This is a genomic window from Streptomyces sp. NPDC007896 (assembly GCF_042959425.1).
Taxonomy (GTDB): Bacteria; Actinomycetota; Actinomycetes; order Streptomycetales; family Streptomycetaceae; genus Streptomyces.
The window spans coordinates 282,539-339,411 of record NZ_JBIBKX010000006.1; the positions used below are offsets into that span (position 1 = coordinate 282,539).

At 71.1% G+C, this 56,873-nt stretch carries 52 protein-coding genes (2 of these 52 running past the window's edge); 17 read left to right on the forward strand and 35 right to left on the reverse strand.

The features are described 5' to 3' along the window. A protein-coding gene (locus ACFZDJ_RS21475) for a hypothetical protein (protein ID WP_391060785.1) crosses the window boundary here: on the reverse strand, positions 1-895 show its 5' portion. Its footprint begins 863 nt before the window's first position; only the first 895 of its 1,758 coding nucleotides appear in the window; its start codon is at positions 893-895; its stop codon lies beyond the left edge, outside the window. 761 nt (positions 896-1,656) lie between these two features. Between ACFZDJ_RS21475 and ACFZDJ_RS21480 the strand changes: the two genes are divergently transcribed. Beyond that, positions 1,657-2,859 carry an alanine racemase gene (locus ACFZDJ_RS21480; protein WP_391060787.1) on the forward strand — a complete coding sequence of 401 codons (1,203 nt, stop codon included), beginning with the start codon at positions 1,657-1,659 and terminating at the stop codon, positions 2,857-2,859. 6 nt (positions 2,860-2,865) lie between these two features. On the opposite strand, the gene ACFZDJ_RS21485 is transcribed toward ACFZDJ_RS21480, so the two are convergent. The 5 genes from ACFZDJ_RS21485 to ACFZDJ_RS21505 all read right to left on the reverse strand — a co-directional run bounded on the left by ACFZDJ_RS21485 (position 2,866) and on the right by ACFZDJ_RS21505 (position 8,233). Further along, complete coding sequence (locus tag ACFZDJ_RS21485) at positions 2,866-3,726, reverse strand: DUF2510 domain-containing protein (protein WP_391060789.1); 861 nt, start codon at positions 3,724-3,726, stop codon at positions 2,866-2,868. Positions 3,727-3,769: 43 nt separating this feature from the next. After that, positions 3,770-4,177 carry a hypothetical protein gene (locus ACFZDJ_RS21490; protein ID WP_391060791.1) on the reverse strand — a complete coding sequence of 136 codons (408 nt, stop codon included), beginning with the start codon at positions 4,175-4,177 and terminating at the stop codon, positions 3,770-3,772. Positions 4,178-4,647: 470 nt separating this feature from the next. Next, a complete protein-coding gene (locus ACFZDJ_RS21495; RefSeq protein ID WP_390934126.1) occupies positions 4,648-5,475 on the reverse strand; it encodes a 3-oxoacyl-ACP reductase in 828 nt (275 codons plus the stop codon). Beyond that, positions 5,472-6,851: an aldehyde dehydrogenase family protein gene (locus ACFZDJ_RS21500; RefSeq protein WP_390934125.1), complete on the reverse strand. Its 1,380-nt coding sequence runs from the start codon at positions 6,849-6,851 to the stop codon at positions 5,472-5,474. Before ACFZDJ_RS21500 ends, ACFZDJ_RS21495 begins: the two co-directional genes overlap by 4 nt. An 11-nt stretch (positions 6,852-6,862) precedes the next feature. Beyond that, the gene (locus tag ACFZDJ_RS21505; protein ID WP_390934124.1) at positions 6,863-8,233 is read right to left on the reverse strand and encodes a glutamine synthetase family protein; all 1,371 of its coding nucleotides are present in this window, start codon (positions 8,231-8,233) and stop codon (positions 6,863-6,865) included. 77 nt (positions 8,234-8,310) lie between these two features. On the opposite strand from ACFZDJ_RS21505, the gene ACFZDJ_RS21510 reads away from it, so the two are divergent. After that, on the forward strand, positions 8,311-9,048 hold the full coding sequence (locus ACFZDJ_RS21510; RefSeq protein ID WP_168490137.1) for a FadR/GntR family transcriptional regulator: 738 nt from the start codon (positions 8,311-8,313) through the stop codon (positions 9,046-9,048). Between the two features lie 72 nt (positions 9,049-9,120). Further along, positions 9,121-9,846: a gamma-glutamyl-gamma-aminobutyrate hydrolase family protein gene (locus ACFZDJ_RS21515; RefSeq protein ID WP_391060793.1), complete on the forward strand. Its 726-nt coding sequence runs from the start codon at positions 9,121-9,123 to the stop codon at positions 9,844-9,846. On the opposite strand, the gene ACFZDJ_RS21520 is transcribed toward ACFZDJ_RS21515, so the two are convergent. After that, positions 9,815-10,780 carry a phosphotransferase gene (locus ACFZDJ_RS21520; protein ID WP_391060795.1) on the reverse strand — a complete coding sequence of 322 codons (966 nt, stop codon included), beginning with the start codon at positions 10,778-10,780 and terminating at the stop codon, positions 9,815-9,817. The two genes, ACFZDJ_RS21515 and ACFZDJ_RS21520, sit on opposite strands and share 32 nt — an antisense overlap. A gap of 174 nt (positions 10,781-10,954) precedes the next feature. Then, positions 10,955-11,911: a LysR substrate-binding domain-containing protein gene (locus ACFZDJ_RS21525; protein ID WP_390934122.1), complete on the reverse strand. Its 957-nt coding sequence runs from the start codon at positions 11,909-11,911 to the stop codon at positions 10,955-10,957. Between the two features lie 70 nt (positions 11,912-11,981). Between ACFZDJ_RS21525 and ACFZDJ_RS21530 the strand changes: the two genes are divergently transcribed. Further along, positions 11,982-13,106, forward strand: a complete 1,125-nt coding sequence (locus tag ACFZDJ_RS21530) for a TDT family transporter (RefSeq protein WP_391060797.1) — start codon at positions 11,982-11,984, stop codon at positions 13,104-13,106. Here the strand turns inward: ACFZDJ_RS21530 and ACFZDJ_RS21535 are convergent. Then, positions 13,099-13,536, reverse strand: a complete 438-nt coding sequence (locus tag ACFZDJ_RS21535) for a winged helix-turn-helix transcriptional regulator (RefSeq protein ID WP_390934119.1) — start codon at positions 13,534-13,536, stop codon at positions 13,099-13,101. The two genes, ACFZDJ_RS21530 and ACFZDJ_RS21535, sit on opposite strands and share 8 nt — an antisense overlap. 237 nt (positions 13,537-13,773) lie before the next feature. On the opposite strand from ACFZDJ_RS21535, the gene ACFZDJ_RS21540 reads away from it, so the two are divergent. From ACFZDJ_RS21540 to ACFZDJ_RS21555, 4 genes are all read left to right on the forward strand, one after another. Continuing rightward, positions 13,774-14,544 (forward strand): SDR family oxidoreductase, encoded by a 771-nt coding sequence (locus tag ACFZDJ_RS21540; RefSeq protein ID WP_390934118.1) that lies wholly within the window; start codon positions 13,774-13,776, stop codon positions 14,542-14,544. Positions 14,545-14,626: 82 nt separating this feature from the next. Further along, entirely contained in the window at positions 14,627-15,193 is a 567-nt protein-coding gene (locus ACFZDJ_RS21545; protein ID WP_390934117.1) for an NAD(P)H-dependent oxidoreductase, read from the forward strand. 195 nt (positions 15,194-15,388) lie between these two features. After that, the gene (locus tag ACFZDJ_RS21550) at positions 15,389-16,498 is read left to right on the forward strand and encodes a SpoIIE family protein phosphatase (protein ID WP_390934116.1); all 1,110 of its coding nucleotides are present in this window, start codon (positions 15,389-15,391) and stop codon (positions 16,496-16,498) included. Positions 16,499-16,609: 111 nt separating this feature from the next. After that, a complete protein-coding gene (locus ACFZDJ_RS21555) occupies positions 16,610-17,602 on the forward strand; it encodes an aldo/keto reductase (protein ID WP_391060799.1) in 993 nt (330 codons plus the stop codon). A gap of 36 nt (positions 17,603-17,638) precedes the next feature. On the opposite strand, the gene ACFZDJ_RS21560 is transcribed toward ACFZDJ_RS21555, so the two are convergent. The 5 genes from ACFZDJ_RS21560 to ACFZDJ_RS21580 all read right to left on the reverse strand — a co-directional run bounded on the left by ACFZDJ_RS21560 (position 17,639) and on the right by ACFZDJ_RS21580 (position 23,748). Continuing rightward, positions 17,639-18,394: a helical backbone metal receptor gene (locus ACFZDJ_RS21560; RefSeq protein WP_391060801.1), complete on the reverse strand. Its 756-nt coding sequence runs from the start codon at positions 18,392-18,394 to the stop codon at positions 17,639-17,641. A gap of 121 nt (positions 18,395-18,515) precedes the next feature. Further along, positions 18,516-19,097: a helix-turn-helix domain-containing protein gene (locus ACFZDJ_RS21565; RefSeq protein ID WP_168490143.1), complete on the reverse strand. Its 582-nt coding sequence runs from the start codon at positions 19,095-19,097 to the stop codon at positions 18,516-18,518. A 382-nt stretch (positions 19,098-19,479) separates the two neighbouring features. Next, complete coding sequence (locus ACFZDJ_RS21570; protein WP_391060804.1) at positions 19,480-19,920, reverse strand: hypothetical protein; 441 nt, start codon at positions 19,918-19,920, stop codon at positions 19,480-19,482. Between the two features lie 146 nt (positions 19,921-20,066). Continuing rightward, on the reverse strand, positions 20,067-22,676 hold the full coding sequence (locus ACFZDJ_RS21575) for a glycine betaine ABC transporter substrate-binding protein (RefSeq protein ID WP_391060805.1): 2,610 nt from the start codon (positions 22,674-22,676) through the stop codon (positions 20,067-20,069). Continuing rightward, entirely contained in the window at positions 22,669-23,748 is a 1,080-nt protein-coding gene (locus tag ACFZDJ_RS21580) for a betaine/proline/choline family ABC transporter ATP-binding protein (protein ID WP_390934110.1), read from the reverse strand. The genes ACFZDJ_RS21575 and ACFZDJ_RS21580 overlap by 8 nt, the downstream gene beginning before the upstream one ends. 120 nt (positions 23,749-23,868) lie before the next feature. On the opposite strand from ACFZDJ_RS21580, the gene ACFZDJ_RS21585 reads away from it, so the two are divergent. Together ACFZDJ_RS21585 and ACFZDJ_RS21590 are read left to right on the forward strand one after the other, a co-directional pair. Further along, positions 23,869-24,801 (forward strand): 5'-3' exonuclease H3TH domain-containing protein, encoded by a 933-nt coding sequence (locus tag ACFZDJ_RS21585; protein ID WP_391060976.1) that lies wholly within the window; start codon positions 23,869-23,871, stop codon positions 24,799-24,801. Positions 24,802-25,008: 207 nt separating this feature from the next. Further along, positions 25,009-25,857: a siderophore-interacting protein gene (locus tag ACFZDJ_RS21590; protein WP_384906274.1), complete on the forward strand. Its 849-nt coding sequence runs from the start codon at positions 25,009-25,011 to the stop codon at positions 25,855-25,857. A gap of 49 nt (positions 25,858-25,906) precedes the next feature. Here the strand turns inward: ACFZDJ_RS21590 and ACFZDJ_RS21595 are convergent, their stop codons facing one another. From ACFZDJ_RS21595 to ACFZDJ_RS21605, 3 genes are all read right to left on the reverse strand, one after another. Further along, positions 25,907-26,683 carry an ABC transporter permease gene (locus ACFZDJ_RS21595; protein WP_190169612.1) on the reverse strand — a complete coding sequence of 259 codons (777 nt, stop codon included), beginning with the start codon at positions 26,681-26,683 and terminating at the stop codon, positions 25,907-25,909. Then, complete coding sequence (locus ACFZDJ_RS21600; protein ID WP_391060808.1) at positions 26,680-27,696, reverse strand: ATP-binding cassette domain-containing protein; 1,017 nt, start codon at positions 27,694-27,696, stop codon at positions 26,680-26,682. The genes ACFZDJ_RS21595 and ACFZDJ_RS21600 overlap by 4 nt, the downstream gene beginning before the upstream one ends. 191 nt (positions 27,697-27,887) lie before the next feature. Next, positions 27,888-28,538: a helix-turn-helix transcriptional regulator gene (locus ACFZDJ_RS21605; RefSeq protein WP_390934108.1), complete on the reverse strand. Its 651-nt coding sequence runs from the start codon at positions 28,536-28,538 to the stop codon at positions 27,888-27,890. Positions 28,539-28,762: 224 nt separating this feature from the next. Here ACFZDJ_RS21605 and ACFZDJ_RS21610 point away from each other — a divergent pair, with 224 nt between their 5' ends. Further along, complete coding sequence (locus ACFZDJ_RS21610) at positions 28,763-30,313, forward strand: amino acid permease (protein ID WP_391060810.1); 1,551 nt, start codon at positions 28,763-28,765, stop codon at positions 30,311-30,313. A gap of 36 nt (positions 30,314-30,349) precedes the next feature. After that, positions 30,350-31,297 carry a pseudouridine synthase gene (locus ACFZDJ_RS21615; protein WP_390934106.1) on the forward strand — a complete coding sequence of 316 codons (948 nt, stop codon included), beginning with the start codon at positions 30,350-30,352 and terminating at the stop codon, positions 31,295-31,297. 16 nt (positions 31,298-31,313) lie between these two features. Here ACFZDJ_RS21615 and ACFZDJ_RS21620 read toward each other — a convergent pair whose 3' ends face one another. From ACFZDJ_RS21620 to ACFZDJ_RS21645, 6 genes are all read right to left on the reverse strand, one after another. After that, on the reverse strand, positions 31,314-32,795 hold the full coding sequence (locus ACFZDJ_RS21620) for a cytochrome P450 (RefSeq protein WP_391060812.1): 1,482 nt from the start codon (positions 32,793-32,795) through the stop codon (positions 31,314-31,316). A gap of 120 nt (positions 32,796-32,915) precedes the next feature. Beyond that, positions 32,916-33,536: an ATP/GTP-binding protein gene (locus tag ACFZDJ_RS21625; protein WP_168507521.1), complete on the reverse strand. Its 621-nt coding sequence runs from the start codon at positions 33,534-33,536 to the stop codon at positions 32,916-32,918. Then, positions 33,517-33,954 (reverse strand): DUF742 domain-containing protein, encoded by a 438-nt coding sequence (locus ACFZDJ_RS21630; protein ID WP_101406124.1) that lies wholly within the window; start codon positions 33,952-33,954, stop codon positions 33,517-33,519. The genes ACFZDJ_RS21625 and ACFZDJ_RS21630 overlap by 20 nt, the downstream gene beginning before the upstream one ends. After that, positions 33,951-34,358, reverse strand: coding sequence for a roadblock/LC7 domain-containing protein (locus ACFZDJ_RS21635; RefSeq protein ID WP_168507523.1), 408 nt, complete (start codon positions 34,356-34,358; stop codon positions 33,951-33,953). Before ACFZDJ_RS21635 ends, ACFZDJ_RS21630 begins: the two co-directional genes overlap by 4 nt. Beyond that, positions 34,355-35,974 (reverse strand): ATP-binding protein, encoded by a 1,620-nt coding sequence (locus ACFZDJ_RS21640; RefSeq protein WP_391060814.1) that lies wholly within the window; start codon positions 35,972-35,974, stop codon positions 34,355-34,357. The genes ACFZDJ_RS21635 and ACFZDJ_RS21640 overlap by 4 nt, the downstream gene beginning before the upstream one ends. Before the next feature lie 290 nt (positions 35,975-36,264). After that, the gene (locus tag ACFZDJ_RS21645; protein ID WP_168490158.1) at positions 36,265-36,891 is read right to left on the reverse strand and encodes a TetR/AcrR family transcriptional regulator; all 627 of its coding nucleotides are present in this window, start codon (positions 36,889-36,891) and stop codon (positions 36,265-36,267) included. 328 nt (positions 36,892-37,219) lie between these two features. On the opposite strand from ACFZDJ_RS21645, the gene ACFZDJ_RS21650 reads away from it, so the two are divergent. The 5 genes from ACFZDJ_RS21650 to ACFZDJ_RS21670 all read left to right on the forward strand — a co-directional run bounded on the left by ACFZDJ_RS21650 (position 37,220) and on the right by ACFZDJ_RS21670 (position 45,017). Further along, the gene (locus ACFZDJ_RS21650) at positions 37,220-38,044 is read left to right on the forward strand and encodes an urea amidolyase associated protein UAAP1 (protein ID WP_391060816.1); all 825 of its coding nucleotides are present in this window, start codon (positions 37,220-37,222) and stop codon (positions 38,042-38,044) included. Continuing rightward, positions 38,041-38,646, forward strand: coding sequence for an urea amidolyase associated protein UAAP2 (locus ACFZDJ_RS21655; RefSeq protein WP_097283982.1), 606 nt, complete (start codon positions 38,041-38,043; stop codon positions 38,644-38,646). The genes ACFZDJ_RS21650 and ACFZDJ_RS21655 overlap by 4 nt, the downstream gene beginning before the upstream one ends. Continuing rightward, positions 38,643-42,158 (forward strand): 5-oxoprolinase/urea amidolyase family protein, encoded by a 3,516-nt coding sequence (locus tag ACFZDJ_RS21660; RefSeq protein ID WP_391060819.1) that lies wholly within the window; start codon positions 38,643-38,645, stop codon positions 42,156-42,158. Before ACFZDJ_RS21655 ends, ACFZDJ_RS21660 begins: the two co-directional genes overlap by 4 nt. Positions 42,159-42,256: 98 nt before the next feature. Next, complete coding sequence (atzF, locus tag ACFZDJ_RS21665) at positions 42,257-43,918, forward strand: allophanate hydrolase (protein ID WP_391060821.1); 1,662 nt, start codon at positions 42,257-42,259, stop codon at positions 43,916-43,918. A gap of 172 nt (positions 43,919-44,090) precedes the next feature. After that, complete coding sequence (locus tag ACFZDJ_RS21670; protein WP_391060823.1) at positions 44,091-45,017, forward strand: hypothetical protein; 927 nt, start codon at positions 44,091-44,093, stop codon at positions 45,015-45,017. 74 nt (positions 45,018-45,091) lie between these two features. Here the strand turns inward: ACFZDJ_RS21670 and ACFZDJ_RS21675 are convergent, their stop codons facing one another. The 12 genes from ACFZDJ_RS21675 to ACFZDJ_RS21730 all read right to left on the reverse strand — a co-directional run. Further along, positions 45,092-47,953, reverse strand: coding sequence for an RNA helicase (locus ACFZDJ_RS21675; protein ID WP_168507535.1), 2,862 nt, complete (start codon positions 47,951-47,953; stop codon positions 45,092-45,094). Positions 47,954-47,993: 40 nt separating this feature from the next. Then, the gene (locus ACFZDJ_RS21680) at positions 47,994-48,884 is read right to left on the reverse strand and encodes a diacylglycerol kinase (RefSeq protein ID WP_391060826.1); all 891 of its coding nucleotides are present in this window, start codon (positions 48,882-48,884) and stop codon (positions 47,994-47,996) included. 31 nt (positions 48,885-48,915) lie between these two features. Next, positions 48,916-49,866, reverse strand: coding sequence for a twin-arginine translocase subunit TatC (gene tatC / locus ACFZDJ_RS21685; RefSeq protein WP_101406112.1), 951 nt, complete (start codon positions 49,864-49,866; stop codon positions 48,916-48,918). A gap of 47 nt (positions 49,867-49,913) precedes the next feature. Further along, positions 49,914-50,198 (reverse strand): Sec-independent protein translocase subunit TatA, encoded by a 285-nt coding sequence (tatA, locus tag ACFZDJ_RS21690; protein WP_054231175.1) that lies wholly within the window; start codon positions 50,196-50,198, stop codon positions 49,914-49,916. Between the two features lie 259 nt (positions 50,199-50,457). Next, the gene (locus ACFZDJ_RS21695; protein WP_099940490.1) at positions 50,458-50,652 is read right to left on the reverse strand and encodes a hypothetical protein; all 195 of its coding nucleotides are present in this window, start codon (positions 50,650-50,652) and stop codon (positions 50,458-50,460) included. Positions 50,653-50,662: 10 nt separating this feature from the next. Next, positions 50,663-50,923: a hypothetical protein gene (locus tag ACFZDJ_RS21700; RefSeq protein ID WP_168517106.1), complete on the reverse strand. Its 261-nt coding sequence runs from the start codon at positions 50,921-50,923 to the stop codon at positions 50,663-50,665. Positions 50,924-51,036: 113 nt separating this feature from the next. Further along, entirely contained in the window at positions 51,037-52,053 is a 1,017-nt protein-coding gene (locus ACFZDJ_RS21705) for a YafY family protein (RefSeq protein ID WP_168507536.1), read from the reverse strand. 17 nt (positions 52,054-52,070) lie between these two features. Beyond that, positions 52,071-53,024 carry a WYL domain-containing protein gene (locus ACFZDJ_RS21710; RefSeq protein WP_391060828.1) on the reverse strand — a complete coding sequence of 318 codons (954 nt, stop codon included), beginning with the start codon at positions 53,022-53,024 and terminating at the stop codon, positions 52,071-52,073. A 198-nt stretch (positions 53,025-53,222) separates the two neighbouring features. Beyond that, positions 53,223-53,594, reverse strand: a complete 372-nt coding sequence (locus tag ACFZDJ_RS21715) for an FKBP-type peptidyl-prolyl cis-trans isomerase (protein ID WP_168490170.1) — start codon at positions 53,592-53,594, stop codon at positions 53,223-53,225. Positions 53,595-53,663: 69 nt separating this feature from the next. Next, the gene (locus tag ACFZDJ_RS21720; RefSeq protein WP_168507540.1) at positions 53,664-54,668 is read right to left on the reverse strand and encodes an FKBP-type peptidyl-prolyl cis-trans isomerase; all 1,005 of its coding nucleotides are present in this window, start codon (positions 54,666-54,668) and stop codon (positions 53,664-53,666) included. A 129-nt stretch (positions 54,669-54,797) separates the two neighbouring features. Further along, on the reverse strand, positions 54,798-56,159 hold the full coding sequence (gene pafA, locus ACFZDJ_RS21725) for a Pup--protein ligase (protein WP_168490171.1): 1,362 nt from the start codon (positions 56,157-56,159) through the stop codon (positions 54,798-54,800). Between the two features lie 9 nt (positions 56,160-56,168). Continuing rightward, a protein-coding gene (locus tag ACFZDJ_RS21730; protein WP_391060830.1) for an MFS transporter crosses the window boundary here: on the reverse strand, positions 56,169-56,873 show its 3' portion. 555 nt of this gene lie beyond the right edge of the window; 705 of the gene's 1,260 nt are visible here — the last part of the coding sequence; the start codon falls outside the window, past its right edge — the gene reads right to left on this strand; it ends in the stop codon at positions 56,169-56,171.

The following is a 56,873-nucleotide window of genomic DNA, read 5'->3' on the forward strand; positions in this document are numbered from 1 at the left end:
CGCCGGGCCGCTCCGCGGGGATGGGGCGCAGCCGCGTGGTCTCCGTGATCCCGTCCTCGGGTACGGGGGTCCGCCGGGCCGGGCCGGGGTGCGGCACGCCGGGGCGACGACCGGCGGGCGGGGCGTCGGGAAAGCGGGCGGAGGCCGGGGGCGGGGGCGGGGACGCGGGAGTGGTGCGCCGGCCGGGGAAGCGGGGGTGCGTCGGCTCGTGGCGCGGGGGCTCCGGGGTGTCGGTGGCACCCGGCGCCTGCGAGGGCGTCGTACCGGCGCAGGACGACCCCGAAGACGGTTGCGGGTCGTGCGAGAGCCGGAAGGGGCGCGACGCCCGGGTACCGCCGCCGCCCGGGCGCGCGATGACATCGCCGGAGGCGTCGGACGCCTCACCCGAGCGCGAGACCGCGTCCGCGGGGGAAGCCGGCACCGGCCGCTGGGAACCACCGCTCGCGCGGGGCGCTCCGGCGGCGGCATCGGGCGACAACGGGGTACGGGACTCGCCGCCCGAACCCGGGGTCCCGGCAGTGGACGAACCCGGTGGCGGGGAGACGGTGCCCGCGCGGGGCGGCGTCATGGCGTCGTGCGCCGGGGACGGGCGGCTCTGCCGGGGTGCGCGCGCGGCGGGGGCGTCAGCCGTGGTGGGCCGCTCCGCCGGGCGGCGCGGGGCGCCTCCCGGGGGCAGATCCCCGGAGTCGGGGAGCGTCCAGGGCTCGCCGACCACGGACGGGTCCGTCCGGCGGGGACTCGGGGCGGTGGCCGCGGGCGGTTCCTGCGAACTCGGCAACGACCAGGGCTCGCCGCCCACGGGCGGCTCGGCCGGGCGCGGCCGCCAAGTGGCGCCCGAGGGCAGGTACTTCGGTCGGGGCGGCACCGCGTCCTCGCCCACGGGGGACTGGCCCACGGGGGACTGCTCGGGCCGCGGCGGGGTCGCCGGACGCGGCGGCTGCGTGACGCCCCCCGCGGGCGGCCCTTCGGGCCTCTGCAGGGGCACCGGATTCGCATGCCCGGGGGACATCTCCGGCCTCGGCGTGGTCGCCGGACGGGACGGCACACCGCCCTCGCTCCGCGGAGACTGTTCCGGCCGCGGCGGGGTCGCCCGGCCGGACGGCACGCGCTCCCCACTCGTCGGGGCCTGTTCAGGCCGTGGTGGGGTCGCCGGGCGGGACGGTGCGGCAGCCTCCCCGGCCCGCTGCGCCGGTCGCGGCGACGGCGACGGGCGGGAGGGCGAGGAGCCGGTGCGGCCTTCCGCGGGAGGCGGTGGGGTGTCCTGCGCGGGAGACGCTGCTCCCTCGGGCGACTCTCCCGGTGACTGTGCCGGGCGGGGTGGGGTGGCCGGGCGTGGCGGGATGGAGGCGCGACGCGCTTCCGTGCTCATGCACCCCCCGTTTCCTCGTACCCGGGCTACCGACCCGGCCCGGAATCCGCCGGGCCGCTCACGTGTACGGAAGAAACCACCTCGGCGACTCACCCGTCACGAGCACCCATACCCGTGGCGACGGACCGTCATCCCGGGCACGACCCGCCCGGACAAGGTCGTTCCTCCCTGCGTGCGCGTCACTCTACGGGTTGACGTGGGCAGGGAGGGAACCAGTCCGCGTGCCCGGGGCATCTGCCCGGAACATCCCCCTACCCTGCGGTAATCGAGTCTGGCAGGCTTCGGTCATGACTGCCCGCGCCGCAGACCGGGCCCGCTACGACCGGGCCACCGCTCATCTCGACGCCCCTCTCGCGATCGTGGATCTGGAGGCTTTCGACGCGAACGCGGACGATCTCGTCCGCAGGGCCGGCGGCAAGCCGATCCGGGTCGCCAGCAAGTCGGTGCGCTGCCGCGCCCTGCTGGAGCGCGTCCTGGAGCGGGACGGTTTCGCGGGGATCATGTCCTTCACCCTGGCCGAGTCGATCTGGCTGGCCCGTTCCGGCTTCGACGACATCCTGCTCGCCTACCCCTCGGCGGACACCCAGGGCTTCGCCGAGCTGACCTCCGACCCCAAGCTCGCTGCCGCCGTCACCGTCATGGTCGACGACCCCGCCCAGCTCCGCCTGATCGACGAGGCCCGCCGGGGCGGCACCGAAGTGGTGCGCGTCTGCCTGGAGTTGGACACCTCCCTCAAGCTGCTCGGCGGCCGGGTGCGGGTCGGGGCGCTGCGCTCGCCGCTGCACTCGCCCGCCCAGGTCGCCGACCTGGCCCGCGCCGTGGTCCGCCGGCCCGGGTTCAAGCTGGTGGGGATCATGGCGTACGAGGGTCATGTCGCGGGCGTCGGTGACGCCCTCGCGGGGCGGCCCTTCCGGTCGCGTGCGATCAGGCTCATGCAGGCCACCGCCCGCAAGGAGCTCGCGCAGCGGCGCGCCGAGGTGGTCCGTGCCGTACGGGCCGTGGAGCCGGACCTCGAGTACGTCAACGGCGGCGGGACGGGCAGTGTGCAGCACACGGCCGCCGAGGACGCGGTCACCGAGATCGCGGCGGGCTCCGGGCTGTACGTTCCTCGGCTGTTCGACAACTACACGTCGTTCAGCGGACGTCCGGCCGCGCTCTTCGCGCACCCGGTGGTACGCAGGCCGGGCGTCGGGGTCGTCACGGTGCTCGGCGGCGGCTACCCGGCCTCGGGCGCCCCGGGCCCCGACCGGCTGCCGGCCCCCTACCTGCCGGAGGGCCTGCGGTACGACCCCCAGGAGGGCCCCGGCGAGGTGCAGACGCCGCTGCTCGGCGCCCCGGCGGACGACCTGCTCATCGGCGACAAGGTGTGGTTCCGGCACGCGAAGGCCGGGGAGCTGTGCGAGCGGTTCGACGCGCTGCACCTGATCGAGGGCGACACGGTGACGGCGACCGTCCCGACGTACCGGGGAGAGGGCCACACCTTCCTGTAGCCGCACTCACCGCGCGCCCACCGGCCGGATCCCCTGGGTGATCCGGTCCATGTCGGTGAGCGGCGGCCCGTCCGCACCCGCGTCGAACACGAAGCGGACGATGACGAGGGCCCGCGAGCCCACGCCGGAGGGGAACGCCAGCGATTCGACGTAACCCCCAGGTCCCGCCCCCGTCTTCACCTGCCAGCGCACGAGGTATCCGACGCCGCCCGCGACGGCGACCGGGCTCGCCCGCAGCTGGCGGTGGGAGGTGACGCCGTGGAAGGGCCGGTTGTCGAGGAGGTCGCGGTCGTACGCGGTGTTCGCGGCGTCCGCGATGTCGTGCTCGACCAGGGCCTTCGGGGACCTCTCGTCGTTCGCGGTGACGGTGCGCGAGATGACCCGCCCGTGCCGGCACAGACCGGGGTCGCCCGGGCAGTCGTAGGTGCCGGGGGTGGTCATCATGACGTCGTCCTCGGCGACGTCCTGGGCGCGGACCCAGCCGTCGAGCAGCGGCAGGGCGATGCCGTTGAGCTCGTCCACGACGACGGACGGGTCGGCGGAGGACGGCCCGCCCGGGGAGCCGGTGGTCTGTGCGGGTCCGGCGGCCGGGGTGGTCCGTGTCGCCGCGGCGCCCCCGCCGCCGCCCTCCCGGCCGAGCACGAAGGCGCCCGTGACGATCGAGGTGGCCAGGACGACTCCGGCGGTGACGAGCGCCACGGCCTTGGCGCGGCCGGAGCCGCCGGCGACGGGTTGCGGCGGTACCAGGGGCACCGGGGGTGCCTCGGGTCCTCGCCGGTGGTCCGTCCAGGCGGTGCCGTCCCACCAGCGCTCGACGAGCGGGTACGAGGGGTCGCGGTACCAGCCGGGCGGAGGCGTCATGCTCATTTCGGCACTCTAGGGCGCGCTCCGAACGTCAGTACACGGGTGCTCAGTAGACGGTGTCCTTCTGGTCGGGTACGACCGAACCGTCGTCCCTGAGGACGGGTTCCCCGCCGCCGCCGGTCGCGTTGTGGGCGCTGGTCGCGCACGGGTACGGCTCCGGCCTGCGCGGCAGCGGCCCGATGAACATCGGGTTGATCACCCAGTGGCCGTCGGCGTCGTCGTACGCGCGGCACATGAGTTCGCTCTTGTCGCGGTTGAGGACCAGGTGGGCTCCGGTGGCGTCCCCGCCGAAAGTCACATCGGTGTCGGCGTCACCGGCCGCGAGCGCGGCACGGTGGCGTGGGTCCTGCCGCTGCCAGGCCGCGGCGCCGTGGACGCCGTAGATCTTTCCAGGTGGTGATCCGGCCGCGCCGGTCGAGCACCGACCGGATGGCGATCGTGTGCCGGGTGCCACCGCGAAGCGCAAAGAAGGCCGAGGCGAGTCGTGCGCGGACCGTCACCCAGTCCGCGCCCGGCCCGCGCCAGTCCGCGAACCAGGTCGCGCTGCTGGTCGTATTGACGCCCTCGCCGAAGTCACCTTCGGCGAGGGCGTCACCACGTAAACCCACCCGTAAGAGTCAAGCCTCGGGCTCAAGTTCGGTATCGGCTCGCATGGCACCCACGGTCAGCGCACCGATCTCGTCGTTGCCCCCGGGCGGACCGCCTTGACGTCGGTGGCCCGGCGCAGGTGCCTCGCTCGTCGATCACCTGTTGCAGGTGGGCGCGGTTGTCGCCGTAACAGGGCGCGGCAAGCCGCGGGCAGTCGGGACGGGGGCCGAAGGAGGCGGGTGGCGCGGCCGCCTGGGTGGCGGCCGCGACCGGGGTCCACGCGAAAGTGCCACGAACGGATCGATATCGCATGGGACATGCATATACCGGGGCGATCTACAGAGGCGTGACGTACGCGCCCGAGATCCCCCCGTCCACCAGGAAGTCGGAGGCGTTCACGAAGGAGGAGTCGTCGCTGGCGAGGAAGGCGACCGCCGCGGCGATCTCCTCGGCCTCGGCGAACCGGCCGACGGGGATGTGGACGAGCCGGCGTGCGGCCCGCTCGGGGTCCTTGGCGAACAGTTCCTGGAGCAGCGGGGTGTTGACCGGTCCCGGGCACAGGGCGTTGACGCGGATGCCCTCGCGGGCGAACTGGACGCCCAGTTCACGGGACATGGCCAGCACACCGCCCTTGGAGGCCGTGTACGAGATCTGCGAGGTGGCCGCACCCATCCGGGCCACGAAGGACGCCGTGTTGATGATGGAGCCCTTGCCCTGGCGCCGCATGTAGGGGATCGCGGCCTTGCAGCACAGGTAGACGGAGGTGAGGTTGACCTCCTGGACGCGCTTCCAGGCCTCCAGGCCGGTGTCCAGGATGGAGTCGTCGTCGGGCGGCGAGATGCCCGCGTTGTTGAAGGCGATGTCGACGGAGCCGTAGGTGTCGAACGCCGTCTTGAAGAGCGCCTCGACCTGCTCGGGGTCGGTGACGTCGACCTTGACGAAGATCCCGCCGACCTCATCGGCTGCGGCCTTGCCACGGGCGTCGTCGACGTCGCCGCAGACGACGTGGGCGCCCTCGGAGGCGAGCCGGCGGGCGGTGGCGAGACCGATGCCGCTGCCGGCGCCGGTGATGACGGCGGTACGGCCGACGAGGCGGCGGCAGATGATTCCTTCGGCGCCTGCGGTGGCTTCGGTGCCTGCTGTGGCTGCGGTGGCTTCGGTCACTGTGCGGGGCCCTCCGTGCTGATGAAGACGTTCTTGGTTTCGGTGAAGGCGGTGAGCGCGTCCGGACCGAGTTCACGGCCGATCCCCGACTGCTTGAAGCCGCCGAAGGGGGTCCAGTAGCGGACGCTGGAGTGGGAGTTGACGGACAGGTTCCCGGCGCGGACGGCCGCCGAGACGCGCAGGGCGCGGCCGACGTCACGGGTCCAGATGGAGCCGGAGAGGCCGTACTCGGTGGCGTTGGCGAGCCGGATCGCGTCCGCCTCGTCCTCGAAGGGCAGGACGACGGCGACGGGGCCGAAGACCTCCTCGACGGCCACACGCGCGTGGGGTTCGACATCGGTGAGGACGGTGGGCGGGAACCAGAAGCCGGGACCCTCGGGGGCCTTTCCGCGGATGCCGGGGGTGTCGGCGGGGACGTACGAGCGCACGCGCTCCAGTTGCACCCGGGAGATCAGCGGGCCCATCTGCGTCTGCTCGTCGGAGGGGTCGCCGACGACGACGGACTCGATCGCGGGGGCGAGGAGGTCGACGAAGCGGTCGTAGGCGGAGCGCTGGACGAGGATGCGGGTACGGGCGCAGCAGTCCTGGCCGGAGTTGTCGAGGAAGGCCATCGGAGCCGCCGCGGCGGCGGCCTCGATGTCGGCGTCGGCGAAGACGATGTTGGGGCTCTTGCCGCCGAGTTCGAGGGTGACGCGCTTGAGCAGGGCCGAGCCCTTCGCCAACACCTGTTTGCCCACAGCCGTTGACCCCGTGAACACGATCTTCGCGACGCCGGGGTGCTCGACGAGCGCGTTGCCCGCGACCGGGCCGTGGCCGGGGAGCACCTGGAAGAGCCCCTCGGGCAGACCGGCCTCCAGAGCCAGTTCGGCCAGCCGGAGCGCCGTCAGGGGGGTCGTCTCGGCGGGCTTGAGGACGACCGCGTTGCCGGCCGCGAGCGCCGGGGCGGTGCCCCAGGCGGCGATCGGCATCGGGAAGTTCCAGGGCGCGATGACACCCACGACGCCGAGCGGTTCGAGGATGGTCACGTCGAGGCCGCCCGGAACCGGGATCTGGCGGCCGGTGAGCCGCTCCACTCCCCCGGCCGCGTAGTCGAGCAGGTCGCGGACGTTGCCCGCCTCCCAGCGGGCGTTGCCGACCGTGTGCCCGGCCTCGCGCACCTCCAGGCGGGCGAGTTCCTCCAGGTGTCCGTCGACGGCGGCCGCGAAGCGGCGCAGCAGGCGGGCGCGGTCGGCGGGCGGGAGGGCCGCCCACTTCGCCTGGGCCCGCGCGGCGTGTACGACGGCGGCGTCCACGTCGGCAGCGGTGGCGGCCGGGACGGTGGCGAGGACCTCCTCGGTGGCCGGGTTGAGTACCTGGAGAGCGAGCTCGTTCGACAAGGAAGGACCTCTCACATGCGTTCGAAGGAGCGGCGCAGCTCCCAGTCGGTCACCGCGGCGTCGAAGGCTTCCAGCTCGACGCGGGCCATGTTGGCGTAGTGCGCGACCACCTCGTCGCCGAAGGCGGCCTTGGCGATGGGGCTGTTCTCCCAGAGCTCGGCGGCCTCGCGCAGGGTGGTGGGCACGTGCGCGTACTCGGCCGTGTAAGCGTTGCCCGCGCACGGCTCCGGCAGCTCCAGCTTCTGTTCGATGCCGTACAGGCCGGCCGCGACGAGCCCGGCGACGGCCAGGTGCGGGTTGACGTCACCACCGGGCAGCCGGTTCTCGAAGCGCATCGAGCGGCCGTGGCCGACGACGCGGAGCGAACAGGTGCGGTTGTCGTGTCCCCAGGCGACGGCGGTCGGCGCGAAGGAGCCGGGCTGGAAGCGCTTGTAGGAGTTGATGTTGGGCGCGTAGAGGAGCGAGAAGTCGCGCAGGGCGGCCAGCTGCCCCGCGAGGAAGTGCCGCATGACGTCGGACATGCCGCCCGGGTCCTGCGCCGCGCCGGCCATCACGTTCGTGCCGTCCGCGTCCGTGAGCGAGAGGTGGATGTGACAGGAGTTGCCCTCGCGCTCGTTGTACTTCGCCATGAAGGTGAGCGAGACGCCCTCCTGGGAGGCGATCTCCTTGGCGCCGGTCTTGTAGATGGCGTGCTGGTCGCAGGTGACGAGGGCCTCGTCGTACTTGAAGGCGATCTCGTGCTGGCCGGGGTTGCACTCGCCCTTGGCGGACTCGACGGTCAGCCCCGCGGCCTGCATCTCGTTGCGGATGCGGCGCAGCAGCGGCTCGATGCGTCCGGTCCCGAGGACCGAGTAGTCGACGTTGTACTGATTGGCCGGGGTGAGCCCCTTGTAGCCCGCGTCCCAGGCCTGCTCGTAGGTGTCCTTGAAGACGATGAACTCGAGCTCGGTGCCGACCTGGGCGGTGTAGCCGAGCGCGGCGAGGCGGTCGAGCTGGCGGCGCAGGATCTGGCGGGGCGCGGCCACGACCGGGGAACCGTCGTTCCAGACGAGGTCGGCGACGAGCAGGGCGGTGCCCTCGTTCCACGGCACCCGCCGTAGGGTGCTGAGATCGGGGCGCATGGCGAAGTCGCCGTAGCCCCGGTCCCAGGAGGACATGGCGTATCCGTCGACCGTGTTCATCTCGGTGTCGACGGCGAGGAGGTAGTTGCAGCCCTCCGTGCCGTGCTCGAGGACCTCGTCGAGGAAGAAGCGCGCGGCGAACCGCTTGCCCTGGAGCCGCCCCTGCATGTCGGGGAAGGCCAGGACGACGGTGTCGATCTCGCCGCCCGCGACGAGGGCGTGCAGCTCCTCCACGGCGAGCGGGGGTGTGCGGTCTGCCACCGGAAAAGCCTCCTTGGGTCAGCCGAGAGCCATAAGGTATTGCGGAGAACCATTGCTTGGGAAGGGGGCACGACCAGATGACGAGGGCGGAGGCCGACGGCGGCGCGGACGACCGACTGACGCCGGTACTGCGGCCGGTGCGGGCGGGCAACGGTTTCGAGGAGGCTCTGGAGCAGATCCTCCAGGTGGTCCGGCTGGGGCTGGTGCCGGGCGGCGGACGGCTGCCCGCGGAGCGGGAGCTGGCGGAGCGGCTGGGGATCAGCCGGGTGACGCTGCGCGAGGTGCTGAAGGTGCTCCAGGACCAGGGTCTTGTCGAGTCGCGGCGCGGTCGGTACGGCGGCACGTTCGTGGTGCCGAGGGCCGAGACCCCCGGCGAGGACGAGCTGCGGCGCCGGTTCGCCGAGGTCGACATCGAGGACGTCCTGCGCTTCCGTGAGGTGCTGGAGGTGGGGGCCGCGGGGCTGTGCGCGACGCACGGGCTCTCCCCGGAGCAGGCCGAGCGGCTGCGCGAGGCGCTGGCGCGCACGCACGAGGCGCCGCTGGCGGACTACCGGCGCCTGGACACCCTGCTCCACCTCACCCTCGCCGAGCTGAGCGGTTCGCCGTCGCTGACGGCCCAGTACGCGGCCGTCCGCGCCTCCGTCAACGACCTGCTCGACTGCATCCCCCTCCTGGTCCGGAACCTGGAGCACTCCCAGCGCCAGCACACCGCGCTGGTCGAGGCGGTGCTCGACGGGGACGCGGACGGGGCACGGGAGATGATGCGGGAGCACTGCGCGGGGACGGCGGCGCTCCTGCGGGGCTTCCTGGCGTGAGCCGTCCGCCGGTACCGTACGAGGACTTTCAAAGGTATGACTGCATTCCATTGAATCCGTAGGGAGCGCGGCGTGGGAGGTACGGACGGTGCGGGCAGCGTGGGCGGTGTGAGCGGCGTGGGCAGACCGCTGATCGGCGTGAGTACGTATCTGGAGGCCGAGGCGCGCTGGGGGGTGTGGGAGCTGGAGGCCGCGCTGCTGCCGGCCGCCTATCCGCGGCTCGTCCAGGCGGCGGGGGGTATCGCCGCGATGCTGCCGCCGGACGACCCCTCCCACGCCGCGTCGGTCGTCGCCCGTCTCGACGGCCTCGTGGTCGCGGGCGGCCCCGATGTCGACCCGGTCCACTACGGCGCCGAGCGCTCCCCGCGGACCGGACCGCCGGCCGCCGCACGCGACGCCTGGGAACTCGCCCTGATCGACGCCGCGTTGGCCGCCGACACCCCGCTCCTCGGCATCTGCCGGGGCATGCAGCTCCTCAACGTCGCCCTCGGCGGCACGCTCGTCCAGCACATCGACGGGCATGTGAAGGACGTCGGGGTCTTCGGGCCGCACGAGGTGACACCGGTGGCGGGGAGTCTGTACGGGGATGTCGTGCCGGAGCCATGTGCCGTGCCGACGTATCACCATCAGGCGGTCGAACGCCTCGGAGAAGGACTGACGGCCTCGGCTCACGCGCTCGACGGGACGGTGGAGGCGATCGAACTCCCCTCTCCCCGCTGGGTGTTGGGTGTGCAGTGGCATCCCGAGATGGGCGAGGACCTGAGGGTCATGCGGGCGTTGGTGCGAGCCGCTTCCTGAGCCAGTCGAGGGCGGCGGCGCCCTGGGCGTGCTGGAAGGCGCGCAGGGTCGGCAGCCCCGGGGGCGGTGGCTGCCGGGAGTGCCGGACGAAGTAGCCGGCGAGGGCCGCCAGGGTGGCGGTGACGCCGTCCGGGTCGGCGTCACGGCCCAGCGGGTGGGTGGTGAACGCCTCTTCCGGATCGGGGCCGCCCTGGGCGCGGACGCACGGAAGCATCACCAGCAGGTCGAACCACGGGGCGGCGCGCACGGCATGCGGCCAGTCGACGAAGACGACCCTGCCGTCCTCCGCGAGCAGGATGTTGTCCGCGCGCAGGTCGGCGTGCGCGAGGGTGTCGCCGGTGGCGAACTCGGCCCACGGGGCGGAGAGTTCGGCCAGTTCGTGCAGGTGCGCCGCGGTCCACGGGTCGAGGCCCTCGCCGGCGGTGTCCCCGGAGTCGATGAGCTGCCGCCATCCCTGGAAGGCGTGGGCCAGGGACTGTGCGGCGGTCGGGGCGTCGAACGGTGCCGGCGTCAGGGCGCGGCCCAGCTCCTCGACGGCGCCGAGGACGCGTCTGAACTCGCCCTCCCGCCAAGGGACATGGGGCTGACGGCCCGCCACGTCCTCGAAGACGAGGGCGACCCAGGTGCCGTCGTCGTAGGTGCCGAGGAGCCTGGGGGCCGGGGTGTTCGGCGGGAGCAGGGAGGCGTTCCTCGCCTCCGTTCGGTGCAGGGAGGGGCTGTCGGGGTTCGTCTCCGCGCTGACCGCCTTCACGAACGCACGGCGCTGGTCCGTGGTGGTCACGCGGGCGGCAGCGCCGGGCGAGAAGCCGCCCTCCTGTGTGACGGCCGTCCGCACCGGCGCGCCGAGCACGTCCGCGACGGCGTCCCGCAGCGTGCGAGGGAGTTCTTCCCAGGGTGTGCGCAAGCCCGCGGCGGGCGGGGCGGTCGGAGTCATGCCTCGCATCCTGCGGGGCCCCTGACCCCGACCGCCACCGATTTCTCCGCCCCCGAACCCCCGATCGGCCTCGTCCTCGAACGCCGGACGGGCTGAAGGCTTTCAGGGGCGCGGGGAACTGCGCGACCGGCCCCCACCGGCCCGCAGCCGACACACCCACCCCAAGGTGGCGGCCTACACGCCTCGCGTCAGTGAGAGCAGTTCGCGTGCCGGGCCCGTGGGGCGGTGGCCCGTGGGCCAGACCGCCCGGAGGGCTCGGCGGAGTTGGACGTCGGACAACGGGATGCTCACCAGGCGATGGGTCGACAACTCCTCCCCGAGGGCCAGCTCGCTCAGGACGGCGGGCCCCGCCCCACTCACCGCCGCCGCCTTCACCGCGGTCGTCGAGGAAAGCTCGATCAACGGCCGCGCCAACCCACCCAACGCCGCGTCGAGAACCTGCCGCGTACCCGACCCCTCCTCCCGGAGGATCAACGGCGTCGCGGCCAGCTCCGCCCCCGCGAGCGGCGCGCGACGCCGGGCCCACGGATGCCCCGGCGCCGTCACCACGATCAGCCGGTCGTGCGCGATGACCGTCGAGTCGAGGGAGGGCGGCACGGACAGTCCCTCCACGAAGCCGAGATCCGCCTCGCCCGCGAGGAGACGTTCCGCGACGGCCGTCGAGTTCCCGGCGAGAAGCGACACCGCCGTGTCCGGCCGCTGCGCGCGCAGCGCGAGCAGCCACCCCGGCAGCAGATACTCGGCGATGGTCATGCTCGCCGCCACCCGAAGCCGCGAGTCCCGCCGGTCCCGCAACGCCTGCGCCCCCGCGTCGAACGCCTCCGCCGCCTCCACGACCCGCCGCGCCCAGTCCGTGACCAGCGCCCCGGCGTCGGTGAGCCGCGAGCCCCGGGGCGAGCGGTCGACGAGCGCGACACCCAGCTGCCGTTCCATGGAACGGATCCGGCTGCTGGCCGCGGGCTGGGTGATGCCCAGCTCCCGCGCCGCCCGCCCGAGACTCCCGAGCCGCGCCACCGCGAGCAGCAGTTCCAGCGCCCCGAGGTCGGGCACCCGATGCGCGATCCCGACCGCGACCGGTTCCGGTTGCCCCGACCGGCCACCCTCCGTCGATCCCTCAGCACTCACACCCATAAAGCCAGCTTATGCCCCCATAGACCCGTACTCCCTGGTGGGGACCCGACGGGCGCGCGACCGTGGACGCATGGTCACCGCAGCCCAGCCCCTCCTGTCGACCCCCGCCGCCGAAGTCGGACGCCGACGCGTCACCGCCGTCCGGTACCTCGGCCCGAACTGGTACGCCTCCGTCATGGGCACCGCGATCGTGGCGACGGCGGGCGCCGGACTCCCCGGCGACGTCCCGGGCCTGCGAACCGTCTGCACGGCTGTCTGGGCCCTCTCGGCCCTCATGCTCGTGACCCTGCTCGGCGCCCGCGCCCTGCACTGGACGCACCACCGCGACCAGGCCCGCGCCCACCTCCTCGACCCGGCCATGGCCCCCTTCTACGGCTGCCTGGCCATGGCCCTGCTGGCCGTGGGCGGCGGCACCCTCGTCGTCGGCGGGGACTGGATCGGAACGCGGGCGGCGGTCGCCGTGGACGCCGTGCTGTTCACCGCCGGAACGGCCGTCGGACTCGCCGCCGCCCTGGCCATCCCGTACCTGATGGTCGTACGCCACCGCATCCGCGCCGACCAGGCCACGCCCGTCTGGCTGCTCCCCCTCGTCGCACCCATGGTGTCGGCCGCCCTCGGACCGCTCCTCGTGCCCCACCTGCCGCCGGGCCAGCCCCGGGAGACCCTGCTTCTCGGGTGCTTCGCGCTGTTCGGGCTGAGCCTGCTGGCCACCTTCGTGATGCTGCCGGTGATCTTCGGCCGGCTCATCACCGCAGGGCCGCTGCCGCTCGCGCTCACTCCGACGCTGTTCCTCGTGCTCGGTCCGCTCGGCCAGTCCACGACCGCGGTCGGCAAGTTCGCGGACTTCGCGCCGGGTGTCGTGCCGGCCCCCTACGACCAGGGTTTCGGGATGCTCGCCGTCCTCTACGGCGTCCCCGTGCTGGGCTTCGCACTGCTGTGGCTGGGCCTCGCCGGCGCGCTGGTGGCGCGGGCCCGCCGGCAGGGCATGGGGTTCGCGATGACCTGGTGGGCGTTCACCTTCCCGGTGGGAACCTGTGTCACCGGCGCCGAGGGCCTGGCCCGGCACACCGGGCTGATCGCGTTCGACTGGCTCGCGGTCGCCCTGTACGCGCTTCTCGTGGCCGCCTGGTGCGTGGCCGCCGCCCGCACCGCGCGCGGCCTGGTCAGCGGCGAACTGCTCGCAACACCTAGGTAGAAACAACTCCGCTGTCGTACGCGTCCTGGTGGCGTCGGATCTCGGTGCGCTGTTCGGCGGACCAGGCAGCCAGGGGCTCGATGGCGGAGAGCAGGGAGGAGCCGAGGCCGGTGAGGGAATACTCGACGCGGGGCGGCACCTCCGCGTAGGCGGTGCGGTCGACCAGCCCGCTGCGCTGAAGGCGCTTGAGGGTGAGGGTGAGCATGCGCCGGGAGATCGCGGGGATCTCGGTGTCGAGGTCCGAGTAGCGAGCGTCGCGGACGGCCAGGGCGCCGATGACCAGCATGCTCCACTTGTCGCCCACCAGGTCGAGGATCTCGCGGATGAAGTCCGCGTCCCGTTCGTCCCAGCGCTCACACGGGCCCGAGAGGCGCAGTACGTTCACCCGCGACGCGCCGGTGGAAGCCGCCCGGCCCTCATCGTTGCTCACTGAAAACGCCCTTCCGATGTTCCTCAGGAACATAAACATGCCTTTTGTAACCCTTGTCGCGCTCCTGCACAGTGGGCTGCGCACCAGGCGTCAACGCACTGGTCGAAGCGGTCGTTCTGCGCACAGGGCGGCAACTACCGGGCACGTCAGGGGTATTCCCGCCGCATCGCCTCCGGCACTGTTCCCACCTGCCGCACCAGCGCCGCTTCCTCACAAGCCGAAAGGATGTGTCCAGCCATGGAAGGGCTCAAGGACAAGGTCTTCATCGTCACCGGCGGCGGATCGGGCATCGGCGCGGTCACCGTGCGGCGACTGCTGGCCGAAGGCGCCCGAGTGACCGCGGCCGGTACCAGCGCCGAGAAGCTCGCGCGGATCCGCGAGCAGTCATCGGAAGCGGCCGATCGGCTGCTCACGGTCCAGTTCGACCTCCGGGACGAGGGCTCCATCGCCTCCCTGGTCGCCCGGACCACCGACCGGTTCGGCCGACTCGACGGCGTCGCCAATGTCGCCGCCGCCGTCAGCGCGGACCTCATGGCCCGCGACCAGGGCGTCGACACCATGGACCCCAAGGTGTGGGCCGACATGATGCGCATCAACGTCACCGGCACCGGGCTCGTGATCCGCGAAAGCCTGCCGGCCCTGGTCGCCGCGGGCGGCGGCTCGATCGTCAACGTCTCCTCCCTGGCGGCGTGGCAGCGGGAGGCGTGGCTCACCGCGTACGCCTCGTCCAAGATCGCCCTGCATGCGCTCACCCGCCACACCGCCCATGCGTGGGGCCGAAAGAACATCCGGGCCAACGCCGTCGCCCCCGGGGTCGTCCTCACGGAGAACGTCCGCGCCGGCACGCCCCCGGAGGTCCGCGAGGCCCTGTCGGAGAAGACCGCGCTGCCGAGGCTCGGTGAGCCCGAGGACCTCGCCTCCATGATCGTCTTCCTCCTGTCCGCGGAGTCCAGCTGGATCACCGGCCAGATCCTGTCGGTGGACGGCGGCCTGACCATGCGCGAGTAGCGCCGCTCGCCACCGCGGACCGAGATCCACGCCTCCCCCAGTACGCATCAGTTCCGTCAGCACGTCCCTGTCTGGAGAACCCATGTCCGGCCACGTCCAAGTCCTCGCCCTCGTCGGCAGCCTGCGCTCCGGCTCGCACAACCGTCAGCTCGCCGAGGCCGCCGTCAAACACGCCCCCGACGGCGTCGAGGTCACCCTCTACGAGGGCCTGGCCGAGGTGCCCTTCTCCAACGAGGACATCGACACCGACGAGCGGCGTCCCGCCGCCGCCACCCGCCTGCGTGAGACCGCCGCGCGCGCCGACGCGTTCCTGCTCGTCACCCCCGAGTACAACGGCACCATGCCCGCCGTGCTGAAGAACGCCATCGACTGGCTGTCCCGCCCGTTCGGCGCCGGCGCCCTGGCGGGTACGCCGACCGCCGTCGTCGGCACCGCCTTCGGTCAGTACGGCGGCGTGTGGGCCCAGGACGACGCCCGCAAGTCCGCCGGTATCGCCGGCGCCACGATCCTGGAGGACGCCACACTCGCGATACCCGGATCGGTGACCCGCTTCGCCGAAACCCACCCGGCCGATGACACCGAAGCCGTCGCGCAGCTCAGGCAGGTGCTCAGCGCCCTCGCCGCCGGCATCGAGGGCCCCGCGTCCTGAGCCCCGTGTCCCCGGCACGCTCCGAGCGGAGGCGTTCCGGTGCCGGGTGGCGGGCAAGAGACGGGCCTTCCACCCGGCGTGACCCGTACACAAGGCGCACCGACGGCGTGGGAGCGCTGCGATCTCCTGGTGCGAGCCGTGACTCCCTGCTCGTATCGTGAAAAGGCATACAGAGGCGTGGTAAGCAGGAAAATCATGGCTGAACCGGCGGTCGACTACGCGGCGGTGTTCCAGGCCCTTCCCGGGGCGGTGGCGCTGGTGACTCCGCAGCTGATCTTCGCGGACGCCAACGCGGAGTTCCTGCGCCTGCGGGGCCTCCCCCGCGAGCAATTGGTCGGTCGCTTCCTGCCCGAGGACCGCCCCGAAAAGGACCCCGCCGAGCCTCTCCTGCTCAGAGTTCTGGCCTCACTGCGCCGGGCGGCGGACACCGGTGAGCGCAGCATCGTGGCGCTGCAGCGCTACGACCGCGAGGACCCCGACCAGCCCGGGGTATGGCACGAGCGGTATTTCAACATGACCAACATTCCCGTATTCGGACCTGATGGGCGGGTGACGGTGCTGCTGCACCGGGTGGAGGACGTCACCGAACTCATCCGCGCCCGTGAAGTCGCACTGACCTTGCAAGAAGCGATGCTGCCCGCTCCTCGCCCGGTCGGGCGGCACCCGGCGGCCGTTCGCTACCGGCCCGCCGCCGAAGCGCTGAATGTGGCCGGCGACTGGTACGACCTGGTCGACCTGCCCGGCGATCGCATCGCCGTCGCCGTCGGCGACGTCGTCGGCCACGGCCTGTACGCGGCCGGCGTCATGGGACAGCTGCGCAGCGCCCTCACCGCCGCCTCTCTCGTCCCCGAAGGCCCCGCCCGCGCCCTGGAAGTCCTCGGGCTGTACGCCCGTACCGTCGACGGCGCCGAGAACGCCACCGTGGCCACGGCGTTCATCGACTGGGAGAAGCACACCATCACCTACAGCAGCGCCGGCCACCCCCCACCAGCGCTCCTGCATGGGGACGGGACCGTCGAGTTCCTGGACCAGGCCACCGACCCGCCTCTGGCCGCCCGTCCTCAACACGGCCCCCGGATCCAGGCTGTCGCGGCCTTCCGCGAGGGCGCCGTCCTCGTGCTCTACACCGACGGTCTGATCGAACGCCGCGGCGAAGACATCGACACGGGCCTCGCCCGGCTCGCCGACTCCCTGGCCCGCCACCGGGCAGACGACCCCGAAACCCTCGCCGACGCCGTACTCACCGACCTCATCCCACCCGGTGACGCCACCGACGACACCGCCCTGGTCATCGTGCGCCTGTGAACCCGGCCCACCGCGTTCGCCCGCTCGACGGCGGATATGCCACGTAGCGGCAGGCGCACGGCTCACCGCCATCGACTACAAGATCAGTCTCTATCAGGAAAGGCCATCCGCATGAAGAGGATCACCCTGGGAGGCGAGGGGCTCGAGGTCTCGCGTCTGGGCCTCGGCTGCATGGGCATGTCCGGGGGCTACACCGGCGCCGGCACCGACGACTCCGGGTCGATCGCCACGATCCACCGCGCCATGGAGCTGGGCGTCACCTATTTCGACACCGCCGAGATCTACGGTCCTTACACGAACGAGGAACTGCTGGCCAAGGCGTTCGCCGGCCACCGCGCCGAGGTGGTCATCGCCACCAAGTTCGGTCAGATCAACCACCTCGTGCCCGAGGAGAACGGGCTACCGGTCCTCGGACTGAACGGTGCCCCCGAGAATGTGCGGCGGTCGGTCGAGGGCTCGCTGCGACGCCTGAACACCGACTACATCGACCTCTACTACCAGCACCGGATAGACCCGGGGACGCCGATCGAGGACACGGTCGGGACGCTTTCCGAGCTGATCGAGGAAGGCAAGATCCGCCACTACGGGCTGTCGGAGGCGGCGCCCGCCACCATCCGGCGTGCGCATGCCGTGCACCCGGTGGCCGCCCTCCAGACCGAGTACTCGCTGTGGACGCGCGACCCCGAGGCCGAAGTGCTCCCCACCGTGCGCGAGCTCGGCATCGGCTTCGTGCCCTACTCGCCGCTCGGCCGCGGCTTCCTCACCGGCACGATCCGCTCGCTCGACCAGCTCGACGCCGACGACTGGCGCCGGTCCAACCCGCGCTTCGAGGGGGACAACCTGGAGGCGAACATCCGGATCGTGGAGCAGGTGGACGACGTCGCCAAGCAGCTCGGCGCGACGCCCGCTCAGGTTGCGCTCGCGTGGCTGCTCGCGCAGGGCGACGACATCGCGCCCATTCCCGGCACGCGCCGGGTCGCCAACCTGGAGCAGAATGTGGCGGCGGACGAGCTGGTGCTCTCGGCCGAGCAACTGGAGCAGCTGTCCGAGGTGGCGGCGCCGGTCGGCGACCGGTACGCCGACATGAGCCGCATCAACCAGTAGTCCGACTCGGCCGAAGGTTGGCGTCCTGCCGCTGCCTCATCGACATCGAGCGTCCGCAGGCCCTGCTCGCAGCGCCGCGCTGAGCCGGCTCGGCGCCTGCGCGAGTGACGGCCCGTACCAGGTCAGCAGGCGGCCGTCGACGAGCGCGCAGGGCACGCCCTCGAACGCCTCGGGCCCGTCGTCGGCGGTGAAGCGGTACGGCTCGTCGGGCAGGACCACGAGATCGGGGGCCGCCGCCCGCAGTTCGGGGAGCGGGACGCGGGGATAGCGGTCGGCGTGGTGGGCGTAGGCGTTGTCGACGCCCAGGCGGGCCAGGACGTCCCCGGCAAAGGTGTCCCGGCCGAGGACCATCCAGGGGCGCCGCCAGATCGGCACGATCGCGGTCCTGCGGCGGTCGGGAACGGGTGGCCGCGCCCATGCGGCCTCCGCCTCGTCCAGCCAGCGGGGGCGGGTCCGCGCGCCGCACGCGCCCAGCACCCGCGCCAGCTCGCGGAAGGCCCCCGGCACCTCGCGTACCTCCGTGACCAGCACCTCGATCCCCGCCTCCCGCAAGGCCGTCAGGTCGGGCTCGCGGTTCTCCTCCTCGTTGGCGATCACCAGGTCCGGGGCGAGTCGTACGATCCGGTCGACCGCGGGGTTCTTGGTGCCGCCGACGCGCACGACGTCGAGGTCCGGCGGACGGCTGCACCAGTCGGTCGCGCCGACCAGGGCACCGGGGACGGTGACGGCCACGGCCTCGGTGAGCGAGGGCACGAGGGAGACGACACGCACTTGGGCGGGCCCGCTAGGCATGGCGGGAGGTCTCGGGTGGCATGGCACCAGTATCGCAGCGGCCCGCGATCCCAGCGGCTCGTGATCACAGCGGCTCGTGATCACAGCTGCCCGCGATCGCAGCGGCCCGCGCGGGAACGGCTCAGCGCTTGCCGAAGGTCTGGCGGTCCTCCACCGCCTCGATGTGGTCGGCGACCTCGACCACGACCACCCGGGTGTCCGGCACGGTCGCCCGCCACCGGTGGCGCACCCCGCCGGTGAGGTACAGCGTGTCGCCGCGCCCCAGGCGATGGGCGCGGCCCTCCGCCTCGACCTCGACGGCGCCGTCGGCGACGTACATCAACTTGTCGTTGCGGTGCTGGAGTTCGCGGCCCTCCTCGTGGTCACCGGTGAACTCCGTGGCGTGCAACTGGTGGTGACCGCGCACCAGGGGGCGCATATGGGCCTCGGGAGTGAACTCGGCGCCCGACTCGGCGCGCACGACATCGACACTGCACGCCGGGTCGGCCGCTGCGAGCAGCTCGACGGCGGTGGTGCCCAGGGCGTCGGCGACCCTCTCCAGGGAGCTCTGGCTGGGCCGGGCCCGTTCGTTCTCGACCTGACTGAGGAAGGGCACCGACAGGCCGCTGCGCTCGGCCACGACGGCGAGCGTGAGCTCCAGTGCCCGGCGCCGCCGCCGGACGGCCGCACCCACCCGAAGGGGCTGTTCTTTGTGGTCGCCCATCGCTCCGGCTCCCTCCCACGCGTCGTCGGTCCACTGCTTCGGTCTGCCGCCTCGGCTGCCGCTCAGGCTGCCGCTTCGGCGCACAACTTCTGATGAGTTGTTTGCACCCTACGCATGTTCGGCAAACCGTTTCATGCACCCGTCACATCGCTGACACATCGGAGGAGGGTGAGGGCCACAATTCGCGCCAATAGACGAGTTGCCCCGACTCCCCCGGCGCACCCCCCTCCCGCGGGACGAAAGGGCTGACCAGCAGGGCCGGATGCCCCTCCGGATCGGTGAGCGGAGTCAGGCGGAGACTGGCGAAGGCGCTACTGCCGCCGTGGGTGTGGATGGTCAGCCGATCAGCCCGCCCGGTCGTCGGATCATAGGCGTACGTCGATCAGCTCCCGACGCCTCCGCAACATTGCTGACTTTCCGTCACAAATGGTCTGGCGATGGCGAGTTCGAGGAGCCGGCGGTCGCCGATGTCGTCGCGCGCGCCCCAGGACTCCAGGACGCGGTCCGGCCGCCGGTCGGAGGTTGCGTACCAGGTCGTGAAGTCCTTGAGGGTGGCGCGGAGTTCACGGTCGGTGTCGCGGCGTGCCCGGTGGTGACCGGTGAGCTCGACCGTGCCGTCGTGCACGGAGGTGATGTCCGCAGTGCCCTCGGTGCGGCGCGCGAGGGTGCGCGGCGCGTCAAACGCGTGAGCGGCCTTCCCGGACAGAGGGCGTCCAGATCGGCGTAGCCGTACGGCGACGCGGTTGTCCGGATCTTTCTCGTACGCCAGTACGTAGCCACTGGTGTCGTCGGTCGCGAGTGCGGGCCGGAACAGGGGGCGCACGGAGGTCTCACCGGAACGAGCGGACGGGAAGAGCCGAGCGCACGGACGACGCCGGGCTCCGGGAACGCCGAAAGGGGTGGCTGCCGGTCACACGGGTCCCGGAACCCGTGAGACCGACGGCCACCCCTCACCGAACGCCCTTGCGGCTACTGCGGCGTCATCCGCTCCGCCACGTCCGGATGCTCCTTCAGCCAGGAGGCGACGGCCGCCTCCTCATGGCCCTGGCCGCGCTGCTTGATCTCGCTCTCCAGGGTGCCGAGCTCGGACTCGCTCATCCTGAAGTTCTTGATCCACTTGGTGAGCCGCGGGTACCGCTCGGGGAACTTCTTGCTGGAGATGGTCCGGATCGTGTTCCCCTCGCCGAAGAGCAACTTGTCGTCGGCGAGCTTGGTGAGCTGGTACTCGCTGTACGCCCAGTGCGGGGACCACAGGACGACGGCGACCGGCTGCTTCTTGGCGTACGCGCGCTTCAGCTCGGCCAGCATCGCGGGCGTGGAGCCGTCGACGACCTTGTACTCCTTGTCCAGGCCGTAGCCCGGAAGGACCTTCGTCTTCAGGAGGTTCATCTCGCCGGTACCCGGCTCGATGCCGATGATCCGGCCGCCGAAGGTGCCCGCCTTGCCCTTGAGGTCCGCGAGGGACTTGACGTCCTTCACGTACGAGGGCACGGCGATCTCCAGCGACGTCGGCCGGTACCAGGTGCCCAGGTCTCTCAGGTCGTTCTTGTGCTGGTCCCAGTAGTTCGACTGGGCGTACGGCAACCAGGCGTCGAAGTTGAGGTCCAGGTCGCCTGAGGCCAGGCCGGTGTAGACGGGGCCGACGTCCATCTGCTTGAGGTTCAGCGTGTAGCCGCGCCGCGCCAGGACGTTCTTCCAGAGGTAGGTGACGGCGACGTCCTCGTCCCAGGGGAACCAGGCCACGTCCAGCGGGCGCTTCGTCTCGGCAGCGGCCACGGAGCTCTTGACCGGGGCCAGCTTGTCGACGACTCCGGGGTTCCGCTTCAGCCAGGCGCGCACCGCGTCCTGCTGCTTGCCCTTGCCCACCTTGTTGATCTCGGCCTCGAGACCGGTGAGCTGCTTCTCCGTCATCCTGAAGTTCTTCAGCCACCGCCCGACGACCGGGTTGTCCTGCGCGAAGCCCTTGCGGGAGAGCGTGTGCACTCCGTCGCCCTTGCCCCAGGCGCCCTTCGGGTCCTTGAGCTTCTTCAGGTCGTAGTCGCTGTAGGCCCAGTGCGGCGACCACAGGGTGACGACGATCGGCTCCTTCTTGGCGTACGCGCGCTTCAGCTCGGCCAGCATCGCGGGTGTGGAGCTGTCGACGACCTTGTACTCCTTGTCGAGGCCGTAGTCCTTCAGGACCTTGCTCTTGAGCAGGCCCATCATTCCGGCGCTGGACTCGATGCCGGTGATCTTGCCACCGAAGGTGCCGGCCTTGCCCTTGAGGTCCGCCAGGGAGTCGATGCCCTTCATGTACGAGGGGACGCTCAGCTCCAGCGAGGTGGGGCCGTACCAGGAGCCCAGGTCGTCGAGCCTGCTGCCGTACTTCTTCCAGTACTGCTCGTGGGTGGTCGGCAGCCAGGAGTCCGTCTCGAAGTCGATGTCGCCCTGGGCGAGGGAGGTGTACAGCGGGCCCGCGTCGAACTGCCTGGTGTCGACCTGGAAGCCGCGCTCCTCGAGGATCTCCTTCCACAGGAAGGTGGAGGCGACGCCCTCGTCCCACGGAATGTAGCCGATGGTGATCTTCTTGCCCCGGCCGACGTTCTGGCCGTCGGCCGCGGTGGACGTCGAGTCGGTCCCGCCGAACATGCCCATACCGCCCGCGACCAGCGCGAGCACGACGACACCGATCACGGCGACGGCCGCGCGGGGGCGGTAGGACCAGATCTTCAGGCCCTGCGCGGCGCGCAGCTTGGCGGCGGCGCGGCGGCCGAGCGGGGAGACCTGGGTGCCCAGGGCGCTGGTCATGCGGTCGAGGTAGATCGCCAGGATGACGATGGCCACGCCCGCCTCGGAGCCTAGGCCGACGTTCAGCTGCCCGATGGCCTCGTTGACGTCGCCGCCGAGGCCGCCGGTGCCGACCATGCCCGCGATGGCGGCCATGGACAGGCCCAGCATGATGACCTGGTTGACGCCCGCCATCACCGTGGGCAGAGCGAGCGGCAGCTGGATGCGCAGCAGGGTGTCGCGGGGCGTGGTGCCGAACGCGTCGGCGGCCTCGACGAGTTCCTTGTCGACCTGGCGGATGCCCAGCTCGGTCATGCGGACGCCCGGGGCCAGCGCGAAGATCAGGGTGGCCACGATGCCGGCCGGGGCGCCAGTGCCGAAGAACAGGATCGCCGGGATGAGGTAGATCATCGCGGGCAGCGTCTGCATGAAGTCCAGCACCGGGCGGACGATGCCGCTGACCCGGTCGGAGCGCGCCGCCCAGATGCCCACGGGTACCGAGACGACGAGCGCGATGAGCGTGGCGACGAGGACCAGCGAGAGGGTCACCATCGCGTCCTCCCACAGTTCGAGGGAGTCGATGAACGCGAATCCCACGAAGGTGAGGACACCGGCGGAGGTACCGCGCAGCCAGAACGCGATCACCGCGAAGATGCCTGCGAGGAGGAGCGGTTCGGGAGCCTGGAGGACGGCGTCGATGCCGTCGTACGTGCCCTGGAAGACGGTCTTGAAGAAGTCGAAGAGCCACGCCATGTGGTTCAGCAGCCAGTCGACGGCGCTGTTGACCCAGTCGCCGAAGGGAATCCTAGGCACTGGCCGTCACCGCCTCGTCCCGAGGACTGGCACAGCGTGCGGGGGTCCCCTGCTCGTCGCCGAGGAAGGCGACGAGGCGCTGTGGGTGGACGACGCCGACGAGTTCGCGTCGCTCGTCCAGTACCGCCACCGGGTGCGTGAGGCGGGCGCTGATGGCGCAGAGGTCCACGAAGGGGGTGTCGGGGGCGGCGGTCTCGCAGTCGCAGTCCGCCTCGTCGCCGCGTACGTCGGTGTCCATGACGGCTCCTGCGGTCAGGACCCGGGAGCGGTCGACGTCCTGGGTGAAGGAGGCGACGTAGTCGTTCGCGGGGCGGACGAGGATGTCCTCGGCGGTGCCGGTCTGGACGATGCGGCCGTCGCGCATGACGGCGATCCGGTCGCCGAGGCGCATCGCCTCGTTGAGGTCGTGGGTGATGAAGACAATGGTCTTCTTGAGCTTCTTCTGGAGCTCGATCAGCTGGTCCTGCATGTCACGGCGGATCAGCGGGTCCAGCGCGCTGAACGACTCGTCCATCAGCAGCAGATCGGCGTCGGTGGCGAGCGCGCGGGCGAGGCCGACGCGCTGCTGCATACCGCCGGACAGCTCGTCGGGCCAGGACTTCTCCCAGCCGGCGAGCCCGGCCAGCTCCAGGGCCCTGGTGGCGCGTTCCTTGCGCTCGGCGCTCGGCACGCCCTGGACCTCAAGGCCGTAGGCCGCGTTCTCCAGGACGCTGCGGTGCGGGAAGAGCGCGAAGTGCTGGAAGACCATGCTGATCTTCTTCGAGCGGACCTCGCGCAGCGCGCGGGCGCTGAGCGCGGTCAGGTCCTGACCGTCGAAACGCACCTGGCCCGCGGTGGGCTCCAGGAGTCCGTTGAGCATGCGCAGGAGGGTGGACTTGCCGGATCCGGACAGCCCCATGACCACGAAGATCTGGCCGGGTTCCACCGTGAAGGAGGCGTCGATCACGGCAGCCGTGGTGCCGTCGGCGCGCAGTTCCTCGCGGTCGGCTCCCTGGCGGAGCCGCTCCACCGCGGCGTCGGGTCGTCTCCCGAACACCTTGTACAAATGCTCGGCCTCAAGCCTGGATGACACGTGTGCCTCTCGATCGGACAGTTGAAAAACCAACGGGGTTGTGCCGATGCCGCGCCTGCCCGTACTTACAGGGAGCAAACACAGGAGTGGTCCAGGTCACTGTCAGTGGCGTACGGCATGATGCGAGGCGTGACCAGACGCCTGATGCTGCTCGACACCGCTTCCCTGTACTTCCGGGCCTACTTCGGGGTCCCCGACTCGGTGAGGGCCCCGGACGGCACGCCCGTGAACGCCGTGCGCGGGCTGCTCGACTTCATCGACCGGCTGGTCAGGGACCACCGCCCCGACGATCTGGTGGCCTGCATGGACGCGGACTGGCGCCCGCAGTGGCGGGTCGACCTGATCCCCTCGTACAAGGCGCATCGCGTCGCCGTGGAGACCGAGGCCGGACGTCCGGACGAGGAGGAGGTGCCGGACACGCTCTCCCCGCAGGTGCCGGTCATCGAGGAGGTCCTCGACGCGCTGGGCATCGCGCGCGTGGGGATCGAGGGGTACGAGGCGGATGATGTGATCGGCACCTTCACGGGGCGCGCCGACGGCCCGGTCGACATCGTCACCGGCGACCGCGACCTCTACCAACTCGTCGACGACAAGCGGGGAGTGCGCGTCCTGTACCCCCTCAAGGGCGTGGGCACGCTCCAGCTCACCGACGAGACCTGGCTGCGCGAGAAGTACGGGGTCGACGGCTCCGGATACGCGGATCTGGCGCTGCTGCGCGGCGACCCGAGCGACGGTCTGCCGGGGGTGCCGGGGATCGGTGAGAAGACGGCGGCCAAGCTGCTCGACCAGTTCGGCGACCTGGCCGCGATCATGGCGGCGGTCGACGATCCGAAGTCGAAGCTGACACCTTCTCAGCGCAAGCGGCTCGACGAGTCGCGGCCGTATGTCGCGGTCGCGCCCAAGGTCGTACGGGTCGCTGGTGACGTTCCCCTGCCGGATGTCGACACGGCGTTGCCGCATGCGCCGCGCGACCCGGCCGCGCTGGAGGGACTGGCCGTGCGCTGGGGTCTGGGCGGGTCGCTGCAGCGGTTGCTCACCACACTCGGCGAGTGAGCGGGAGCGGGCGAAAGTGACGTTCCTACTCGAAAGAGTGACATTCTCAATTTAGGGTAGCCTTACTCACAGAGCGCGACTCGACCCCGGCCACCGTGCGGCTCGAACCCTGGCGCAGGGGACTCATGGGCTTCTCACCCGGGGGGTGTTAACTGGGGGAGAGATGCTAACTTAGGTAAGCCTAAGCGAGTGAACGAGGAGGCCGTCATGGCAGAGCGTCCGGCACGCAGGTCCAGGAAGCCCCACTCCGCGCACGTCGTGCGGACCGAGCGGTTGACCCCCCACATGCAGCGTGTCGTGCTGGGCGGCGAGGGCCTTGCCGAGTTCACCGCGGGCACCAGCACCGACCACTACGTGAAGTTGCTGTTCGCCCCGGGGGGTGTCACCTACCCCGAGCCCTTCGACATGGAGCGGATCCGCGAGGAACTCCCGCGCGAGCAGTGGCCGGTGACCCGGACGTACACCGTGCGTGCCTGGGACCCCGAACTGCGCGAGCTGACGCTCGACTTCGTGGTGCACGGCGACGAGGGCCTGGCCGGGCCGTGGGCGGCGCGCGTCCAGCCGGGCGAGGTCGTGCGGTTCATGGGTCCGGGTGGCGCCTACGCGCCCGACGCGAGCGCCGACTGGCATCTGCTCGCCGGTGACGAGAGCGCGCTGCCCGCGATCAGTGCCGCCCTGGAGGCGCTGCCGGAGGGCGCCGTGGCCCGCGCCTTCGTGGAGATCTCCGGGCGTGAGGAGGAGCAGAAGATCGACTCCGACGTGGAGGTCGTCTGGCTGCACCGCGGGGACCGGCCGCTCGGCGAGGCCCTGGTGGAGGCCGTCCGCGCCCTCGACTTCCCGGCCGGCCGGGTGCACGCGTTCGTGCACGGCGAGGCGGGCTTCGTGAAGGAGCTGCGCCGGCTGCTGCGGGTCGAGCGCGAGATCCCGCGCGAGGACCTGTCGATCTCCGGCTACTGGCGTCTTGGGCACAACGAGGACGGCTGGCAGGCGTCCAAGCGGGACTGGAACGCGCGGGTGGAGGCGGAGCAAGAGGCGACCGCGTCGGCCGCCTCCTGACTCCCGCCCCCTCGCGTCACTCAGGACACCGGCCCCCGGCCCCTCGGGGTCACACGGAACGTTGGTACGACCTGAACGTACGGATGGACAGCCACACCGCCGCCACGGCCAGCGCGAGCAGCGCCCCCGAGCGGCCGAGCACGACACCCCAGTCGGGGTGCTCGGACATCGCCGACCGCCCCGCCACCATCGCCCAGTTGAGCGGATTGAAGTCGGCGATGTGCCGCATCCAGCCGGGCATCTGGGACGGGGCCATGAAGGCCGAAGAGAGGAAGGTCAGCGGCAGCAGCAGGAACGTGTTGATGCCGATGATCGACTCCCGCTCCCGGACCAGCATGCCCAGCGCGTTGGACAGCGCCCCGAAGACCGTGCCGAGCAGGACCGAGGCGACGATCAGGATCGCGATACCGCCGATGCCGCCCGGGTAGTCCGCGCCGCCCAGCAGGCCGAGCAGCACGATGATGACCGACTGCAGGGCGGTGATCAGGCCGTTGTTGACGACGTTGCCGTTCATCAGGGCGGCTCGGCTGACGGGCGTGGTCAGGAAGCGGTTGAGCGTGCCGCGCTGGATCTCGTCGAGCGTGCCCATGCCCGCCCACATGTTGGAGCTGAGCGCGCTCATCACGACCACGCCCGGGACGAGGTAGTCCAGATACGAGGTGGTGCCGAAGCCTCCGAGTTCGACGACCTTCTTGAAGAGGTTGCCGAACAGGAACAGCCAGATCACCGGCTGGATCAGGGTGATGATCGCGTAGGCGGGCTGACGTGCGAACACCATCAGCTGACGCTGGGTCATGTACCAGGTCTGGGAGACGGCGGTACTCATCGGACACCTCCGGCGAGGACGAGGTTCTCGGCGCCTTCCGCTTCCGCCTCCGCGTAACGGCGGCCCGCGTAGCGGAGGTAGACGTCGTCGAGCGAGGGGCGGGCGACGGTCGCGGCGGCGACCCCGACCCCGGCCCGCTCCAGCACCCCGAGCAGGGCGGGCATCGCGGCGGCCCCGTCATCGGCGCGGACACTGACACGGCGGCCGTCGAACAGCGCCTCGCGCACGCCCGGCAACCCGGTGAGGGCGCCGTTCAGCAGCGTACGGCCGGCGTCTCCCAGGGCTTCGCGCAGTTCCACGTGGACGGCGTCACCGCGGAGTTCGCCCTTCAGGGCGTCCGGCGTGCCCTCGACCACGACACGCCCGCGGTCGACGATCGCGATGCGCTCGGCGAGCCGGTCGGCCTCCTCCAGGTAGTGCGTGGTGAGCAGGATGGTCAGCCCCTCGTCGCCGGCGAGGCGGGCGATCTCGTCCCACATCGCGGTGCGCGCCTCGGGGTCGAGTCCGGTGGTGGGCTCGTCGAGGAAGAGCACCTCGGGGCGGTGGACGAGACCGAGCGCCACGTCGAGCCGGCGCCGCATGCCGCCCGAGTAGCCCTTGACCGGGCGCCGGGCCGCGTCGGCGAGCTTGAAGCAGTCGAGCAACTCGTCCACCCGGCGGTTCAGCCCCGCACCCTTCAAGCCGTAGAGCCTGCCCTGGAGTTGGAGGTTCTCCCGGCCGGTGGCCACCGGGTCGGCGCCGGAGTTCTGGGCGACCACGCCGATCGCGCGGCGCACCCGGTCCGGATGGCGCAGCACGTCGTGCCCGGCCACGGTGGCGGTGCCCGAGTCGGGGCGGGCCAGGGTGGTGAGGATCTTGACGGTGGTGGACTTGCCGGCGCCGTTCGGGCCGAGCAGGCCGAAGACGGTGCCGGTCTCGACGGTGACGTCCATGCCGCTGAGCGCGGTGACGTCACCCGGATAGGTCTTGATCAGCTGACGCGCCTCGACCGCGGGCGCACGGGTACTGCTCATGACGACTGCTCTCCTGTGTGAGCGGTGATCTCGGGTGGGTATGCCGAGCCGATCCGCGTGAAGAGCGCCGGGCTATCCTGGGTGTGCCGCACCTCAATGGCCCGGAGCTGCCTCACGGCGGGTTCGGTTCGGGGTTCGAGACCCTGGCGGGGCTGCTGCAACAGCTCTGCCGGGGTCATTTCTCTGTTCGGCTACAGTCTTTCGACCTCACCGGTTTCCAGCTTCAGGTACTCCTCGGGGACCTCCCCCGTCTCGCTGAAGGACCGCCACTCCTTGACGCCCGGAAACGTGCCCGCCGTGACCTCCGCCAGGAAGCCGCGGACCCATTCCGCCTCCGCCTCGATCATGTGCAGCTTGAACTCGGACTCGATCAGGAAGAGTCGGGGCAGCGTCTCGTTGAGCTTCTCCAGGCCGCCTCGCATACTCGCGGCCCGTACCTCCAGCATGTTGAGCCGCTCCCCCAACAGGCGTGCCACCTCGTCGGGATGGAGCACGCCCATCAGCGAGAGCGCGGCCTCGAAGATCGGATACTCCTGTGCCGGGACGGCGAGCAGGTCCGACAGCCACTCGGTGGCCTCCGCACGTCCGGCGTCCGTGATGCCGTACAACGTGCGCTCGGGGCGGTTGCCCTGTCGCTGCACCTCCGCGACGTCGACGAAGCCGTGCTTCTCCAGGTTCTGGACGACGGTGTAGAGCGAGCCGTAGTTGATCTTCAGGCTGGTGTCCTTGCCCCGTCGGCGCAGGGTCTGGGCGATCTCGTACGGATGCATCGGCTTCTCGGTGAGCAGCACCATGACCGCGAGCGCCAGCGGATTGCTCAGCTTGCGGCGTTTCGTCGCCATGATGACCTCACCTCGTCTCCGAATATCCGTAGCCGAACATATCGCGTATGTGGGGCGAGCGTCAATACACACGATGTATCGCGATTCCCTTCGGGCCGCAAGGGCGTGAGGACTTAGGCCCGACCCCGACACGGCCGTGTCACGCGAGCGAAACAGGCACTCCCTAATTTCTGTCACCCGACAGGAATACCGCCCACCCTTCCGCGCCGAAGGCAGGTGCCGCCGTGACCACCACCGCCCCCTCCGACGTACGCCCCGACCCTCCGGAGTCCTCCGGCGACCGCTCCCTGGCCGAGTTCGGCTACCGCCAGGAGCTGCACCGCAGCCTCGGCCGGTACGCCTCGTTCGCCGCCGGCTTCTCCTTCATCTCCGTCCTGACGACCGTCTTCCAGTTCTTCGCCTTCGGGTACGCGTTCGGCGGCCCCGTCTTCTTCTGGACCTGGCCGGCCGTGCTGGTGGGCCAGTTGGCGGTCGCCGCCTGCTTCGCGGAGCTGGCCGCGCGCTATCCGATCTCGGGCGCGATCTACCAGTGGTCCTCGCGCCTGTCGAACCTCTCCTTCGGCTGGTTCGCCGGCTGGATCATGGTGATCGGGCAGATCGTGGTGGTCGCGGCGGCGGCGCTCGCGCTGCAGATGGTGCTGCCCGCGATCTGGTCCGGCTTCCAGCTGGTCGGCAGCGATCCAGCCCCCACCAGCCCCGACGGCGCCGCCAACGCGGCGGTCCTCGGCGTGATCCTGCTCGTGCTGACCACGCTGGTGAACGTCATCGACAACCGGGTGATGTCGATGATCAACCGGATCGGTGTCACCGCCGAGATCATCGGCGCCGTCCTGATCATCGTGCTCCTGCTCACCCACTCCGAACGCTCCCCCGGCATCACCTTCCACACCGGCCAGGGCAGCACCGGCCTGTTCGGGGCGCTGATGGTGGGCTCGTTCATGGCCGCGTACGTCATGATCGGCTTCGACAGCGCCGGGGAGATGAGCGAGGAGACCCACGACCCGCGCCGCACCGCGCCCCGCACGATCCTCACCGCGCTCGGCGCGGCGGGTCTGCTCGGCGGTCTCATCGTGCTCGGCGGACTGCTCGCCGCGCCCAGCCTCACCGACGGCCGCCTCGGCGTCGACGGTCTGAGCTACGTCCTGACCAGCAGCCTCGGCGACGGGGTCGGCCGCGCGCTGCTCGCCGACGTCGTGGTGGCCATCGCGGTGGCGACCCTGGCGATCCAGACCGCCGCCTGCCGCATGCTCTTCTCGATGGCCCGCGACCATCAGCTCCCCTTCTCCGGCCGCCTCTCCAAGGTCAACCCGCGCACCGGCATGCCGAGCGCCCCCGCCCTGGTCGTCGGCGTCCTCGCCGCCGCCCTGCTGCTGCTCAACTTCGCCTCCCCGGACGCCTTCCTGGCGATCGGCACCACCTGCATCGTGATGCTGTACCTGGCGTACGCGATGGTGACCGGTCCGCTGCTGGTCCGCCGGCTGCGCGGGCAGTTCACCGCCGACGGCAGCGACGAGAGGGGCGCCCCGCTCTTCTCGCTGGGCCGCTGGGGCGTCCCCGTCAACGCGATCGCCCTCGTCTACGGCCTCTTCATGACCGTCAACCTCGCCTGGCCGCGCGCGGCGGTGTACGACCCGGCGGGCGGGCACTGGTACTTCCAGTGGTTCACGGTGCTGTTCCTGGGCCTGACCCTGGTCGCGGGCGCCGCCTACCGGGCCTACCGGGCGCGGACACCGGTGGCCGAGACTCCCGAGGTGGTCCCGGCCTCGTACGCCTGAACCCCTCCCCCGCCCGAGCCTCGTACGCTTGACCAGGTGAGACGCAGACCCCGGATCCCACCCTCCCCCCTGCCGCAGCGCGAGGGAGTCGACCCCGTGCGGGTCAGGCTGCCGCAGGACGGGGGGTGGGCCACCGTGCGGGAGCATCTGGTGGAGCGGCTCGCGGCGGGGGCCGGGGTGATCGACGGGATGTTCGGGGACGGGCTGATCGTCGGCGCCGACGGACGGCCGGTGGCGCCCGACGCGGCGTACGAGCCGGGGATGTTCGTGTGGTTCCACCGGGAGCTGCCCTACGAGGAACCGGTGCCGTTCGCCCTCGACGTGGTGTACCGCGACGAGCACATCGTCGTCGCCGACAAGCCGCACTTCCTCGCCACCACCCCGCGCGGGGGCCATGTCACCGAGACCGCGCTGGCCCGGCTGCGGCGGGAGCTCGGCCTGCCGACGCTCGGCGCCGCCCACCGGCTGGACCGCCTCACCGCCGGGCTCGTGCTGTTCACCGTGCGGCCCGAGGAGCGCGGCGCCTACCAGACGCTGTTCCGCGACCGGCTGGTCCGCAAGGAGTACGAGGCGGTGGCCCCGTGCGACGCGGGGCTCGCGCTGCCGCGGACGGTCACCAGCCGGATCGTGAAGGAGCGCGGGGTGCTGGCCGCGCGCGAGGTCTCGGGCGAGCCGAACGCCCTCACGCAGGTCGAACTCACCGACCACCACGACGGACTCGGGCGCTACCGCCTGCTGCCGAGCACCGGGCAGACCCATCAACTGCGGGTGCACATGAACGCGTTGGGTGTGCCGATCCTCGGCGATCCGCTCTACCCGGTGGTGACCGGCCCCGTGCCGGCCGGCGACTTCCGGCGTCCGCTCCAACTGCTCGCGCGGGTGCTGGAGTTCACCGATCCGGTCACGGGACGCGCGCACCGGTTCGTCAGTGGGCGGGTGCTGCGGGCCTGGTCCTCCTACGACGACTGGGCCCAGGAGGCGTGATCGTCTGCGACCGGGCTCAGTAGCCCCGCCACCAGCGCAGGAAGCGCTGCCAGGCACCGAGACGGCGCACGGGTTCGGGTGTCACCGGCGGGGCGGGAGGGGCCACGGGCGCCGGGGCGGGCGCCGGGGCGGGCGCCGCCGTCGGCTCGTCCGTCGTGACCTCCAGGCTCGGCCGCTGCCGCGGCACGGGGTTGATGGAGGGCACGTCCTCGACGTCCTGCGGCGCCTGCGGCGCGAAGTACACCGGAAGCTCCACCAGGTGGCGCGAGGACATCGACGAGCGCCAGCGCAACTCGTCCTCGTCGCCCTCGAGTTCGACGTCGGGCAGCCGGATCAGCAGTGCCTCGACCCCGACGTCCGCGATGGCACGGCCGATGTCCTGGCCCGGGCACTCGTGGGGGCCGCCGCCGAAGGCGAGGTGGGCGCGGTTGCCCATCATGTTGGCCTTGAGGTCGGGACGCACCTTGGGGTCGATGTTGCCCGGCGCGATCCCCAGGATCAGACCGTCGCCCCGGCGGATCTCCCGGCCGCCCAACTCCGTGTCCTGCTTGGCGAAATAGCCGAGGACCGCGCTGAACGGCGGCTCGTCCCACAGGGACTGCTCGACCGCCTGGGGCACCGTCATCTGGCCGCCGTTCAGCTGGGCGCGGAAGCGCGGGTCGGTGAGCACCACGCGCAGCACGTTGGCGAGCAGGTTGGCCGTGGCCTCGTACGCGGCGAGCAGCACCAGGCGCAGATGCTGGGAGACCTCGTCGTCGGTGAGCTGGGCCGGGTGGTTGATCAGGACGCTGGTGAAGTCCCCTGAGATCTCGGCCCGGCGCCGGGCGGTGTGCCGGATCAGGATGTTCATGACGTACTCGTTGCTGGCGATCGCGGTCTCGGTTCCCCTGAGCAGGTCGCGGGTGGCCTGCACCAGCCGGTCGTCGTACTCGTCGGGCATGCCGAGGATCTCGCAGAGCACGGCCATCGGAAGGTGCTCGGCGAACTGGCTGACCAGGTCGGCCCGGCCCTTCTCGCAGAACCGGTTGACGAGCAGCTGGGTCGCACGGTTGATGTGCCGCCGGATGGTGCGGTGGTTGATGGTCGACATGGCGCCCATGACCGCGCCGCGCAGCCGCAGGTGTTCATCGCCCTCGGCGTGGGAACAGATGGGCTGCCAGGCGATGTGCGGCGCGAGGGGGTGGTCGGCGCCGGCCGTGCCGTCCTGGACGGCCTTCCACAGCCGGCTGTCCCGGGAGAAGTGCGTGGGGGAACTCACCAGGTGCAGGTTCTCGGCGTGGCCGAGCACCACCCAGATCGGCACGTCGTTGTGGAGCAGGACGGGGGCGACCGCACCGTGCTCCTGACGGAGTTTCTCGTACAGGTCTCCCAGGTCGTCCGCCTCGGGGCCGTACAGCCGGTGCAGTCCGCCGGGACCGAGGCCGTGGGCGGGGCAGCCGGGCGGCGGGGTGAGCGTACGGTCGTCCGTACCGGCCGGGAAGTGGGATTCAGACGTCACGGTGATCGCTCCGAAACTGAAGTGGGTCCGGTGTCTTGGGGGTGTCCGGGTTCTTGGGGGTGTCCGGGTTGTTGGGGGTGGTCCGGTGTCTTGGGACGGGAAGGGCGGCCGCCGCGGGCATCAGGTGCGGGCCTGGCTCATCGTGAGCGAGTACAGGAAGTGCATCAGCGTCATCAGGACGTCCCGGCTGGAGGCCCGGCGGCGCGCGTCGCACTGCACGATCGGGATGTCCTCGGGCAGGTCGAGCGCGGTGCGCAGCTCCTCGACCGGATAGTTGGGCGCGTCCGGGAAGGTGTTTATGGCGACGACGAACGGCACACCGCGCTCCTCCAGACGGCCGATCACATCGAAGCTGACTTCCAGCCGGCGGGTGTCGATCAGTACGACCGCGCCCAGCGCGCCTTCGAAGAGGCCGTTCCACAGGAACCAGAAGCGTTCCTGGCCGGGGGTGCCGAAGAGGTAGAGCACCAGTTTTTCCGTGATGCTGATGCGGCCGAAGTCCATGGCGACGGTGGTCGCGGTCTTGGTCTCCGAGCCGTAGTTGTCGTCGACGCCGATGCCGGCCTGCGTCATGGTCTCCTCGGTGGTCAGCGGTTTGATCTCGCTGACGGCACCCACCATGGTCGTCTTGCCGACTCCGAACCCGCCCACGATCACGATCTTCACGGCGGCTTGCGCCGAGTGCGGCAGATGGTCCTCGGCGCGCGGGCCGGTGATCGTCTCAGAGCTTTTGAAGTCCATGCATCACCGCTTCGAGGAGGGAACGGTCGGGCAGCGCCGAGCGGACGATCGGGGCGCGTGCCTGTACCAGTTCAGCCGCCAGCAGCTCGGTGAGCAGGACGGTCACCACGCTGAACGGCAGATTGAGATAGGCCGAGAGCTCGGCCACGGACAGAGGGGCCTGGCAGAGCCGGAGCAGCGCCGACTGCTCCGGCTGGGTGGTGGGCGTCGGCGCGTCGGCGCGCGCCACGATTAAGGTGACCAGGTCCAGCTCGGCCCGCTCGCCCGCCTCGCCCCCACCGGTGAGCAGATACAGGCGCCCGGGGTTCTTGGGGTCCTCTTCCTCACCGTCTTCCTCACCCTCTTGGGGAGGCCGCTCCTGGGGAGGCTCGGTGAACTCTTCCTTGGGGTATCGCCGCCGGCGTTGCGGAGGAGTCATACGGTCTGCCCGTTGCGCCTCGGCGGACTGGTCAGATGGGCACCGATCCGGGCGACGAGGTCGCTCATGCGGTTGCTCATGAGGCCGGGCTCCGCGATCTGGTTGGCGAGGACCGCGAGATAGGCGTTGGCCCCGGCGGACATCAGATAGAAGTAGCCTCCGTCGATCTCGATGAGGACCATCTTCATCGTGCCGTTGCTGCTGGGAACCTCGCTCGCGACCGCCGTGGCCAGACTCTGCAGGCCCGCGCAGGCCGCGGCGACGCGGTCGGCGGCGTCCGGGTTGCCGCCGTAGCGTGCGATGCGCAGTCCGTCGGCGGAGAGCACCACGATCTGCTGGATACCCGGTACGCCGTCAGCGAGATCCCTGAGCATCCAGTCGAAGTTGTCCCGCTGATGGATCACTTGAGGTCCCCCTCGTCGTCGGCCTCCGAGGCCGGCTGGTTCTTGCCGGTGAACGCGTTGGGGTCCGGGTCGCGCTTGAGGCCCTCCCAGAACGCCTCGACCCAATGCCCCGGTGGCTTCTCGTTCTCCTTCTCCTTGGCCTTCTCCTGCTTCTTCGGGGCGGCGGGCACGGTGCCCCAGGAGGGCGCCGCGGCGGCGGCCTCCGCCGCCGCTTCCTCGGCGGCGATCCGGGCGGCCTCGGCGTAGCGCTCCCTGAGCGGGGTCTTGACCCGGCTGCGGCGCTGCGGCAGGCCGTTGGGCGTCCACTCGGTGACCAGGGGGGCGTCGTCCTCCCTTGACCCGTCGCCCTGCTCGGGGAGGCGGGGTCCGGTGGTCGGGCGGCGCTTCTTCGGCTTGCGGTTGGGACCCTCGACCCCGTCGGTGTCCATGGTCGCGGTGGAGTTCGCGCCGATGCCGTGGGCGAGGGAGGCGGCGGGGTCCTTGGTGAGCATGTTGCTCGGCACCACGACGACCGCGCGGACACCGCCGTACGCGGACTGGCGGAGCGCGATCGCCATGTCGTACATCTTCGAGAGCCGGCCCACGACGGAGATGCCGAGCCGGGGGGCCTCGCCGAGAACCTGGAGGTCGGTGCCGGCCGCGGCCTGCCGGAGCAGTTCCTCCATCTTGCCGCGGGCCTCGTCGCTGAAACTGACGCCGGAGTCCTCGATCTCGATGGCGACACCGGTCTGCACCTTGAGGGCGGTCAGGTGCACCTTGCTGTTCGGCGGCGAATAGCGGGTCGCGTTGTCGAGGAGTTCGGCGACCGCGTGGATGACCGGTTCGACGTGGATGCCGTTGACGTTGACGTCGGCGATGGAGTGCAGCTCGATGCGGCGGTACTCGAGGATGCGGGACATCGCGCCGCGCATCACGCTGAACAGCGGCACGGGCTTGGGCCAGTTGCGGCCCGGGCGGCCGCCGCCGAGCACCGCGATGGAGTCGGCGAGGCGGCCGATCAGCGCGGTGCCGTGGTCGATGCGCAGCAGGTCGTCGAAGACCTCGGGGTTGCGCCCGTGGTCCTCCTCCATCTCGCGGAGTTCCTTGTTCTGCTGGTGGACGATCGCCTGCACGCGGCGGGCGATGTTGACGAAGGAGCGGTGCGAGGAGTCGAGCAGCAGCTTCTCGGTGTCCAGCAGCTGGAGGACGGTGCCCAGCAGGTCCCGTTCCACCTCGGAGATCTGGGGCAGGCTGGGGTCGTCGACACCGAAGCGGAGCGCCACCGAGTCGGGGTTCATGCCGCGGTTCATGCGCCTGATCGCGGCGGGCAGGACCTCGTGGTGGAAGCGCACGATGTCCTGGTCGTGGGAGGCGATGCGCTGTTCCAGGTACGCGGTACGACGGGCCAGTTCGGCGCGCACGGCACGGATGACGCGGCCACGACGTACGGCTTCGGCAGCGACCGCGATCACCAGCAGCGTCGCGATGCCGCCGCACCAGCCGACGGCGGCCCGGGCCGGGCCCGTCACCAGGGCGACGGCGGCCCCGGTCACCGCGGCCATCAGTATGGCCGGCGGCAACAGCACGCGCGCGTAGGGAAGTTCACGGCCACCGGGAGGCGATTGAACACTCACCATGTATGCCCTCTGAGACAAATCGGCTGGGGTAGGGGGAGTTCGTGGGGGAAACTGCGTGGTCAAACCGAATCTTCGGAACTTTTGGGAACAAGCGCACGAATACATCTCAACTCGGTGCGCTGCGGGCGAGCTTAGTCCGACCGGATCATCGCCGTGTCATATTCAGCAACCGCCTGAAATCGCCCGTACGACAGGAGTACTCTCGGCCGTTTACACGCTCAGGCTTCGTTCGCACACGGTGAGTAGCGGCGTACGGGCAAACGAAAACCGCACCTCCACAGGGCGGTACGTCAGATTCCGGCGATCCGCAGCGCCGCGTCGGCGGTTGCTTCGGCGAAGGCGGACACGGGCCGCTCGGGGTCGGACCGGTGCACGAGGATCACCCCTTCGATGAGGCCGAACAGCAGATCCGTCCGCAGATCGAGTTCACTCTTGACGAGCGCGCCACCTGCCGCGGTCGCGGCCAGCAACTGCCGGTAGGTGTCCTTCAACTCGGCCCGTACGGCATGGAAGCCGGCGAAGCGCTCGGCGCGCACCTCGGGCAGCAGATACAGCCCGCCCAGGTTGTGCGGGCCCCCGCAGAGCAGCTCCACGTCGGTGCGGCACAGCTCCCACAGCCGGCTCTCGGGCGGGGTCGCGTCGTCGGCGAGGAGCTCCCGGGCGAAGGCGAGCGAGGGGGTGACGGTCGACTCCAGGAGCTCGGCGAGCAACTCCTCCTTGCCGGAGACGTAGTGGTACATCGACGCCTGACGCATACCGGCCCGCTCGGCGACGGCACGGGTGGTCGTGGCGGCGTACCCGCGCGTCGTGAACAACTCGGCGGCGGCGTCGAGCAGTTCGTCCCGCGGCGACAGCCCGCTGTCCGGCCGCTGCGCGGCCCGAGGCCGCCCGACCCGTCGCCCACCACCACTTCCCATGCGTTCGATCCTCGCACACGACAGCGCCCCCAAGGGGCGCGAGGAACTGCGCGCCCAGCCCCGCACGACCCACGGCTCCAAACCCGCAGCACGCCCCACCCACCAGGGGCGCGGGGAACCGCGCGCCCAGCCACGAACAACGCGCACCCTCAAGCCCGCAGAGCACCCCGCGCCCTCGAACCCGCGGAGCGACCCGCACCCTCAATCCCGCCGAGCGACCCGTGAGGGGTCGGTAACCGTCCGGCAACACTCGGGACACGGCCCCGACCCGCCCCGCCCCTAATTTCTGTCGAGCGACAGAAACCACCCAGGAGCCGGAGGACTCGCGATGGCGACAGCGACCACTTACGGAGCCCGTGCCCACGCCCGGGCGCAAGAGGGCTCCCACACGGAGGCCATGCCCGTCGTCCCGGCGAGCGCCTGGCCCGCGCCCCCCTGCGAGGCGGGCCACCTGGTGTGGGCGGAGACGGTGGCGGCCGGCAACTACACGCACAAGGTGCTGGCCCGCGGCACGGAACTCAGGCTCACCGACCTCAGGGGCGACGCCTGCGCACACCTGCTCCTGTACGCCGCCGACCGCCCCTGGGAACGCCTGAACGTGGCGGACACGGTCAAGGTCCAGTGGAACGCCTACCTCGGCGAGGGGCAGCTGCTCCTCTCCGACCAGGGCCGCGTCCTCGCCTCCCTGGTCACCGACACCTCCGGCCGCCACGACACGCTCTGCGGCACCTCCACCCTCGTCCGCAACACCCAGCGCTACGGCGACGGAACCCCGCAGTCCGCCTCCCCCGCCGGTCGCGAACTCTTCAAGCTGGCCGCCGCCAAGAACGGCCTCGAACCCCGCGACCTGCCGCCCTCGCTCTCCTTCTTCCAGGGCGTGGAGGTCCGCGACGACGGCTCACTGGACTTCACCGGTTCCGCGGGCCCAGGCGGCAGCGTGACGCTCCGCGCCGAGCAGGACGTGACCGTGCTGATCGCGAACGTGCCGCACCCCGCCGACCCCCGTACGGAGTACGTCAGCACTGCGCTGGAGGTCCTCGCCTGGCGCGCGGCCGCGACCGCGCCGGGCGACCCGCTGTGGGAGGCCACGCCCGAGGGCCGCCGCGCCTTCCTGAACACCACCGAGTTCCTTGCCGCGAGGGGGATCGCATGAAGACCGTGGTTCCAGCCCGGGCCGCCTGGTCCGCCGTCGTCCGCACCGGAGAGACGCTCACCGTCACCGACCTGCACGGCAACCAGGCCGTCGACTTCCTGGTGTACGACGCCCACGACACGACCGTCCGCTACAGCGCGCCCGACACGATCCACGCGCAGGGCAACCTCTTCCTCACCACCGGCAGCGTGCTGATGTCCAACGAGCACACCCCGCTGATGACCGTGGTCGCGGACGAGGTCGGCCGGCACGACACGGTCGGCGGCGCCTGCTCCAAGGAGTCCAACACCCTGCGGTACGGCCACCACACCTGGTCCCAGCACGCCTGCGTGGACAACTTCCTCGCCGAGGGCGCCAAGTACGGCCTCGGCAAGCGCGATCTCGTCTCGAACATCAACTGGTACATGAACGTGCCGGTCGAGAAGGACGGCACCCTCGGCATCGTCGACGGCATCTCGGCTCCGGGGCTCACGCTGACCCTGCGCGCCGAGTGCGACGTTCTCGTGCTGGTCTCCAACTGCCCCCAGATCAACAACCCCTGCAACGGCTTCGAGCCGACCGCGGTGGAAATGACCATCGAGGCGAGCGGGGCGACGGGATGACCTTCGACACCCTGCTGGTCGCCAACCGCGGCGAGATCGCGGTACGGATCATCCGCACGGCCCGCGAACTCGGCCTGCGCACGGTCGCCGTGTACTCCGACGCCGACCGCTCCGCACCCCACGTCCGGCTCGCCGACGAGGCGGTACGGCTGGGGCCCGCGCCCGCGAAGGAGTCGTATCTCGACGCCGACCTCGTCCTGAAGGCGGCCAAGGACACCGGGGCCGGGGCGATCCACCCCGGGTACGGCTTCCTGTCCGAGGACGCGGCCTTCGCGCGGCGCTGCGAGGACGCCGGGATCGTGTTCGTGGGTCCGACGCCGGAGCAGCTGGAGCTGTTCGGGGCGAAGCACACGGCGCGGGCGGCGGCGGAGGCGGCCGGGGTGCCGTTGGCACCGGGTACGGGACTTCTCCCCGGTCTCGCCGAGGCTTTGGAGGCGGCCGCCCGCATCGGCTATCCCGTCATGCTGAAGGCCACCGGCGGTGGTGGTGGCATCGGTATGTCGGCATGTCGCTCCGCCGATGAACTGACCGAGGCGTGGGAGCGGGTACAGCGCGTCGCCGCGGCCTCCTTCTCCTCCGCCGGGGTCTTCCTGGAGCGGCTGGTGGAACACGCCCGCCATGTCGAGGTGCAGGTCTTCGGCGACGGCCGGGGCCGGGTCGTCACCTTCGGCGACCGGGACTGCTCGCTCCAGCGCCGCAACCAGAAGGTGCTGGAGGAGGCCCCGGCACCGGGTCTGCCGTCCACCGTGCGCGCCCAACTGGCCTCCTGCGCACGAGACTTGTGTGCCGCTGTCGGATACCGCTCCGCCGGAACCGTCGAGTTCGTCTACGACGCCGCACGCGAGGAGGCGTACTTCCTCGAGGTCAACACCCGCCTCCAGGTGGAGCATCCGGTCACCGAGGAGATCTACGGTGTCGACCTCGTCGCCTGGATGCTGCGCCTCGCGCGCGGGGAGTCGGAGGTCGTCCGCGATCCGGGGGCACCGCGCGGTCACGCCGTCGAGGCCCGGGTGTACGCCGAGGACCCCTCGCGCGACCACCGGCCGAGCGCGGGCCTGCTCACGCGGGTCGAGTTCCCCGGCGGCGTCCGCGTGGACGGCTGGGTGGAGACGGGCACCGAGGTGACCACGTCGTACGACCCGATGCTCGCGAAGGTCATCGCGTACGGCCAGGACCGGGCGCACGCGCTGCAACGCCTCGACGAGGCGCTGGCCAGGACCCGGGTGGACGGCATCGAGACGAACCTGGGGCTGGTGCGGGCCGCTCTCGCCGACCCGTCCTTCCGGCGGGCGACGCACTCGACGGCGACGCTGGCCCGAGTCACCGATCCCACTCGGCGCATCGAGGTCGTCTCCGGCGGGACCCTCACCACGGTCCAGGACTGGCCGGGCCGCACCGGCTACTGGCAGGTGGGCGTGCCCCCCTGCGGCCCGATGGACGACCTCTCCTTCCGGCTCGGCAACCGCGCTCTCGGCAACCACGAGGGGGCACCCGGTCTGGAGTGCACCCTCCAGGGGCCGGCCCTGCGCTTCACCCACGCCACGACGGTCTGCGTCACGGGCGCACCGGCGCGGGTCACCGTGGACGGCGCTGCGGTCGCGCAGTGGGAACCGGTGACGGTACCGGCAAGGGCCCTGCTGGAGGTCGGCTCCCCCACCGAACACGGCCTGCGCACCTACGTGCTCTTCGCGGGCGGGGGCCTGGACGTACCGGCGTTCCTCGGCAGCGCCTCCACGTTCACGCTGGGCCGGTTCGGCGGACACGGGGGCCGCACCCTGAGGACGGGCGACGTACTGCACGGCGGCTCGGCGACGGATCACGGGGCGCCGGTACCGGCCGGCGACCGCCCCGGGTTCTCCTCCAGCTGGCGGGTCGGCGCGCTCGAAGGCCCGCACGCCGCACCGGAGTTCTTCACCGAGGACGACATCCACGACTTCTACGCCGCCGACTGGAAGGTCCACTTCAACTCGGCGCGCACGGGCGTAAGGCTGGTCGGCCCGAAGCCCCGCTGGGCGCGCACGGACGGCGGCGAGGCGGGCCTGCACCCGTCCAACATCCACGACACGCCGTACTCGGTCGGCGCCGTCGACTACACCGGCGACATGCCGGTGCTGCTCGGCCCGGACGGCCCCTCGCTCGGCGGCTTCGTCTGCCCGGCGACGGTCGTCAGCACGGAACGCTGGAAGCTCGGCCAGTTCCGGCCCGGTGACACCGTGCGGTTCGCACCGCTGGCCGACGACGGCTCCCAGCGGCCCGCGATCGTCGACGGCGGGGTGCTCGCACGGGACGGCGACGTGACGTACCGCCGCAGCGGCGACGACAACCTGCTGGTCGAATTCGGACCGCTGCAACTGGACCTGGCGCTGCGCATGCGGGTCCACGCGCTGATGGAAGCCGTGACCGAGGCCGCGCTCGACGGCGTCACGGACCTGACCCCCGGTATCCGCTCCCTCCAGATCCAGACGGACCCCGGCAGGCTTGCGCAACACGAACTCCTCACCACGGTGCGGGAGATAGCCCGAACACTCCCGCCCAGCGACCAACTGGTCGTGCCCTCCCGCACGGTGCACCTCCCCCTCTCCTGGGACGACCCGGCGACCCGCGAGGCGATCGCCCGTTACATGGCGGGCGTCCGCGACGACGCGCCCTGGTGCCCGTGGAACATCGAGTTCATCCGCCGCGTGAACGGCCTGGACTCGGTGGACGACGTGTACCGCACGGTGTTCGACGCGGAGTACCTCGTCCTGGGCCTGGGCGACGTCTACCTCGGCGCACCGGTGGCCACCCCGCTGGACCCGCGCCACCGCCTGGTGACCACCAAGTACAACCCGGCGCGCACCTGGACCGCCGAGAACTCGGTCGGCATCGGCGGCGCCTACCTGTGCGTCTACGGCATGGAGGGCCCCGGCGGCTACCAGTTCGTCGGCCGTACGACCCAGGTGTGGTCGGGGTGGCAGCAGCGCGGTGCGTTCGAGCCGGGTTCCCCCTGGCTGCTGCGCTTCTTCGACCGCATCAAGTGGTACGCCGTCGAGCCCGACGAACTCCTCGACCTGCGCGCCGACATCATCTCGGGCCGCTTCGTGCCCCGGATCGAGGAGGGCGTCTTCTCACTCGCCGAGTACCAGGCCTTCCTCGCCGGCCACTCCGCATCCATCGCGGAGTTCCGGGCCAGGCAGGGCACCGCGTTCTCCGCCGAGCGGGACGCCTGGGAGGCGGCGGGCGAGTTCGACCGGGCGGACGCCGCGTCGGCACCCGCGGCGCCCGCCGCCGAGGTGACCGTCCCCGCGGGCGGCCGCCTGATCGAGGCCGAGTTCGCGGCCTCCGTGTGGCAACTGAACGTCAAGCCGGGCGACCGGGTGACGACCGGCCAGCCCCTGCTGGCGTTGGAGGCGATGAAGATGGAGTCCAGGGTGCCCGCCCCGATGGACGGAGTGGTCCAACAAGTCCTCACCAAGCCCGGCGCCCAGGTGGAAGCGGGCACAGCACTGGTGGTCCTGGCACCCGCGAGCTGAAAACACGCCGGTGGTCTGTGGGCAGGCGTTCCGCAAGGGGCGGAACGGGTGGGCACAGGCCACCCACCGGCCGACAGCCACAGAACAAGGAGCAACCCATGTCCGCCGTCACCCGAGTCCACCTGGCCTACGCCCGCATCGAGGCAGTCGACCGCCCCGAGATCTGGATCGACCTCCGCCCCCGGACAGAGGTCGAGAAGGAAGCCCAGGCCATCGACGCCCGCCTCGCCGCAGGCGAACACCTCCCCCTCGCCGGCAAGCTCCTCGCCGCGAAGGGCAACATCGACGTGGCCGGCCTGAAAACCACCGCAGGCTGCCCGGCCTACGCGTACACCCCGGAGGGCGACGCCCCCGCGGTCGCCCGCCTCCGCACAGCCGGCGCACTCGTCCTCGGCACCACGAACCTCGACCAGTTCGCCACCGGCCTGGTCGGCACCCGCTCCCCGCACGGCGCCGTACGAGGCGCCCTGGACCCGGCCAGGATCAGCGGCGGCTCCAGCTCGGGATCGGCCGTGGCCGTAGCCCTCGGCATCGTCGACCTCGCCCTCGGCACCGACACGGCCGGCTCCGGACGCGTCCCCGCCGCCTTCAACGGCATCGTCGGCCTCAAGCCCACCCGCGGCCTGGTCCCGGCCACCGGTGTCGTCCCGGCCTGCGCCTCGCTCGACTGCGTGACCGTCTTCGCCCGTACGCTCCCGGAGGCCGAACAGGCCCTCGCCTACCTGGCGTCCCCCTCCGGACGCGAACTCCCCGCGCTCCCCCAGCGGGCCCCCGGCCCCTGGCGCGTCGCCATCCCCCCGACGACGCAGCTCGGCGAACTCGACGAGGGCTGGGCGGAGGCGTACGAGGCCGCCGTGGGCCGGCTCGTCGAGGCCGGGGCCGAGGTGCGCACACTCGACCTCACCCCGTTCACCGAGGCGGCGGCGATGCTCTACGAGGGCGCGTTCGTCGCCGAGCGCTACACGGCGGTGGGGAGCTTTGTCGACAAGTTGATCAGCGAGGGAGGTGAGGGGCTCGACCCGACCGTCGCCGGGATCATCACCCGCGCCCGGGACATCCCGGCCCACCGGCTCTTCGCCGACCAGGACCGGCTGGCGGCCCTGCGTACCCGGGCCCTCGCCGAACTCGGCGACGCGGACGCCCTGTTGCTGCCGACCGCACCCGGCCACCCCACGCTCGCGGAGGTCGCCGCCGACCCGCTCGGTGCCAACGCCCGGCTGGGCCGCTTCACCAACTCCACGAACCTCTTCGACCTGGCGGCGGTCGCCGTTCCGGCCGGTCTCACGCCCGCCGCTCTGCCCTTCGGCGTGATGCTGATCGGCCCGGCGTTCACCGACGAACGCCTCGCCCGGATCGCCGCGCTGCTCCAGCCGGAGCTGCGGATCGCGGTGGTCGGCGCCCACCTGTCCGGCCAGCCGCTGAACCCCCAGCTCCTGTCCCTGGGCGCGGAGTGGGAGCGCACGACCACGACGGCACCCGCCTACCGTCTGCACGCGCTGTCCACCACCCCGCCCAAGCCGGGCCTGGTCCACGTCGGCGAGAGCGGCGGGGCCGGCATCGAGGCCGAGGTGTGGCGACTGCCCGCGGCGGGCCTCGGCCGGCTCCTCGCCGACCTGCCCCGGCCGATGGCACTGGGCCGGGTCGAACTGGCCGACGGCACCCACGTGCCCGGCTTCCTGTGCGAGCCCGCGGCGCTCGAAGGCGCCGAGGACATCACGGAGTACGGCGGCTGGCGCGGCTACCTCCGGACGCGCGCCTGACCTCACGGCCGTGGTCGGGCCGCAAGGCCGACGAGTCACGATGCGGCAAAAAAGCATCGCGGAAACGGACGCGGGCCGAACGTGCCCCGGGGCCGGGGCGTCACAGGCGTGACACGAGCTCCGCCCCGCACCACCCACGTTCCGTTCGTCAGCGCCGGCCCCCGGGGGACCCATGCAGTCCACGACCACACGCATCGCCCATCTGCTCGCCACCCTCGCCTTCCTGACCGCCGGAGCCGGTGCCGTCACGGGGTGCGGCAGCGACAGGGCCGCCGGCAGCGGGGTGCGGGCCCCCGGCACCGGTCAGGAACCGCGGGCGAAGAGCCGCGCCCGACAGGTCGCCGACGCCTGGGACGGTTCCGAGGCCGCTCGGCAGTGGCGCAAGGGCTACTACCCGATGGCGGACGCGGTCCAGTTGCCCGAGGGCGGCCTGCGCGACGAAGCCGACAAGCGAGCCTTCACCACCCAGAACTTCGTGCTGCGCGGCGCACTTCCGGCACTCCCGCGCAGGGACGGGGAGGTGAGGTGGAAGAGCGGAGCCTCCCTCACCCTGCCGCTGATGGCGGCGGGCAAGGCGTACGAGAGGCTGGCGCGTGGCGGGAACGACGGCCCGCACCTGACCGTGACCGGGGCAGAGCCGGGCGAGATGACCCTGGCCACCAGCCGGGGCCCGGCGACCGTTCCGGCCTGGCTGTTCACCCTGGAGGGCTACGACACTCCGCTCAAGCGCGCTGCCGTCGGCCCCTCGAAGCTCCCCGAGTCGCCGATCGGGCCGAGCCGGGATGTCCCCGCCGGCATGCCGGCCCCGCTCGACCGGCTCGTCGCGGTGGCCGGCGACGGCCGAACCCTCACGGTCCTGGCCGACCACGGGTCCTGCGACTCCGGCCCGGCCGTGCACGTACTGGAGACCAGGACCGGCGTGGTGCTGTCCGCGTCCGTCCTCGGAGCGAGGAAGGGTCCCTGCACCGGTGAGGGGATCCGCGCGAGGGTGACGGTGAAGCTGACCCGCCCGATCGGCGACCGTATCCTCCTGGACGCCCACACCGGCCGCCCCGTGCCTCATGAGGGGCCGCACGAGCCCTCACCGAGCTGGAGCTGACGCAAAGGTGCGCCACCCCCGGCAGGGAGGCGACGCACCACGAGCGACCGGGCCACCGGCTCGGCTCAGCCCACTCAGCCGACCGACGAGTAGGCGACCACTCCGCGCAGCAGGCCATCGACCGCCTTGCGCGCGTTCTTCGCGACCGTCGACCTCTCACCGCCGGCGACCGGCGCGGCGGCCGAGATCTGGCCCAGCACGTCGATGACCTGCTTGCACCAGCGGACGAAGTCACCGGCCGGCATCTCCGCCTCGCGCAGCACCTCGTCGAGGCCCTTGCCGGAAGCCCACTCGTAGGCCGCCCAGGCGAAGCCGAGGTCCGGTTCGCGCTGGCCGACGCCCTCGGACTGGGTGATCCGGAAGTCCTCCTCCAGCGCGTCGAGACGGCCCCAGATGCGGACCATCTCACCGAGCGCCGCCTTGGCCTTGCCGGACGGCAGCTTCGGCGCCATCGCGTCGTCACCGACCCGCGACTCGTACACCAACGCCGAGACACAGGCCGCGAGTTCGGCCGGGTCGAGGCCTTCCCAGACCCCGGCGCGCAGGCATTCGCTGGCCAGCAGGTCGAGTTCGCCGTACAGCCGGGCGAGCCGTCTGCCGTGCTCCGTGGCCTCGTCGCCGCGCAGGTAGTCCAGCTCGGTGAGGAGGGCGACGATCCGGTCGAAGGTGCGGGCGATGGTGTTCGTCCGGCCCTCGATGCGGTTCTCCAGCTGCTTGGTGTCGCGCAGCAGCCGGTGGTAGCGCTCGGCCCAACGGGCGTGATCCTCACGGTCGTTGCACCCGTGGCAGGGGTGGGCGCGGATCGCGGTGCGCAGCCGGGCGATCTCACGGTCGTCGGCGGCCTCGGAGCGGCGCTTGCGCAGCCGGTCGGGGACGATGTGCCCGGCCTTGGTGCGCAGCGCGGAGGCGAGGTCGCGACGGGACTGCGGGGAGCGCGGGTTGAAGGACTTCGGGATGCGCATCCGCTCCAGCGCCTCGACCGGCACCGGGAAGTCCATCGAGGCCAGTCGCTTCACCTGGCGCTCGGCGGTGAGGACCAGCGGGCGCGGTCCGTCGTGGTGCTCGAAGCCGCGGTGGCCGTTGGACCGGCCCGCGGGCAGCCCCGGGTCGAGGACCAGCGCCAGGCCGGCGAACTTGCCGGTCGGGACATGGATGATGTCACCGGGCTTAAGCCTCTCCAGCGCCACGGCCGCCTCGGCGCGCCGCTGCGCCGCGCCCTGCTTGGCGAGCTCCGTCTCGCGGTCCTTGAGTTCGCGGCGCAGTCGCGCGTACTCGTCGAAGTCCCCGAGGTGGCAGGTCATGGACTCCTTGTAGCCCTCCAGCCCCTCCTCGTTGCGCTGCACCTGCCGGGAGATCCCGACGACCGACTTGTCGGCCTGGAACTGCGCGAAGGACGTCTCAAGGAGTTCGCGCGAGCGGTGCCGGCCGAACTGCTCGACCAGGTTCACGGCCATGTTGTACGACGGCTTGAAGCTGGAGCGCAGCGGGTAGGTGCGGGTGCCCGCGAGTCCCGCCAGGTGGTCGGGGCTGAAGCCGCGCTGCCACAGCACGACGGCGTGGCCCTCGACATCGATGCCGCGGCGCCCGGCACGACCGGTGAGCTGGGTGTACTCGCCGGGTGTGATGTCGGCGTGCTGCTCGCCGTTCCACTTGACGAGCTTCTCCAACACCACCGAGCGGGCGGGCATGTTGATGCCCAGCGCCAGGGTCTCTGTCGCGAACACGGCCTTCACCAGGCCGCGTACGAAGAGTTCCTCGACGACTTCCTTGAACGTGGGCAGCATGCCGGCGTGGTGGGCCGCGATGCCGCGCTCCAGGCCCTCCAGCCACTCGTAGTAACCCAGGACGTGCAGATCCTCGGAGGGGATGGACGCGGTGCGCTCCTCGACGATCTCGCGGACCTTCGCGCGCGCCTCCTCGTCGTTCAGCCTGAGGCCCGCGTACAGGCACTGCTGGACGGCGGCCTCGCAGGCGGCGCGGCTGAAGATGAACGTGATCGCGGGCAGCAGGCCCTCGGCGTCGAGCCGTTCGATGACCTCGGGGCGGCCCGGTGTCCAGATCCGCGAGCGCTGCCGGCGCTCGCGCTCGCGGTCGGCCTCGCGCATGGCGCGGCCGCGTCTGCGGTCCTGGAACGAGGGACGGCTGGCCTCCATACGGGCCAGGCGGGTGAGGTCGGGGTTGACCGCCTTCTTGTTGCCCTCGCCCTCCTCGAAGAGGTCGTACATCCGGCGCCCGGCCAGCACGTGCTGGAACAGCGGGACGGGCCGGTGCTCGGAGACGATCACCTCGGTGTGGCCGCGCACGGTGTCCAGCCAGTCGCCGAACTCCTCCGCGTTCGACACGGTCGCCGAGAGTGACACCAGGGTCACCGACTCCGGGAGGTGGATGATCACTTCCTCCCAGACGGCGCCGCGGAAGCGGTCGGAGAGGTAGTGCACCTCGTCCATGACCACATAGCCGAGGCCGAGAAGGGTCTGGGAGCCCGCGTACAGCATGTTGCGCAGCACCTCGGTGGTCATGACGACCACCGGGGCATCGGAGTTGACGCTGTTGTCGCCGGTGAGCAGGCCGACCTTGTCAGCGCCGTAGCGGCGGCACAGATCGGAGTACTTCTGGTTCGAGAGCGCCTTGATCGGCGTGGTGTAGAAGCACTTCTTGCCCTGCTGGAGGGCGAGGTGGACGGCGAACTCGCCGACCACCGTCTTGCCCGAGCCGGTGGGCGCGGCCACGAGCACACCCTTGCCCGCTTCGAGCGCCTGGCAGGCCTCGATCTGGTAGGGGTCGAGGCCGAAGTCGTACATCTCGCGGAAGGAGGCGAGCGCGGTGGCCTGCTCGACAGCGCGCTTCCGTGCTGCCGCATACCGCTCGGCCGGTGAGAGGTCCTCTGTCATCGTGCTTTCGAGACTACCGGCAGCCACTGACAACATGACGATCAATATCCGGATCTGTTTATCTCAAACCCCGGATTCCCGCAGCTCAGGGAATTGCCACGCGCACCGCCGCGGGCACGCACTCCGCGGTGAGCGGCAGCGGCCCCAGCGGCTCCCCGTCCGCGTACGCGGTGACACCCTCGGCGACGAGCTCGACCTTGGCGGCCCGGTGCGCGGTGACGACGGGGTGGTCGAGGTGGGTGCCCCGGTAGACCTTGGGGAACACCTTGAGCAGGGTCGTACGGCTGCACTCTCCGACGACCGTGACGTCGAACAGCCCGTCCTCCAGGTCGGCGCCCGCGCAGATCCTCATTCCGCCGCCGTACGACGACCCGTTGCCGACCGCGACGAGGGTCGCCCGGATCTCCCGGACCTCGCCGTCGTCCAGGGTGATCCGGTACGGGAGGGGCCTGAGGGCGGCCAGTTCGGCGAGCATGGCGAGGTCGTACTTGAAGCGGCCGACCGGCCACCGCATGCGATTGCCGCGATCGTTGACCCGGGAGTCGAAGCCGGAGGCGAGGACGGTGGCGAACCAGGTGCCGTTCACCCGGCCCAGGTCGATGTCGCGCAGCCGCGCCCCCTTGAGGGACTCGGCGATCAGCCGTCCCGCGGCCGCCGGGTCGCGCACCGGAAGCCCGAGGGCGCGGGCGAAGTCGTTGCCGGTGCCGGCGGCGACCAGGCCGAGCGGGGTGCGGGTGCTGGCGACGGCCTGGAGGGCGAGGTTCGCCATGCCGTCGCCCCCGACGGCTATCAGGGCGCCGGTGCCGCCCTCAACGGCCTCCCGCGCGCGCGTGAGGGCGTCCTCGGCGTTCTCCCCGAGGACCGTACGGACGGAGAATCCCGCCGCTCGCAATGCGAAAGCGGCCGGCTGCGCCGCGCGGGCGCCCCGGCCGCGTCCCGCGGTGGGGTTGACGAAGAGGGTGATCTCGCTGGTCACGGCCCTGACCCTACGAGATCTCCGGGCTTCGTCAGGTCACGTCGTCATAACCGTTGACCCGGTCCGTGCCCGACTGCTCGGGCAGCGCGCGGTGCGCCGACACGCTCTCGACCTCGCCGATGTCGTCGGGCGTGAGGTCCAGGTCGGAGGCCTCGTCGTCGGCCGGACCCTCGGCCTCGCGGCGCCGCTTGCGCCGGTCGTTCGTCAGCGAGAAGACGACGGCGCCGAAGTACAGGACCCAGATCGGTACCGCGAGCGCCAGCATCGTCAGCGGGTCGGTGCTCGGCGTGGCGACGGCGGCGAAGACCGTGATGCCCATGATCATGGCGCGCCACCAGCCGAGCATGCGCTTGCCGGTCAGGATGCCGGTGAGGTTGAGCATGACCAGCAGCAGCGGCAGCTCGAAGGAGAGGCCGAAGACGACCACCATGCGCGTGACGAGGTCGAGCAGATCGTCCAGCGGCAGCAGGTTGTTCACGCCGTCCGGCGTGAAGTCGATCAGCACCTTCGCGGTGGTGGGCAGCACCTTGTAGGCGAAGAAGCCACCGGCGAAGAAGAGCGGAACGCCCGTCCCGACGAACGCGTACGCGTACTTCTTCTCGTTCTGGTGCAGACCGGGCGCGACGAACGCCCACAGCTGGTAGAGCCACACCGGCGAGGCGAGCGCGACACCGGCCATCAGCGAGACCTTCAACGCCAGGGTGAACGGGGCGAGCAGACCGTTGATCGTGATCTGCGCGCACTGCTGGTGGCCCTTGGGCGTCTTCGCCAGCTCGGCGAAGCTCGAAGGACACCCGACCGAGTCCAGCACCGGCTTGGTGAAGAAGTTGATGATGTCGTTGTAGTAGAAGGCGGCCACGACCGTGACGATGACGATGGCCAGCATCGCCTTCGCGAGCCGGTTGCGGAGCTCACGAAGGTGGTCCGCAAGGGGCATCCGTCCCTCGGGATCCTTCTCCTTCTTGCGGGCGGACTTGAGCAACCCACGTCCTCATCTCGTGCGGCGGGCCGGAGGCGTCCGGCCCTGCGTCAGCGCTTGGTCGTGTCCGTCGGCTCGGTGACCGGGCGGGAGCTGGTCACATCGCCGGGCGCGGCCTGGATCGTACGCTGAGCCGGGGTCTGCTCGTCGGTGCTGGGCGGACCGGCCGGGGCGGGGGTGCTGCCCTCGTCCTTCATCGCCTTCGCCTCGCTCTTCAGAATGCGCGCGGACTTTCCGAGGGAGCGCGCCATGTCCGGAAGCTTCTTCGCGCCGAACAGCAGGATGATGACGACGAGGATGAGAATGATCTCGGGAGCGCCGAGCCTTCCGAACATAAGTCTTTACCTTCTCACCGAGGCGGCTGGGTCGGGGTGCTGTCCGATCGGTCGGACTTGTGTCCGAACGTCGTGATGACAGCGATCGTAACGCTCAGGGGTGAACGCGGGGCAATCCCTGTGCGTACTCCCAGTTCGCGGCCGGCGCCTCGTTCTCCGGACCGCGATCAGAAGCGTACCCGCCCTCACCGGCAAGTTGACAGGCTCAAACGGCTCATTGCGTATACCTGGACGGACTCATACCGGGATCCCTGGAAGGTCATACGGCATCCACAGAACGCGCGACCCCGACGGCCGCCCGCTCCAGGTCGTCGGCCGCCTGGTTGATCCTGCGCGCGGAGTCCGTCACCTGCCGTCCCAGACGTTCCGCTTCCATGAAGACACGGACAGCGAGCACGCCGAGAACGGCGATTCCAAGAAAACCCACGACAATCGCGAACATCGGCCAGAACATGAGGCCGAGCCTAGGACGTGGAGTGCAGGCGGAGTGTGCGCACCCCGCCGCCGGTGAGGAGTTCGACGATGCGCTCGCCCGCGGGCTTGCGGACGGCCGAGCCGCACTCGGTGCAGGTGAAGGAGTAGAACGTGGTGCGGCTGGTGGCGCCGATGGCCAGCATCAGGGCGTTCGCCCTGAGCTCCAGAGCGGCCCGGCAGTCGGGGCAGCCGGCCTTGAACAGCACGTCGGCGACTCTGCGCATACCGGCGAACGCGGTGACGGCCGTCATCTCCGCCGCGCCCACGGACGCGCCGGCCCGCTCCGCGCCGCCCGCCTTCACCGGCCCGCCGGCCCTCTGCGAGGTACCGGCCCTCCCCGACGCGCCCGACATCGCCGACGTGGTCAAAGCCCCTGCTCCTGCCTGTCGTACGGTCCGTCCTCATCGCCCTCGAGCCCGTCGTAGGCCGCGAGTGCCTCCCGAGCCGCTTCGCGGGCGCTGTCCGCCAGCTCCGGGGGCGACACGATCCGGCCGTCCCGGCCCAGGCGCAGCGCCAGCCGTCGCAGCGACGTGGGGTCGGGGGTCCGCAAGGTGATACGCAGCCCGCCGTCCGGCAGCTCATCCGCACTGTCGTGCGGGTAGTACTCCGCGACCCAGCGCCCGCCCGGCCCGACCTCGACGACCACCTCGGGGTCCTCGGCCGCGGGCTGCACCAGCCCCTCGGAGAGGTCCCGCAGCTCGACCTCGGGCGGCGCGGACGGCTCGTCGAGGATGCGGATCTCGGCGACCCGGTCGAGCCGGAAGGTGCGGCGCGCCTCGGAGCGGCGGCACCATGCCTCCACGTACGTGTGCCCGACGCTGACCAGGCGGATCGGGTCGATCTCGCGCTCGGTGAGCTCGTCGCGCGAGGGCGAGTAGTAGCGGATCCACAGCCGGCGCCGCTCGGAGATCGCCCGGTCGACGTCCGCGAAGACGCCGCCCTCGGACTCGAAGGTCACCGAGAGGCGGGAACTGGCGCCCGCCGCCTCGCCCGAGGCGGCCTCCACCTTGGCGGTGGCGCGCAGCAGCGCCTGCCGGTCGCCCTCGCGCAGTCCGGGCAGCGTGGACACCGCGCGGGCGGCCACCAGCAGCGCGGTCGCCTCGTCGGCGGCGATACGCAGGGGTTCGGCGACGAGGTCGGGGTTGTGCCACCAGATGCGGTCGCCGTCGGTGTCGATGTCGAGGAGGTCACCGCCGCGGAAGCTGGTTCCGCACAGCGGCAGTACGTCAAGGTCGGAGATCAGCTCGTCCTCGGTGATCCCGAAGGCCCGGGCGACGTCCCCGACGTGCGCGCCGGGGCGCTCGCGCAGATAGGTCACCAGGGAGAGCATCCGCCGGGTCTGGTCGATCGCGTTCGTGGGCCTGGCCGGTTTTGGTGCCACGTTCTCTACGTTCCCCCTCAGCCCTTGGCCACGGCGCGCAGCCGGTCCACTACATCGGCCCGCAGCTCGGCGGGCTCCAGGACCACCACGTCGGGCCCGAACTCGACGAGCCAGGCGTCCAGGCCGTGCCCGTACGGAATCTCCAACTCGTCCCAGCCGTCACCCAGTTCCCGTACGGAGACGGCCTTGGCCCGCAGCGGGTAGCCGGAGCCGGTGCGCAGCCGGATCAGCGCGGAGCGGTCGGCGATGTCGCCCGCCCAGCTCGCGACGGTCTCCCGCACGGTGACGACGTCGGGCACCTCGGCGGTGTAGCGCCCGGCGCGGGAGCGGACCCTGCCGGTGATCCGGGAGAGCCTGAAGACGCGCTCGGCGCCGCGCTCGCGGTCCCAGCCCGCCAGGTACCAGTGGCCGCGCCAGCACTCCAGCGCCCATGGCTCGACCTGGCGGGTCTCGGGGTGTGCGGCGGTGGCCTTGCGGTAGTCGAAGACGACCGGGCGGCGGTCGCGGCAGGCCAGCATCAGCGGTTCGAAGGCCGCCTCGTGCACGGGGATGTGCGGTTCGAGGGCGCCATGCGCCTCGTAGGGGTCCACGTCCTCGGGCAGCCCGGCGGCGCGCAGCTTCTGCAACGCACCACTCGCCGCGCCGGCCAGCCGGGCCTGCTGCCAGACCTTGGCGGCGAGGCCGAGGGCGGCGGCCTCCTCGGCGTCGAGGGTGATGGGCGGCAGGCGGTTGCTGTCGCGGCGGGCGAGATAGCCGACCTCGCCGTCGAGGTTCTCCACCGTCTCGATGACCAGGCCCAGCTCGCGCAGATCGTCCTTGTCGCGCTCGAACATCCGGTTGAAGGAGTCGTCCGACCCGGCTTCCAGATAGGCCTCGATGGACTCGCGGAGTTCGCGCTTGCTGAGCGGCCGCCGCGTCCCGAGCAGACACAGCGCGAGGTTCATCAGCCGCTCGGCCTTGGCAATGGCCATCGACGCCCTTCCTATGGTGCTTCCGACCGATGACCGTACCGCTCCGGAGTGCCCCGGCAAAAGCCGAGGGCCCATGCCCGGACAGGCATGGGCCCCAGGTGATCGACTTCGGACGAATCCCGATCACAGAGCGCACGAAGATCGGGCGGGAACCCGACCTTCATGAGGATCGGACCAAGATCCGATCCGGCCGGTGGATCAGACCGCGACCAGGTCGCAGACGAAGATCAGCGTCTCACCGGGGGCGATCCGGCCCCCGGCGCCACGGTCGCCGTACGCGAGGTGCGCCGGGATGACCAGCTGGCGACGGCCGCCGACCTTCATGCCCTGCACACCCTGGTCCCAGCCGCTGATGACCTGACCGACACCGAGCTGGAACTCCAGCGGGGTGCCGCGGTTCCAGGAGGCGTCGAACTCCTCGCCGGTGGAGAAGGCCACGCCCACGTAGTGGACCTTGACGAAGTCGCCGGCCTTGGCGACCTGGCCCTCGCCTTCCCAGATGTCCTTGATCTCGAGGTCCGCCGGGGGCTCGCCGCCCGGGAAGTCGATCTCGGGCTTCTCGATGCTCACGTCTCTAGCTCCTGCTTGTTCGCGTAAAGGCCTTAAAGCAACACCGACAGTCTCACATCCCGCAGGGCGTTACATCTTGGCCAGGATGTCCACCGAGAACACCAGGGTGGAGTCCTTCTTGATGCCACTGCCGCTCGGCGGGTTGTTGCCGTAGCCCAGCGCCGGCGGAATGACGATGAGGACGCGGCTGCCCACCTTCTTGCCGGTCAGGCCCTGCGCCCAGCCCTTGACGACCTGCTGCAGCGAGAACGACGCCAGCCGGCCGCTGCTGTACGTCGAGTCGAACTCCTTGCCGGTGTCCCAGAGCACGCCCTTGTACTGCACCAGGACGCTGCTGTCCGCCTTGACCTCGTCGCCGTCGCCCTCGATGACGTAGTCCGACACGAGCTTCGTCGGGGCCGTCGCCTTCGGCACGTCGATGGAGGGGGCCTTGCCGTCGGTGTTGGTGCCGACCTTCGGGAGGGCGGCGTCGCTCTGCGCGACGTTTTTGCCCTGGGCGGAGCTCGTCGCGTTGAAGGTGTTCTCGATGTCGACGACGAACACCAGCGTGTCGGTGCCCTTGATGCCGGCCTGCGTGTTGCCCTGCTTGCCGTAGCCCCAGGTCGGCGGCACGGACATCTGGACGCGGCTGCCGACCTTCTTGCCCACCAGGCCATAGCGCCAGCCGTCGATGATGCCGCCCTGCGCGAGCTGGATGACCAGCGGCGTCTTACGGTCGTAGGAGTTGTCGAAGACCTTGGCGGTGTCCCAGACCTGGCCGAGGTAGTTGGCCTGGATGTAGTCGTTCTCCGCGACCGTCTTGCCGCCGCCCGCGATGACCGTCTTGACCGCCAGATCCTTCGACGGGGAGCCGGTGCCCTTGGCCACGGTCGGCTTCTCACCGAACTTCGTCCCGGCCGTGATCGCCGGCAGCGGACCGTCGACGATCTTCGGCGGCGGCGCCGCCGAGGCGGACGCGGGGGCCGACGGGGACGGGCTGCTGCTGGACTTGGCCTTGTCCGACTTGTCGTCACCGCATCCGGCGAGCGTGACCAGTCCGGCGGGTACGGCAATGAGGAGGGAGCGTCGGCGCACGGTGAGGGCCTCGTATCGATCGATCTTGGTTGATGGCGTGCGCGCAACTCTACGACGTGAGAAGGGCGCCGTACGGAAAACGTACGGCGCCCCGCGTTGCGTTCCGCCATCACACGCGGAACTCAGCGCTCACATTCCCGCGATCAGCTTCTCCACCCGATCGTCGACCGAACGGAACGGGTCCTTGCACAACACCGTGCGTTGCGCCTGGTCGTTGAGCTTGAGATGGACCCAGTCGACGGTGAAATCGCGGCGCTGCTCCTGAGCGCGCCGGATGAAGTCGCCGCGCAGCCGGGCCCGAGTGGTCTGCGGCGGCACGGACTTGCCCTCGAAGATCTTCAAATCGTTGCAGATCCGGGTGGCTTGCCCCTTCCTCTCCAACAGGTAGTACAGACCACGACGCCGGTGGATGTCGTGATATGCGAGGTCTATCTGCGCGACCCGGGGATGCGACATCGTCATGTTGTGCTTGGCCCGGTACCGCTCGATGAGCTTGTACTTCATCACCCAGTCGATTTCGGTACCGATCCGGTCGAGGTCTTCGGCCTCGATCGAGTCGAGCGTGCGGCCCCACAGTTCGAGCACCTGCTCGACCGTGCCGGTGCGGATACCGCGGCGCTCGCAGAAGTCCACGGCCTTCTCGAAGTACTCCCGCTGCACTTCCAGCGCGGAGGCCTCCCGGCCGCTGGCCAGACGCACCTTGCGCCGGCCCGTGATGTCGTGACTGACCTCGCGGATCGCCCGAATGGGGTTCTCCAGGGTGAGGTCGCGCATGACCGTACCGGCCTCGATCATGCGCAGTACCAGGTCGGTGGCGCCGACCTTGAGGAGCATCGTCGTCTCGGACATGTTCGAGTCACCGACGATGACGTGCAGCCGCCGGTAGCGCTCGGCGTCGGCGTGCGGTTCGTCGCGGGTGTTGATGATCGGCCGGGAGCGGGTCGTCGCCGAGCTGACGCCCTCCCAGATGTGCTCGGCGCGCTGGCTCACGCAGTACACGGCGCCGCGCGGAGTCTGCAGCACCTTGCCGGCACCGCACAGCAGTTGCCGGGTGACCAGGAAGGGAATGAGAATGTCCGCGAGCCGGGAGAACTCCCCGTGCCGGGCCACCAGATAGTTCTCGTGGCACCCGTAGGAGTTGCCCGCCGAGTCGGTGTTGTTCTTGAACAGGTAGACGTCGCCCGCGATTCCTTCCTCGTGCAGGCGTCGTTCGGCGTCGACCAGGAGTCCTTCGAGAATGCGCTCGCCGGCCTTGTCGTGAGTGACGAGTTCCGTCACGTTGTCACATTCGGGTGTCGCGTATTCCGGATGTGATCCCACGTCGAGATAGAGGCGGGCGCCGTTCCGCAGAAAGACATTGCTGCTGCGGCCCCATGACACGACACGGCGGAAGAGGTACCGCGCCACCTCGTCGGGAGACAGGCGGCGCTGTCCCCTGAACGTACACGTGACGCCGTACTCGTTCTCCAGCCCGAAAATGCGGCGGTCCATGACTGAACATTACGCCCGATCCCCCGAGCTGAAACGGGGTTCGACGGCACGGTTTGGATCATTTTCCGATGAGACCGCAACGACCGCACCGTCCCCGGTAGCTGCGAGGACCCGCCCCGTGGCCAGCAGAACCACCAGCGCGGCGGCACCCGCGGCACCCGGCAGGGCGAAGCCCCGCACCGCCCCGCCCCACTCGACGACCGGGCCCGCCAGGCCCGTTCCGACCGACGCTCCCACGGTGAACGTCGTCACAAGCCAGGAGAACGCCTCGGTGACAGTGCCCCTCGGCGCGTGCCGGTCGACGATGATGAAAGCGCAGGCGATGCAGGGCGCCAGGAAGACCCCGGCGAGCGCCGCGAGGGCCGTCATCGCGACCGCGCCCGGCATCAGCACCAGGGGCAGGTAACAGACCGCCAGAAGGGCGACCAGCACCCGCAGTCGCCGCTCGGGCGCGCCGCTCCACCGCCGCGCCCCGTACGCCGTCCCACCGACGAGGGCCCCGAGCCCCACGGCCGCCATCAGCCAGCCGTACACGGCGTCGCCGCCGTGGTCGTCGGCGTACGACACCGCGGCGACCGTGATCGAGCCGAGCGCGATCCCCACGAACAGGAACGCGCCGAGCAGCGCCAGCAGCCCGGGCGAGCGCAACGCACCGAGCCAGTGCGCCTCGCGCGGTGCCGAACGCCACGCGCGCGAGGGCGGCGAGAGGACCAC

Coding starts and splice junctions, on each gene's coding strand:
- ACFZDJ_RS21700 (WP_168517106.1), bottom strand. CDS start 50,923: ATGACGGCCGTCACCGCGTTCGCCGGTATGCGCAGAGTCGCCGACGTG.
- ACFZDJ_RS21645 (WP_168490158.1), bottom strand. CDS start 36,891: ATGGGAAGTGGTGGTGGGCGACGGGTCGGGCGGCCTCGGGCCGCGCAG.
- ACFZDJ_RS21525 (WP_390934122.1), bottom strand. CDS start 11,911: ATGGGTGTGAGTGCTGAGGGATCGACGGAGGGTGGCCGGTCGGGGCAA.
- ACFZDJ_RS21590 (WP_384906274.1), top strand. CDS start 25,009: ATGGCAGAGCGTCCGGCACGCAGGTCCAGGAAGCCCCACTCCGCGCAC.
- ACFZDJ_RS21695 (WP_099940490.1), bottom strand. CDS start 50,652: ATGTTCTGGCCGATGTTCGCGATTGTCGTGGGTTTTCTTGGAATCGCC.
- ACFZDJ_RS21660 (WP_391060819.1), top strand. CDS start 38,643: ATGACCTTCGACACCCTGCTGGTCGCCAACCGCGGCGAGATCGCGGTA.
- ACFZDJ_RS21670 (WP_391060823.1), top strand. CDS start 44,091: ATGCAGTCCACGACCACACGCATCGCCCATCTGCTCGCCACCCTCGCC.
- ACFZDJ_RS21485 (WP_391060789.1), bottom strand. CDS start 3,726: ATGAGCATGACGCCTCCGCCCGGCTGGTACCGCGACCCCTCGTACCCG.
- ACFZDJ_RS21710 (WP_391060828.1), bottom strand. CDS start 53,024: ATGGCCATTGCCAAGGCCGAGCGGCTGATGAACCTCGCGCTGTGTCTG.
- ACFZDJ_RS21600 (WP_391060808.1), bottom strand. CDS start 27,696: ATGAGCAGTACCCGTGCGCCCGCGGTCGAGGCGCGTCAGCTGATCAAG.
- ACFZDJ_RS21640 (WP_391060814.1), bottom strand. CDS start 35,974: ATGGTGAGTGTTCAATCGCCTCCCGGTGGCCGTGAACTTCCCTACGCG.
- ACFZDJ_RS21540 (WP_390934118.1), top strand. CDS start 13,774: ATGGAAGGGCTCAAGGACAAGGTCTTCATCGTCACCGGCGGCGGATCG.
- ACFZDJ_RS21520 (WP_391060795.1), bottom strand. CDS start 10,780: ATGACTCCGACCGCCCCGCCCGCCGCGGGCTTGCGCACACCCTGGGAA.
- ACFZDJ_RS21630 (WP_101406124.1), bottom strand. CDS start 33,954: ATGACTCCTCCGCAACGCCGGCGGCGATACCCCAAGGAAGAGTTCACC.
- ACFZDJ_RS21560 (WP_391060801.1), bottom strand. CDS start 18,394: ATGCCTAGCGGGCCCGCCCAAGTGCGTGTCGTCTCCCTCGTGCCCTCG.
- ACFZDJ_RS21545 (WP_390934117.1), top strand. CDS start 14,627: ATGTCCGGCCACGTCCAAGTCCTCGCCCTCGTCGGCAGCCTGCGCTCC.
- atzF (WP_391060821.1), top strand. CDS start 42,257: ATGTCCGCCGTCACCCGAGTCCACCTGGCCTACGCCCGCATCGAGGCA.
- ACFZDJ_RS21595 (WP_190169612.1), bottom strand. CDS start 26,683: ATGAGTACCGCCGTCTCCCAGACCTGGTACATGACCCAGCGTCAGCTG.
- ACFZDJ_RS21565 (WP_168490143.1), bottom strand. CDS start 19,097: ATGGGCGACCACAAAGAACAGCCCCTTCGGGTGGGTGCGGCCGTCCGG.
- ACFZDJ_RS21510 (WP_168490137.1), top strand. CDS start 8,311: ATGACGAGGGCGGAGGCCGACGGCGGCGCGGACGACCGACTGACGCCG.
- ACFZDJ_RS21550 (WP_390934116.1), top strand. CDS start 15,389: ATGGCTGAACCGGCGGTCGACTACGCGGCGGTGTTCCAGGCCCTTCCC.
- ACFZDJ_RS21555 (WP_391060799.1), top strand. CDS start 16,610: ATGAAGAGGATCACCCTGGGAGGCGAGGGGCTCGAGGTCTCGCGTCTG.
- ACFZDJ_RS21625 (WP_168507521.1), bottom strand. CDS start 33,536: ATGGACTTCAAAAGCTCTGAGACGATCACCGGCCCGCGCGCCGAGGAC.
- pafA (WP_168490171.1), bottom strand. CDS start 56,159: ATGGACCGCCGCATTTTCGGGCTGGAGAACGAGTACGGCGTCACGTGT.
- ACFZDJ_RS21650 (WP_391060816.1), top strand. CDS start 37,220: ATGGCGACAGCGACCACTTACGGAGCCCGTGCCCACGCCCGGGCGCAA.
- ACFZDJ_RS21480 (WP_391060787.1), top strand. CDS start 1,657: ATGACTGCCCGCGCCGCAGACCGGGCCCGCTACGACCGGGCCACCGCT.
- ACFZDJ_RS21605 (WP_390934108.1), bottom strand. CDS start 28,538: ATGGCGACGAAACGCCGCAAGCTGAGCAATCCGCTGGCGCTCGCGGTC.
- tatA (WP_054231175.1), bottom strand. CDS start 50,198: ATGTTCGGAAGGCTCGGCGCTCCCGAGATCATTCTCATCCTCGTCGTC.
- ACFZDJ_RS21530 (WP_391060797.1), top strand. CDS start 11,982: ATGGTCACCGCAGCCCAGCCCCTCCTGTCGACCCCCGCCGCCGAAGTC.
- ACFZDJ_RS21655 (WP_097283982.1), top strand. CDS start 38,041: ATGAAGACCGTGGTTCCAGCCCGGGCCGCCTGGTCCGCCGTCGTCCGC.
- ACFZDJ_RS21585 (WP_391060976.1), top strand. CDS start 23,869: ATGCGAGGCGTGACCAGACGCCTGATGCTGCTCGACACCGCTTCCCTG.